This is a genomic window from Herbaspirillum sp. 3R11 (assembly GCF_004563925.1).
Classification (GTDB): domain Bacteria; phylum Pseudomonadota; class Gammaproteobacteria; order Burkholderiales; family Burkholderiaceae_D; genus Herbaspirillum.
On the sequence record NZ_SPNJ01000001.1, the window covers coordinates 908257 to 965927 of the forward strand.

General features: G+C 61.5%; 53 protein-coding genes (2 of these 53 only partly in view). 33 read left to right on the forward strand and 20 right to left on the reverse strand.

All coding sequences use genetic code 11. From position 1 onward, the window contains the following. The 3 genes in view from E4P32_RS04315 to E4P32_RS04325 are tightly spaced (at most 59 nt apart) and all read left to right on the forward strand, a layout consistent with a single transcriptional unit that may run on beyond the window. A protein-coding gene (locus E4P32_RS04315; RefSeq protein WP_116433104.1) for an AraC family transcriptional regulator crosses the window boundary here: on the forward strand, positions 1-68 show its end. 883 nt of this gene lie to the left of the window's left edge; the window shows 68 of its 951 coding nt (coding positions 884-951); the start codon falls outside the window, past its left edge; its stop codon occupies positions 66-68. 59 nt (positions 69-127) lie between these two features. Further along, positions 128-985 (forward strand): alpha/beta fold hydrolase, encoded by an 858-nt coding sequence (locus E4P32_RS04320; RefSeq protein WP_116433103.1) that lies wholly within the window; start codon positions 128-130, stop codon positions 983-985. Between the two features lie 54 nt (positions 986-1039). Next, entirely contained in the window at positions 1040-1699 is a 660-nt protein-coding gene (locus E4P32_RS04325) for a LysE family translocator (RefSeq protein ID WP_116433102.1), read from the forward strand. Between the two features lie 73 nt (positions 1700-1772). Here E4P32_RS04325 and E4P32_RS04330 read toward each other — a convergent pair whose 3' ends face one another. Further along, complete coding sequence (locus E4P32_RS04330; RefSeq protein WP_116433101.1) at positions 1773-2990, reverse strand: ABC transporter substrate-binding protein; 1218 nt, start codon at positions 2988-2990, stop codon at positions 1773-1775. A gap of 61 nt (positions 2991-3051) precedes the next feature. After that, on the reverse strand, positions 3052-4500 hold the full coding sequence (locus tag E4P32_RS04335) for a hydroxymethylglutaryl-CoA reductase, degradative (protein ID WP_255419413.1): 1449 nt from the start codon (positions 4498-4500) through the stop codon (positions 3052-3054). Positions 4501-4515: 15 nt separating this feature from the next. Here E4P32_RS04335 and E4P32_RS04340 point away from each other — a divergent pair, with 15 nt between their 5' ends. The 9 genes from E4P32_RS04340 to E4P32_RS04380 all read left to right on the forward strand — a co-directional run bounded on the left by E4P32_RS04340 (position 4516) and on the right by E4P32_RS04380 (position 13117). Continuing rightward, positions 4516-5922 carry a PLP-dependent aminotransferase family protein gene (locus E4P32_RS04340; protein WP_116433099.1) on the forward strand — a complete coding sequence of 469 codons (1407 nt, stop codon included), beginning with the start codon at positions 4516-4518 and terminating at the stop codon, positions 5920-5922. Positions 5923-6004: 82 nt separating this feature from the next. Then, entirely contained in the window at positions 6005-7261 is a 1257-nt protein-coding gene (glp, locus tag E4P32_RS04345) for a gephyrin-like molybdotransferase Glp (RefSeq protein ID WP_116433098.1), read from the forward strand. 9 nt (positions 7262-7270) lie between these two features. After that, a complete protein-coding gene (locus E4P32_RS04350; protein ID WP_116433097.1) occupies positions 7271-8113 on the forward strand; it encodes a DUF817 domain-containing protein in 843 nt (280 codons plus the stop codon). A gap of 49 nt (positions 8114-8162) precedes the next feature. Continuing rightward, positions 8163-8420 carry a molybdopterin converting factor subunit 1 gene (gene moaD / locus E4P32_RS04355; RefSeq protein ID WP_116433096.1) on the forward strand — a complete coding sequence of 86 codons (258 nt, stop codon included), beginning with the start codon at positions 8163-8165 and terminating at the stop codon, positions 8418-8420. 8 nt (positions 8421-8428) lie between these two features. Further along, a complete protein-coding gene (locus E4P32_RS04360; RefSeq protein WP_116433095.1) occupies positions 8429-9058 on the forward strand; it encodes a class I SAM-dependent methyltransferase in 630 nt (209 codons plus the stop codon). 24 nt (positions 9059-9082) lie between these two features. Further along, on the forward strand, positions 9083-9718 hold the full coding sequence (locus E4P32_RS04365; protein WP_116433094.1) for a LysE family translocator: 636 nt from the start codon (positions 9083-9085) through the stop codon (positions 9716-9718). An 89-nt stretch (positions 9719-9807) separates the two neighbouring features. Beyond that, positions 9808-11184 carry a gluconate:H+ symporter gene (locus tag E4P32_RS04370; protein WP_116433093.1) on the forward strand — a complete coding sequence of 459 codons (1377 nt, stop codon included), beginning with the start codon at positions 9808-9810 and terminating at the stop codon, positions 11182-11184. Positions 11185-11310: 126 nt separating this feature from the next. Beyond that, positions 11311-11772 (forward strand): molybdopterin synthase catalytic subunit MoaE, encoded by a 462-nt coding sequence (gene moaE, locus E4P32_RS04375; protein WP_116433904.1) that lies wholly within the window; start codon positions 11311-11313, stop codon positions 11770-11772. Positions 11773-11800: 28 nt separating this feature from the next. Further along, positions 11801-13117, forward strand: a complete 1317-nt coding sequence (locus E4P32_RS04380) for an Nramp family divalent metal transporter (RefSeq protein WP_116433092.1) — start codon at positions 11801-11803, stop codon at positions 13115-13117. Here the strand turns inward: E4P32_RS04380 and E4P32_RS04385 are convergent. The 4 genes from E4P32_RS04385 to E4P32_RS04400 are packed head-to-tail and all read right to left on the reverse strand — an operon-like array spanning position 13110 to position 17968. After that, a complete protein-coding gene (locus tag E4P32_RS04385) occupies positions 13110-13988 on the reverse strand; it encodes an HlyD family secretion protein (RefSeq protein ID WP_116433091.1) in 879 nt (292 codons plus the stop codon). The genes E4P32_RS04380 and E4P32_RS04385 overlap by 8 nt on opposite strands. Before the next feature lie 53 nt (positions 13989-14041). Continuing rightward, a complete protein-coding gene (locus E4P32_RS04390; RefSeq protein ID WP_116433090.1) occupies positions 14042-14242 on the reverse strand; it encodes a DUF1656 domain-containing protein in 201 nt (66 codons plus the stop codon). Beyond that, entirely contained in the window at positions 14232-16397 is a 2166-nt protein-coding gene (locus tag E4P32_RS04395; RefSeq protein WP_116433089.1) for an FUSC family protein, read from the reverse strand. Before E4P32_RS04395 ends, E4P32_RS04390 begins: the two co-directional genes overlap by 11 nt. Before the next feature lie 56 nt (positions 16398-16453). After that, positions 16454-17968 (reverse strand): efflux transporter outer membrane subunit, encoded by a 1515-nt coding sequence (locus E4P32_RS04400; protein WP_233526564.1) that lies wholly within the window; start codon positions 17966-17968, stop codon positions 16454-16456. Between the two features lie 219 nt (positions 17969-18187). Between E4P32_RS04400 and E4P32_RS04405 the strand changes: the two genes are divergently transcribed. The 5 genes from E4P32_RS04405 (at position 18188) to E4P32_RS04425 (ending at position 24816) form a co-directional block, all read left to right on the forward strand. Continuing rightward, positions 18188-19129 carry a LysR family transcriptional regulator gene (locus E4P32_RS04405; RefSeq protein ID WP_116433088.1) on the forward strand — a complete coding sequence of 314 codons (942 nt, stop codon included), beginning with the start codon at positions 18188-18190 and terminating at the stop codon, positions 19127-19129. 37 nt (positions 19130-19166) lie between these two features. Next, on the forward strand, positions 19167-19541 hold the full coding sequence (crcB, locus tag E4P32_RS04410; protein WP_116433087.1) for a fluoride efflux transporter CrcB: 375 nt from the start codon (positions 19167-19169) through the stop codon (positions 19539-19541). A gap of 8 nt (positions 19542-19549) precedes the next feature. Next, positions 19550-20119: an NADPH-dependent FMN reductase gene (locus E4P32_RS04415; RefSeq protein ID WP_116433086.1), complete on the forward strand. Its 570-nt coding sequence runs from the start codon at positions 19550-19552 to the stop codon at positions 20117-20119. A gap of 115 nt (positions 20120-20234) precedes the next feature. Next, complete coding sequence (gene clpB / locus E4P32_RS04420) at positions 20235-22826, forward strand: ATP-dependent chaperone ClpB (RefSeq protein ID WP_116433085.1); 2592 nt, start codon at positions 20235-20237, stop codon at positions 22824-22826. A 295-nt stretch (positions 22827-23121) separates the two neighbouring features. Then, on the forward strand, positions 23122-24816 hold the full coding sequence (locus E4P32_RS04425; RefSeq protein WP_116433084.1) for a sensor domain-containing diguanylate cyclase: 1695 nt from the start codon (positions 23122-23124) through the stop codon (positions 24814-24816). Between the two features lie 140 nt (positions 24817-24956). On the opposite strand, the gene E4P32_RS04430 is transcribed toward E4P32_RS04425, so the two are convergent. Together E4P32_RS04430 and E4P32_RS04435 are read right to left on the reverse strand one after the other, a co-directional pair. Next, positions 24957-27185, reverse strand: coding sequence for an FUSC family membrane protein (locus E4P32_RS04430; protein ID WP_116433083.1), 2229 nt, complete (start codon positions 27183-27185; stop codon positions 24957-24959). A gap of 152 nt (positions 27186-27337) precedes the next feature. Beyond that, on the reverse strand, positions 27338-27877 hold the full coding sequence (locus E4P32_RS04435) for a PaaI family thioesterase (RefSeq protein WP_116433082.1): 540 nt from the start codon (positions 27875-27877) through the stop codon (positions 27338-27340). Between the two features lie 390 nt (positions 27878-28267). Between E4P32_RS04435 and aceA the strand changes: the two genes are divergently transcribed. Then, positions 28268-29572 carry an isocitrate lyase gene (aceA, locus tag E4P32_RS04440; RefSeq protein ID WP_116433081.1) on the forward strand — a complete coding sequence of 435 codons (1305 nt, stop codon included), beginning with the start codon at positions 28268-28270 and terminating at the stop codon, positions 29570-29572. A 102-nt stretch (positions 29573-29674) separates the two neighbouring features. Here aceA and E4P32_RS04445 read toward each other — a convergent pair whose 3' ends face one another. From E4P32_RS04445 to modA, 3 genes are read right to left on the reverse strand one after another with little or no spacing between them, the layout of a single operon-like run. After that, entirely contained in the window at positions 29675-30346 is a 672-nt protein-coding gene (locus E4P32_RS04445; RefSeq protein WP_116433080.1) for an ATP-binding cassette domain-containing protein, read from the reverse strand. Further along, entirely contained in the window at positions 30343-31020 is a 678-nt protein-coding gene (gene modB / locus E4P32_RS04450; RefSeq protein WP_116433079.1) for a molybdate ABC transporter permease subunit, read from the reverse strand. Before modB ends, E4P32_RS04445 begins: the two co-directional genes overlap by 4 nt. Positions 31021-31069: 49 nt before the next feature. Next, a complete protein-coding gene (modA, locus tag E4P32_RS04455) occupies positions 31070-31855 on the reverse strand; it encodes a molybdate ABC transporter substrate-binding protein (RefSeq protein WP_199525575.1) in 786 nt (261 codons plus the stop codon). Positions 31856-31977: 122 nt separating this feature from the next. Here modA and E4P32_RS04460 point away from each other — a divergent pair, with 122 nt between their 5' ends. The 5 genes from E4P32_RS04460 (at position 31978) to E4P32_RS04475 (ending at position 36671) form a co-directional block, all read left to right on the forward strand. Beyond that, positions 31978-32331: a LysR family transcriptional regulator gene (locus tag E4P32_RS04460; RefSeq protein WP_116433078.1), complete on the forward strand. Its 354-nt coding sequence runs from the start codon at positions 31978-31980 to the stop codon at positions 32329-32331. Positions 32332-32341: 10 nt separating this feature from the next. Next, on the forward strand, positions 32342-34078 hold the full coding sequence (locus tag E4P32_RS04465) for a ClcB-like voltage-gated chloride channel protein (RefSeq protein ID WP_116433077.1): 1737 nt from the start codon (positions 32342-32344) through the stop codon (positions 34076-34078). 188 nt (positions 34079-34266) lie between these two features. After that, on the forward strand, positions 34267-35154 hold the full coding sequence (gene rlmJ / locus E4P32_RS04470) for a 23S rRNA (adenine(2030)-N(6))-methyltransferase RlmJ (protein WP_116433076.1): 888 nt from the start codon (positions 34267-34269) through the stop codon (positions 35152-35154). Then, positions 35155-35316, forward strand: coding sequence for a fructose-1,6-bisphosphatase (locus E4P32_RS24050; RefSeq protein ID WP_147306542.1), 162 nt, complete (start codon positions 35155-35157; stop codon positions 35314-35316). It begins immediately after the preceding gene. Next, positions 35313-36671 carry an EAL domain-containing protein gene (locus E4P32_RS04475; protein ID WP_116433075.1) on the forward strand — a complete coding sequence of 453 codons (1359 nt, stop codon included), beginning with the start codon at positions 35313-35315 and terminating at the stop codon, positions 36669-36671. Before E4P32_RS24050 ends, E4P32_RS04475 begins: the two co-directional genes overlap by 4 nt. Before the next feature lie 74 nt (positions 36672-36745). Here E4P32_RS04475 and E4P32_RS04480 read toward each other — a convergent pair whose 3' ends face one another. After that, entirely contained in the window at positions 36746-37342 is a 597-nt protein-coding gene (locus tag E4P32_RS04480; protein ID WP_116433074.1) for a hypothetical protein, read from the reverse strand. A 99-nt stretch (positions 37343-37441) separates the two neighbouring features. Then, positions 37442-38332, reverse strand: a complete 891-nt coding sequence (locus E4P32_RS04485) for a methylglyoxal synthase (protein WP_116433073.1) — start codon at positions 38330-38332, stop codon at positions 37442-37444. A 144-nt stretch (positions 38333-38476) separates the two neighbouring features. Between E4P32_RS04485 and greB the strand changes: the two genes are divergently transcribed. Next, positions 38477-39034 (forward strand): transcription elongation factor GreB, encoded by a 558-nt coding sequence (gene greB / locus E4P32_RS04490; protein ID WP_116433072.1) that lies wholly within the window; start codon positions 38477-38479, stop codon positions 39032-39034. A gap of 138 nt (positions 39035-39172) precedes the next feature. Continuing rightward, positions 39173-40513, forward strand: a complete 1341-nt coding sequence (locus E4P32_RS04495) for a DUF3422 domain-containing protein (protein WP_116433901.1) — start codon at positions 39173-39175, stop codon at positions 40511-40513. A 77-nt stretch (positions 40514-40590) separates the two neighbouring features. On the opposite strand, the gene E4P32_RS04500 is transcribed toward E4P32_RS04495, so the two are convergent. Beyond that, entirely contained in the window at positions 40591-41199 is a 609-nt protein-coding gene (locus tag E4P32_RS04500; protein ID WP_116433071.1) for an FMN-dependent NADH-azoreductase, read from the reverse strand. 132 nt (positions 41200-41331) lie between these two features. Between E4P32_RS04500 and E4P32_RS04505 the strand changes: the two genes are divergently transcribed. Then, the gene (locus E4P32_RS04505; protein WP_116433900.1) at positions 41332-42279 is read left to right on the forward strand and encodes a LysR family transcriptional regulator; all 948 of its coding nucleotides are present in this window, start codon (positions 41332-41334) and stop codon (positions 42277-42279) included. 34 nt (positions 42280-42313) lie between these two features. Here E4P32_RS04505 and E4P32_RS04510 read toward each other — a convergent pair whose 3' ends face one another. The 4 genes from E4P32_RS04510 to E4P32_RS04525 all read right to left on the reverse strand — a co-directional run bounded on the left by E4P32_RS04510 (position 42314) and on the right by E4P32_RS04525 (position 46590). Continuing rightward, positions 42314-44644 carry a bifunctional (p)ppGpp synthetase/guanosine-3',5'-bis(diphosphate) 3'-pyrophosphohydrolase gene (locus tag E4P32_RS04510; RefSeq protein ID WP_116433070.1) on the reverse strand — a complete coding sequence of 777 codons (2331 nt, stop codon included), beginning with the start codon at positions 44642-44644 and terminating at the stop codon, positions 42314-42316. A 37-nt stretch (positions 44645-44681) separates the two neighbouring features. Then, positions 44682-44885, reverse strand: a complete 204-nt coding sequence (gene rpoZ / locus E4P32_RS04515) for a DNA-directed RNA polymerase subunit omega (protein WP_116433069.1) — start codon at positions 44883-44885, stop codon at positions 44682-44684. A 120-nt stretch (positions 44886-45005) separates the two neighbouring features. Beyond that, entirely contained in the window at positions 45006-45647 is a 642-nt protein-coding gene (gene gmk / locus E4P32_RS04520; RefSeq protein ID WP_116433068.1) for a guanylate kinase, read from the reverse strand. A gap of 49 nt (positions 45648-45696) precedes the next feature. Then, positions 45697-46590, reverse strand: coding sequence for a YicC/YloC family endoribonuclease (locus tag E4P32_RS04525; RefSeq protein WP_116433899.1), 894 nt, complete (start codon positions 46588-46590; stop codon positions 45697-45699). 294 nt (positions 46591-46884) lie between these two features. On the opposite strand from E4P32_RS04525, the gene rph reads away from it, so the two are divergent. The 5 genes from rph (at position 46885) to E4P32_RS04550 (ending at position 53033) form a co-directional block, all read left to right on the forward strand. Continuing rightward, positions 46885-47619 carry a ribonuclease PH gene (rph, locus tag E4P32_RS04530; RefSeq protein WP_116433067.1) on the forward strand — a complete coding sequence of 245 codons (735 nt, stop codon included), beginning with the start codon at positions 46885-46887 and terminating at the stop codon, positions 47617-47619. Between the two features lie 187 nt (positions 47620-47806). Continuing rightward, positions 47807-48391, forward strand: coding sequence for an RdgB/HAM1 family non-canonical purine NTP pyrophosphatase (gene rdgB, locus E4P32_RS04535; RefSeq protein ID WP_116433066.1), 585 nt, complete (start codon positions 47807-47809; stop codon positions 48389-48391). Further along, positions 48388-49647 (forward strand): radical SAM family heme chaperone HemW, encoded by a 1260-nt coding sequence (hemW, locus tag E4P32_RS04540; RefSeq protein ID WP_116433065.1) that lies wholly within the window; start codon positions 48388-48390, stop codon positions 49645-49647. Before rdgB ends, hemW begins: the two co-directional genes overlap by 4 nt. A gap of 139 nt (positions 49648-49786) precedes the next feature. Continuing rightward, positions 49787-50986, forward strand: a complete 1200-nt coding sequence (locus E4P32_RS04545) for an HDOD domain-containing protein (protein WP_116433064.1) — start codon at positions 49787-49789, stop codon at positions 50984-50986. Between the two features lie 4 nt (positions 50987-50990). Next, positions 50991-53033 (forward strand): EAL domain-containing protein, encoded by a 2043-nt coding sequence (locus E4P32_RS04550; protein WP_116433063.1) that lies wholly within the window; start codon positions 50991-50993, stop codon positions 53031-53033. A gap of 47 nt (positions 53034-53080) precedes the next feature. On the opposite strand, the gene E4P32_RS04555 is transcribed toward E4P32_RS04550, so the two are convergent. After that, positions 53081-53779: a GntR family transcriptional regulator gene (locus tag E4P32_RS04555; RefSeq protein WP_116433062.1), complete on the reverse strand. Its 699-nt coding sequence runs from the start codon at positions 53777-53779 to the stop codon at positions 53081-53083. A gap of 256 nt (positions 53780-54035) precedes the next feature. On the opposite strand from E4P32_RS04555, the gene E4P32_RS04560 reads away from it, so the two are divergent. Further along, a complete protein-coding gene (locus E4P32_RS04560; protein WP_116433061.1) occupies positions 54036-55355 on the forward strand; it encodes an MFS transporter in 1320 nt (439 codons plus the stop codon). Between the two features lie 26 nt (positions 55356-55381). Next, the gene (locus E4P32_RS04565; protein ID WP_116433060.1) at positions 55382-56656 is read left to right on the forward strand and encodes a glucarate dehydratase family protein; all 1275 of its coding nucleotides are present in this window, start codon (positions 55382-55384) and stop codon (positions 56654-56656) included. A 72-nt stretch (positions 56657-56728) separates the two neighbouring features. On the opposite strand, the gene E4P32_RS04570 is transcribed toward E4P32_RS04565, so the two are convergent. Then, on the reverse strand, positions 56729-57671 hold the 3' portion of the coding sequence (locus tag E4P32_RS04570; protein ID WP_116433059.1) for a 5'-methylthioadenosine/S-adenosylhomocysteine nucleosidase. The gene runs 101 nt beyond the window's last position; only the last 943 of its 1044 coding nucleotides appear in the window; its start codon lies off the right edge, out of view; it ends in the stop codon at positions 56729-56731.

Consider the following 57671-nt stretch of genomic DNA (forward strand, 5'->3'; position numbering starts at 1 on the left):
GCGAGCATGGCAGGGCGTCCGCTTCGGGAAATCTGCCGCTTGCCGGCGCGGCGCTGTCGGTGTCCTGACAGCCGGACCATATTTTTTTGATCATGATCACCTACACAACACAGAGACATCCAACCGCATGAACTCAGGCATCCGCACGCTGCACATCCACGATCCCGAGCGAGGCGCAAGTTCGCCCTGCGTGATCCAATATCCGACCCTTGCCGCTGCCGTGCCGACCAGCATCGGCCCCTATGTGTTCGACGCTACGACGGATGCACCGATCGCGCCGGGACGGTTTCCCGTCTGCGTGGTGTCGCACGGCGGCGGCGGATCGCATCTGCTGTACCGAAGCATCGCCGGTCATCTTGCCGCGCACGGTTTCATCGTCGTCAGTCCGGAACATGCCGGCGACAATCGTAACGATCGCTCGCTGTCGAACACCGATGCCGCGGCGATAGCGCGTCCGGGCCAGACATCGCGTGCACTCGACGCCGTGCTTGAGGACGCCTTTTTCCTTGGAGCGGCGGATGCCGATCGTATTGCCATGCTGGGTCATTCGATGGGCGGCTATACTGCGCTGGCGCTGGTCGGCGGACATCCCTGGTCGCGTTCGGGGACAGCGTTGCCGGTGGTGGCGGATGCGCGCATCCGTGCCGCAGTATTGCTGGCGTCGGCGACCGACTGGTTTATGGCGCCCGGCGCGCTCGATGATGTGCATGTGCCGCTGCTTGCGCTGGCGGGAGAGCACGATCCGATCACGCCTGCGGAGAGCATCCGCAAGGTTTTGTCGCACCTGCCGGCAAGTACGCCGCTGGAATTCTCGGTGGTGGCGGGAGCGGGACATTTTTCTTTCCTGACGCCTTTTCCGGCAGCGCTGCAGCGGCCGAATTTTCCGCCGTCGCAGGATCCGCCGGGCTTTGACCGCGAGCAGTTTCATCGCGAGTTGCCGGAGACTATTCGTGCGTTTCTGACGCGTACGCTCGGCACAAGCTGAACCGGTAAAAAAACATCGGTACAATCCGCCCATCAACCACACAGTGAGCCCGCCATGGAAATCAACCTGCTCCCGCACGCACTCAACATCACCACGCTGGCGCTGTTCGCCGTCGTCGCTCTGGTGACCATCGCCACGCCCGGTCCGACCGTCTTGCTGGCGCTGGCCAATGGCGCGCGCTACGGCGTGCGCCGTTCCTTGCCCGGCATGCTGGGCGCGGTGTCGTCGGACTTCGTGCTGGTCGGCTCGGTGGCGCTGGGTTTGGGCGCGGTGCTGGCGGCGTCGGAGTTCTGGTTCTCTGTCGTCAAGTGGATCGGTGCGATTTATCTCGCGTGGCTCGGTATCCGGCTGCTGCGTTCCAAGGGCGGGCTGGATCTGTCGCGCGCCCAGGCTGATGACGGCGAAGCGGCGCCGATGCGCATCTTCGCCAAGTCCTTCCTGGTGGCGGTGACCAATCCCAAAGGCTATCTGTTCTGTTCGGCGCTGCTGCCGCAATTCATCAACGCGGCCGAACCGCAATGGCCGCAATACGCTGCCATCAGCGTGGTGTTCGCGGCGCTCGATTTTTCGGTGATGCTGGGTTACGCGATCATCGGTGCGCGCGCCGTCAGCCTGTTGCGCCGACGCGCGGTGCTGTGGCTGGATCGTTCCTGCGGCGCCATCCTGCTGGCACTGGCGGGCACCATGGCGTTTTATCGACGCGGCGCCAACTGACAATTGACGATCAAAACTGGCACGAAAAAAAACCGGCAAGATGCCGGTTTTTTTATGCTCGTACTGCGTTGCGTTACTGCTTCAGCAAGCTGCACTTCGATTCCGCGACGGTCGTGAACGCCTGTTCGCCCGGGATCGTTTCCACCAGCTTCAGGTAATCCCACGGCTTCTTCGATTCGGCCGGCGACTTGACCTGGTACAGGTACATGTCGTGGATGTTGCGGCCGTCGGCCCGGATGTAGCCCTTGTTGTAGAAGTCGTCGATCTTGGTCTTCTTGAGCTCGGCCATGACCTTGGTCGAGTCGTCGGTCTTGATCGCCGCGACCGCCTTCAGGTAGGTCGTGGTGGCGGAATAGGCCGCAGCCTGGTGTGTGCTCGGCATCTTCTTCATCTTCAGGAAGAAGCGATTGGCGAACTTGCGCGATGCTTCGTCCTTGTCCCAGTACCAGCTGTCGGTCATCATCAGGCCCTCGGCGTTGTTCAGGCCGAGCGCGTGGATGTCGTTGATCACCATCAGCAGGCCCACCAGCTTCATGGTCTTGGTGACGCCGAATTCCTTAGCCGCCTTGATCGCATTGACGGTGTCGTCGCCGGCATTGGCCAGGCCCAGGATCTGCGCCTTGGAACCTTGCGCCTGCAGCAAGAAGGACGACATGTCGGAGGCGAATAGCGGATGCTTCACCGAGCCCACCACGGTGCCGCCGTTGGCCTTGACCACGGCGCCGGTGTCGCTGGCCAGTGCATGGCCGAAGGCGTAGTCAGCCTCCAGGAAGAACCATGATTTGCCGCCTTGCTTGACGACGGCCTTGCCGGTGCCCTTGGCCAGGGCCACGGTGTCGTATTCATAGTGGACGGTGTAGGGCGTGCACTCTTCGTTGGTCAGGCGTGCCGAGCCGGCGCCGATGTTGATGTAGACGCGCTTCTTTTCCGCCATGACCTTGTTGGTCGCCAGTGCAGTGGCGGAGTTGACGCCGCCGATCAGCATGTCGAGGCCGCGCTGGTCGGCCCATTCGCGCGCCTTGGTGGCGGCAATATCTGCCTTGTTCAGGTGGTCGGCGGACATGACTTCGATCGGCTTGCCCAGCACCTTGCCGCCGAAGTCGGCCACCGCCATGCGAATCGCTTCGAGGCCGCCGGCGCCGTCGGTGTCGGCGTAGGGGCCGGACATGTCGGTGATGAAGCCGATGCGGACGGCGTCGTCCGACACCTGCGCTTGTGCAGTGCCGGCGCAGATCAGCGCGGAAGCTGCAATCAGGCGGGCGAGGGTGTTCAGTTTGAATTGTGTTTGCATATTGTCTCCTGGTTATCGATGCTTTCTGATGAAGCGATCTTTTTTGTGTTGCCGATACTTCTTATTTTCCACGTCGCTGGCTTAGCAGCTTAACCGCAAAGTCGACGCGCACATCCTTGGCGGCGACCATTTGTTGCACCACCCAATCCATTTCATCCGCGCTTGCACCGGCGGCCAGGCCGATATTACGGGCATGCAGCGCCATGTGGCCGCGCTGGATGCCTTCGGTGGCGAGCGCGCGCATGGCGGCCATGTTTTGTGCCAGGCCGACGGCGACGGCGATCTCGGCCAGTTCCTGCGCCGATTTGACGTCCATCATCTTGAGCGCCAGGCGCGCCAGCGGATGCGTCTTGGTGGCGCCGCCGACCAGGCCGACCGGCATGGGGATTTCCAGCGTGCCGACCAGGTAGCCGTCGTTGGCGATTTCCCAGGTGCTGAGCGAAGTGTAGTGGCCGTTGCGGCAGGCGTAGGCGTGCGCGCCGGCTTCCACCGCGCGCCAGTCGTTGCCGGTGGCGACGATGACCGGATCGATGCCGTTCATGATGCCCTTGTTATGCGTGGCGGCGCGATAAGGATCGACGGCGGCGAAGGTATAGGCGTCGACGATGCGGTTGATGACGTCGGCGCCGTCGTAGTCGGCGGTCGTCAGCGCTTCAGGCGAGACGCGCACGTGGGCGCGCGCCAGGCGCAGGTCGGCCAGGTTGGACAGGATGCGCAGGCGCACCTTGCCGCCGGTGATCTGTTCGATATGGCCGGCGACTGCTTCGGCCATGGTGTTGACGGTGTTGGCGCCCATCGCGTCGCGCACGTCGACGATCAGATGCACGATCACCATCGCGCCGCGTGGCGTATCAGGGAAGACGTGCACTTCAACGTCCTTGCAACCGCCGCCCAGGCTGATGAGCAACTGGTCGCGGCTGTTTGCTATATCGATGATGGCCTGGCGGTCCTTGAGGATGGCCAGCCGCGCGCCATAGGGATCACTCACGCCGATCACCTGCACCTGAGCGCGCATCAGCGGCGCGCTGCTTGAGGTGTGGAAGCCGCCGCAGTCGCGGATCAGCTTGGCCATGAAGGAGGCGGCGGCGACCACCGAAGGTTCTTCCACGGCCATCGGCACCAATACGTCCTTGCCGTTCAACTGGAAATAGCCGGCCACGCCCATCGGTATCTGGAAGGTGCCGATGACGTTTTCGATCATGCCGTTGGCCACTTCCAGCGGCAACGCGGCCGGATTGGCGAGCAGGGCGATTTCGTCTGCAGTGAGGTTGGCGCGCTGGGCGATCTGCTCCAGGCGTTGTTGCGGGTTGAGCGAACGGAATTGCGGGAGTCGGGAGTCGACGGTCATGGGAACCTCTGCCTTTTTGTCTCGATGTTGTCTTAGTCTTATGCGCCGGCAGGCGCCGGATGGAATGGGGCAAGAATAGCAGGCTGTACCCAATTTATTTGGTACACTTTTGACGAACAGTGCAGCAACTGTACCCAAGACACTTGTCCTGCGATGCAACATCCGCCCGGAGCCGCCATGCCCAGCGTTTCACCTTCTTCTTCTTCCCTTCCTTCCACGCTGACGCAGCGACTGGTCCAGCTGATACGCCGTCAGATCAGCGAGGGCGTCTATGCCCCGGGGACGCGCCTGCCATCGATCCGCGACATGGCGAAGACCCACGACTGCGCCAAGAACACCATCGTCAACGCCTTCGATTACCTGACCGCGCTGGGCGTGCTGGAGCCGCGCCGCGGGTCCGGCTTCTTCGTCTGCGCAGCGGCGCCGGCGATCAAGGATGATGACGAAGCCTCGTCGCTGAGTCGCGCGATGGACGTGGTCTGGCTCATGCGCGAACAGTTGAAGAGCGATCCCGAGCACTTGCGGCTGGGCGATGGTTTCCCGCCGGTGGACTGGCTCAACGAAGTGCGGCTCGACAAATTCCATCAGAAGGTGGTGCGCACCGGCCTCGGCGCCTTGTTCGGCTACGGCAGCCGTTTCGGTTACCAGCCGCTGCGCCAGCATCTGGTGCATCGGCTGGCGAACCATGGCATCGACGCCTCGGCCAGCCAGATCGTGCTGACGCACGGCGCCAACCAGGCGCTCGATATCGTGATCCGCAATTTCGTCAAACCGGGCGATCGCGTGCTGGTCGACGAGCCCGGTTATTACATGTTGTTCGGCAAGCTCAAGCTGGGCGGCGCGCGCATCGTCGGCATCCCGCGCCTGGCCGACGGGCCGGACCTCGAGGCGCTCGAGCGCGAACTCAAGATCGGCAAGCCCTGCCTGTTCTTCACGCAGACGCTGGCGCACAATCCGACCGGCTCCGACACTTCGCCGCACAAGGCGCACAAGATTCTGCAACTGGCCGATCGCTACAACGCCATCGTGGTCGAAAACGATACCTTTGCCGACTTCAAGCCCAACGCAGCGCCGCGCATTTCCACCCTGGATCAGCTGCGCCGCACGATCTATGTCGGCAGCTTTTCGAAATCGGTGTCGGCCGCCTTGCGTGTGGGTTTCCTGGCCTGCCATCGCGATCTCGCCAGCGACCTGGCCGACATCAAGATGCTGGTGCACGTAAGCAGTTCGGAATACTGCGAGCGCACGCTCGACGTCATCCTCAGCGAGGGTCATTACAGCCGCCACGCCGCACGCCTGCGCGACCGTCTGACGCAGGCCACCGAGAGCTCGCGGCGTCTGTTGGAGAACATGGGGGCGGAGCTGTTTTGCTCGCCGGTGCAGTCGATGTACCTGTGGGCGGCGATGCCCGGCTATCCGGATTCCAAGGCGCTGGCGCAGGCGCTGATGCGGCAGAACATCGTCACCGCGCCGGGCAGCATTTTCCATATCGACACCGAGGCGCCGTCGCGCTGGTCGCGCTATAACGTCGGCTTGCTCGGCGATCCGCGCTTCGCGGCGGCGATGCAGGGTTTGCTGCGCTGAAAGCGTTCCGCACGGCAAGCAGGGGCGACACGCCGGTTTGCTCTAGAATGGATGCCTTTCCAGCATCATCATTTTCCTTCCCATGCTAGTCAAACCACCACTGCTGAGCGTCACCGAAGCATTGAAATTCCTGCTCAAGTCGGCCGTGCCGCTGAACCAGATCGAAACCATTCCCACACTTGAAGCCAACGGCCGTGTTCTGGCGGCGCCGCAGGTGTCGCAGATCAACGTGCCTGGCATGGACAATTCGCAGATGGACGGCTACGCTGTGCGCGCCGCGGAATGCGCGAGCGGTGAAACTCGCCTGCGGGTGTCGCAACGCATCCCGGCCGGCCATGTCGGCACCGCGCTGGAACCGGGTACTGCGGCGCGCATCTTCACCGGCGCGATGGTGCCGCAAGGCGCCGACGCCATCGTCATGCAGGAAGCTTGCGAGTTCAGTAAAGATGCCGACGGCGACCATGTCATTGTGCGCCATGTACCGGAAGCAGGCGAATGGATCCGTGAAACCGGCGAAGACATCCGAATCGCCGACACCATCCTGCCGGCCGGCGTGCGGTTGCGTCCGCAAGAACTGGGGCTGGCTGCATCGGTCGGCCTGGCGAACCTGCCGGTGCTGCGCAAGTTGCGCGTGGCGGTGTTCTTCACCGGCGACGAACTGACTATGCCGGGCGAGGCGCTCAAGCCCGGCGCGATTTACAACTCCAACCGTTTCCTGCTGCGCGGCCTGCTGGAAAACCTCGGCTGCGAAGTGAAAGACTTCGGCATCGTGCCCGACCAGCTGCAAGCCACGCGCGACACCTTGCGCGCGGCGGCGGCCAGTCATGACCTGATCATCACCAGCGGCGGCGTCTCGGTCGGCGAAGAAGACCACGTCAAGCCGGCAGTCGAGGCGGAAGGACGTCTGAACATGTGGCAGATCGCCATGAAGCCGGGCAAGCCGCTGGCGTTCGGCGAGATCAATCGCAGCAGTGGTAGCAATGGCAACGACGGCACCAAGGCATTTTTCATCGGCTTGCCGGGCAATCCGGTGTCGACCTTCGTCACCTTCCTGGTGTTCGTGCGGCCATTCCTGCTGCGCCTGCAAGGCATCGACAACGTCGCGCCGCGCACCTTGACGCTGCGTGCCGATTTCAACTGGCCCAAGGCCGACCGCCGCCAGGAATTCCTGCGCGCGCGTTTCAACGACGCCGGCGGCCTCGACTTGTTCCCGAAGCAGGGATCGGGCGTGCTGACATCCACCGTCTGGGGCGACGGCCTGATCGACAATCCGGCCGGCAAGACCATCGCCGAGGGCGATCTGGTGCGCTTCATTCCTTTCGATCATTTGCTGAACTGAGTCGCGTCCATGCTCGCCAATCTCGACCGCCATCTGATGGCGCCGGCAGACCAACCGGCGCTGGCGGGCCTGCGTCGGTTTGTCGTTGAATTCTGGTATTTCGGTATCAAGGAAGCGCGCTCCTGTCTGTTCGCCGGTTTGTTTTTCGCTGCAATCTTCTTGATGCCGCGCCAGGGACTGTTCGGCATTGCGCGCTATGACGCCTTGCTGCTGTTCGCGTTGGGCGTGCAGTTCTGGATGGTCCGGACCGGCATCGAGACGATGGATGAACTCAAGGCCATCAGTATCTTTCACGTGGTCGGGTTTGCGTTGGAGGTGTTCAAGACTTCCGGTCATATCCAGTCGTGGAGCTATCCTGATTTTGCCTATTCGAAGCTGTTCGGCGTGCCGCTGTTTTCGGGCTTCATGTACGCAGCGGTGGGCAGCTATATCATCCAGGCCTGGCGTCTGTTTCACTTGCGCATCCTGCATCATCCGCCGTACTGGATGGCGACGCTGATCGCGGTACTGATCTATCTGAATTTCTTCACGCATCACTTCATCGGCGACTACCGCTGGTATCTCGGCGCCTGCGCACTGGGCTTGTATGCGCGCACGACAGTCGTGTTCCGCCCCTATGACCGCGATCGCAAGATGCCTCTGCTGCTGGCCTTTCTGCTGATCGGTTTCTTCATCTGGCTGGCGGAAAACATCAGTACATTCTTCGGCATTTGGCGCTATCCCAACCAGATCGGCGCGTGGTCCACGGTGCATGTCGGAAAATGGAGCGCCTGGGCCCTGCTGGTGGTAATGACATTCACCATCGTCGCGCAGCTGAAGCACATCCGGCCAAAGATCCATATTGCGCCTTGAGCGTTGATCTACAACCACCTCTGTAACGCTTTTTCAGGACCAGAAACACATGAAAATAGAACTCCGTTTTTTTGCCAGCGTGCGTGAAGCGCTCGGCGTCACGCAAGAAATCATCGACTTGCCCGACCACGTCAAGACCGTCGGCGACGTGCGCGCGTTCCTGATGGGACGCGGCGGTCTCTGGATGGAAGTGCTGTCGCCGGAAAAGGCGCTGCGCATGGCCTACGACCACAACATGGTCGAGCCGGACACGCTGATTGAAGAGGGCGGCGAAGTTGCGTTCTTCCCGCCGGTGACCGGCGGGTGAGTACAAACATGCCGCTGCCCAAAGAAGACCTCGAGCGCATTGCCGGCGGCACGCTGGCGCACTATGAAGGACGCGCCGACGACTTCCGCGAAGGCACGCGCGACCATGACGTCAGCCAGAACATCAACGCCTTGCTGGACGCCATCAGCAAGCCCGCGCCGCTGACCATACTCGACTTCGGCTGCGGTCCGGGTCGCGACCTGCAAACCTTCAGCAAGCTCGGCCATCGCGCCATCGGCCTCGACGGCACGGCGAGTTTTGTCGAGATGGCGCGCGCCGATTCCGGCTGCGAAGTCTGGCATCAAAATTTCTTTGAACTGGACTTGCCCGCGGCCTTGTTCGACGGCGTATTCGCCAATGCGTCGCTGTTCCATGTGCCGGCGGCGGAATTGCCGCGTGTGCTCGGCCAGCTGTACGCTGCGTTGAAGCCGGCGGGCGTGCTGTTCTGTTCCAATCCGCGCGGCAGCAACAGCGAAGGCTGGAGCGGTGGACGCTACGGCTCTTATCATGATCTCGAGGCCTGGCGCAGTTTCATGACGGCGGCAGGCTTCGTCGAAATCCGGCATTATTACCGTCCCGACGGTCTGCTGCGTTCCGAGCAGGCGTGGCTGGCCACGGTGTGGCGCAAACCTTCGTAATCTATTCCGACCAGACGATCTCCCATGACTCTGCAAACGTTCTTCCTCTATGTCGCTGCCGTGTTCGTACTGACCGTCACGCCCGGTCCCAGCGTGCTGATGTGCATCACCAACGGCATCCATCACGGCGTGCGTCGCGCCTTCGCCGGCGCGCTCGGCAGCGTGACGGCGGTGTGCCTGATCATGGTGGTGTCGGCGGCCGGACTCGGCGCCATTCTTGCAGTTTCGGAGAAAGTGTTTCTCATTTTGAAATGGTGCGGCGTTGCCTATCTCACGTATATTGGCGTGCGCACTTTTTTCTCGGCCCAGAGCACGATAGAGGCGGGTCGCGATGGCGATGCTGAACAAACAAAGAAGTCGCGCGCCGGTTTGTTCTGGCAAGGATTCCTGGTTGGCGGCAGCAATCCCAAGGCGCTGCTGTTCTTCACCGCGTTCTTCCCGCAGTTCATCAATCCGCATGCCGCGCAGTTGCCGCAGTTTCTGGTGCTGGGTGCGACCTTCGTTTGTTTCGAACTGTTCTGGCTGACGTTCTATGCCCACTTCGCCGCACGCGTGGCGCCGTGGTTGCGCACGCCGGGCCGGGCGAAGATGTTCAATCGTATTTCCGGCGCGACCTTCATCGGCGCCGGGGCTTTGCTGGCGACGGTCAAGCGTAGTTAAAAAAACCGGGCGCCAATGTAGCGCGCGGAAAAGAGCAGGCAGGAAAAACAGGTGAGGAGACGCTCATATGTTGAAGACAAGGAGATATCTTGCACCTGACCACTGAAATTGCCACCTGGGCGGCCCAGGACACGCGCCTGCTGCTGTCCGTCCTCGTTGCGCTGATCGCCATCGTGCTGCTGATCAGCATACTCAAAATCGCTCCTTTCCTCTCGATCCTGCTGGGCACGTTCATCGCCGGCACCGGCGCCGGCTTGCCGCTGGAAAAGATCGCGTCCTCGTTCAGCAAGGGCGCCGGCAGCATCCTCGGTGAAGCCGGCATCATCATCGCGCTGGGCGCCATGCTGGGTGCGCTGATGGCCGACTCGGGCGCGGCCGACAAGATCGTCACGACGCTTTTACGTTACGCCAAGGGCGCAGCGATTCCGTGGATGATGGCGCTGGTGGCGCTGGTCGTCGGCTTGCCGCTGTTCTTCGAAGTCGGGCTGGTGATGATGGCGCCGATCATCTTCGTGATGGCGCGCCGTTCGCAGCAACCGATCCTGCGCGTGGCGATTCCTGCGCTGGCCGGCATGACCACCTTGCACGCCTTGTTGCCGCCGCATCCGGGCCCGCTGATTGCGGTGAGCGCCTTGCATGCCGATCTCGGCACCACCATGCTGCTGGGGTTTGTGGTGGCGATTCCGGCGGTGATCCTGGCCGGCCCGCTGTACGGCATGTGGCTCGCGCCGCGCATGCCCATCGGTGAACCGGAGCAGATCGGCGCTTTGTTCAAGGGCCAGCAGGCGCCTGAACTGCAACCGGGCTTCCTGCCGTCGCTGGTCACCATCTTGCTGCCGGTCGTGCTGATGCTGGGCCGTACCGTCGCCAAGATCTGGGTCACTCCTGAAACCACCTTGTTCGAGATGCTCAACTTCTTCGGTGAGCCGATCATCGCGCTGACCGTGACGGTGCTGTTTGCCGTGATCGTGCTGGGTTGGGCACAGGGCACGGACCGCAATAAAGTCGGCGCCATCCTGCGCAAGGCCTTGCCGCCGATTGCCGGGCTGTTGCTAACCATCGGCGCGGGCGGCGGACTCAAGCAAGCCTTGCTGACCGCCGGCATCAGCGACACGATTACCAAGGTGGCGACCGGCACCCACGTGCCGCTGATCCTGCTGGCCTGGCTGATCGCCGTGGCGCTGCGCCAGGCAACCGGCTCGGCGACCGTGGCCACGACTGCCACGGCCGGCATCGTCGCGCCGCTGGTGGCGAGCCTGTCAGGCACGCACAATGCGCTGATGGCGCTGTCGATCGGCGCCGGCTCGGTGTTCTTCTGCCACGTCAACGACGCCGGCTTCTGGATGGTGAAGGAATACTTCGGGCTCGATCTCAAGCAGACCTTCGCGACATGGTCGGTGATCCAGACCATTGTGTCGGTGGTCGGACTGGTCATGACGCTGCTGCTGTGGAGCGTGCTGACCTGAGCATGGTTCTGTTGTGCTGAACAAGTCCCGGCCAGTCCGGGACTTGTTGTTTCTGCGGCAGGGCAGGCGGCCACTTTAGGTACAATGGTCGCGATTCCATTTACCTGCTTCTTTCCTGCCTCCTCCATGCCGATCCGTGTCCAGACTGCCGACTTTGACCTCAGCGCCGAGATCGCCGCGCTGCGCCTGAACAATCCCAAGGTCGGCGCGGTGGTGAGTTTCGTCGGCACGGTGCGCGACCTCAACGACGGCGCCAGCGTGCAGGAGATGGAACTCGAACACTATCCCGGCATGACCGAGAAGGCGCTCGAACAGATCGTCGTCGACGCCAAGGCGCGCTGGGAGATTTTCGATGCGCTGGTGATCCACCGCGTCGGGCCGCTGCAGCCGCTCGAACAGATCGTGCTGGTGGCGGTGACGGCCAAGCATCGCGGCGTCGCATTCGCCGCCTGCGAATTCATCATGGACTACCTCAAGACGCAGGCGCCGTTCTGGAAAAAGGAACAGACGCCCGAAGGCGCGCGCTGGGTCGATGCGCGCGAAAGCGATGACCAGGCGCTGTCCAAATGGCAGTCCGGCACGGACTGATCTTTCCTCTGCTTCCAACAATAACAACATGTTCCGCCTGCCGACCACCGCCACCGCACCGTTCTGTCCCTCCGAAGTTTCCGGCAGCGTGTCGGTGCCGCCGCACGCCACCATCTGGCAAAAACTCAAGGTCTATGTCGGTCCCGGCCTGCTGATTTCCATCGGCTACATGGACCCGGGCAACTGGGCGACTTCGGTGCAGGCCGGTTCGCAATTCGGCTACCAGTTGCTGTTCGTGGTGATGCTGTCGAGCCTGGCGGCGATCGTGCTGCAATGCCTGTGCGCGCGGCTGGGTATCGTCACCGGCAAGGACCTCGCGGTGCATTCGCGCGAAAACTATCCGCCGGCGGTCGGCAAGGGCATGTGGGTGTTTGCGGAGTTGTCAATCATCGCCTGCGACCTGGCTGAAGTGCTCGGCTGCGCGCTGGCGTTCAAACTCTTGCTGGGCGTATCGCTGCCGGTCGGCGTGCTGCTGACGGCGCTCGATACCGTGATCGTGCTGGGCTTGCAGGGGCGCGGATTCCGCCAGGTCGAAGCCATCATCCTCGGACTGGTGGTGACGATCGCGGTATGCCTGTTTGCGCAGCTGGCGTTCGTGAAAGCCGACTGGCATGCGGTGGTGCAGGGTTTCGTGCCGTCGCTGGCGGCGCTGTCCAGCCGCGAGCCGTTGTATCTGGCCATCGGCGTGCTGGGCGCGACGGTGATGCCGCATAACCTCTATTTGCATTCTTCCATCGTGCAGACGCGCGCGGTGAAACGCGACCGCGCCGGCTTGCTGGAAGCGATCCGCTATACGCGTGTCGACACCACCGTGTCGCTGCTGATTGCGATGGCGATCAATGCCGCCATCCTGATCCTGGCGGCGTCGGCTTTCCATCGCAGCGGCCGCACCGACGTGGTCGATCTGGACGTCGCCTATCATCTGCTCGATCCGATCACCGGCACTTCGCTGGCGGCGATCCTGTTCGGTGTCGGCTTGTTTGCGGCGGGACAAAGTTCGACCTTCACCGGCACGATTGCCGGTCAGGTGATCATGGAAGGGTTCCTGAAGCTGAAAATCCCGTGCTGGCAGCGTCGTATGATCACGCGCGGACTGGCGCTGATTCCGGCGCTGATCGGCGTGCTGACGCTGGGCGAGCATTCGGTCGGACGCCTGCTGGTGCTCAGCCAGGTGGTGCTGAGCCTGCAGTTGCCGTTTGCCATGTTCCCGCTGATCCGGCTGACCAGCCGGCGCGACCTGATGGGCGATTTCGTCAACCCGGTGTGGCTTGCCGCGCTGGTGTGGATGTTGTTCCTCGGGATCAGCGCGGCTAATACCTGGCTGGTGATTCAGCTGTTCATCTGACGTCTTTGCGGCTGCCGGGCTCCAGCGTCACGGTGCAGGTCAGGCCCGCCGCCAGCAATACATCCTTGGGCACTTCGTCGATCTGGATGCGCACCGGAATGCGTTGCGCCAGTCGCACCCAATTGAAGGTCGGATTGACGTCGGCCAGCAATTCGCGGCTCTGCGGATTGTCGCGGTCGTAGATGCCGCGCGAGATGCTGTCGACGTGGCCACGCAAGGTGGCGCCGTTGATCAGCTGGATCTTTGCCTTGTCGCCGACGGCGACGTAGGGCAGCTTGGTCTCTTCGAAATATCCATACACCCAGAACGAATGGCTGTCGATGATGGCGATCTTGGCGACGCCCGCGCTGGCGTAGTCACCGCGGCGCACGCTCAGGTTGGTGATGTAGCCGTCGACCGGCGCGATCACCTTGGTGCGATCCAGATTCAGGCGGGCGCTGTCGCGCTGGGCAATGGCGACCTGGTATTGCGCTTCGGCGCCGGCGACCTGGCTGCCGGCGTCTTCACGGTTTTCCCTTGAGACCACCAGGCTGTCGAGATCAGCGCGGCGGCGTGCCTGGGCGCGGCGCATGTCGAGGTCGGCCTTGCGCGCGGCAAGGGCGGCTTCAGCCTGTTGCAGCGCCAGCTGGTAACGCGAAGGATCGATCTGCATCAGCAGGTCTCCCTTGTGCACCAGCTGGTTGTCGCGCACGGGTAGGTCGACCACCTGGCCGGCGACGTCCGGTGCGATGTTGACAACGTCGGCGCGCACGCGGCCGTCGCGCGTCCACGGCGACACCATGTAGTGTTGCCACAGGGTCCACGCCAGGAAGATCGCGGCCAGGAAAATCAGCGCCGTGATGAGGAAACGAAAAATCGATTTGACCGACATGATGGATAACTCCCGATGATTTCTATATCTGTTGTGTTCTTGTTTAGCAGTGCTTAAGCGTAGATGGCGAGCCCGAGCAACGCCGCGATGCACGTGAACAGGCTCACGCGGAACAGCGCCGGATGCCATACCAGGTTGTACAGGCCGATGCGCACCAGGATGCGGTCGGCGACCAGCGCGATGACGCCGGCGACGATGACGGCCAGCAGCAGCGTCGGCATGTAGGCGTCGAAGAAGGAAATTTCACGCGGCATGGTTGGCTCCTGAAGAAGTGGCGGCAGTCTGGTGCATGGGCCGCAAGGGCGACTGCGGATCGAGCAAGGCGGTACGGATGAAGTGCAGGTAACTCAGCGTGCGTTGCAGGCGATGGCGTTCGCTGCGTTCGCGGTAATGCGGACCGATGGCTTGCTGGACTTCGGCGATGGTGCGGTTGTTGGCGTCGAGCACGGCCGCCAGCGTGGCCGGGGTCGGTTGTTCGAACAGCGCCGGTAAAGTCTCACGCAGTCGGTCCAGCGCGGCGTAGGCGGCCGGCGACAACAGGCCGGGATTGCCGCTGCGGATGCCGTGCAGCTCGGTGCGCAGTTCGATGATGGCGTGGCCGATTTCCAGCGTGGCGAACATCCAGCCGAAAGCGTCCTTGCGCAATGCCGGACGGCTGCCGGTGAGCATGGTGATCTGGTGCATCAGGTCGCGCGTGCCGCTTTCGAACTGCAGCGCGAGGTGGGCCAGCTTGCCGAAGCAGGCCTGCACGACTTGCTTGCGCAATTGTTTTTCGAGATGGCGCACGGTCCAGTTGGTGGTCGGCGGCAACAGCACCATGAAGGCGACCGTGGTCACGATCAGCGACACCATCAGCGCGATCGATTCGTTGAGGTAACCGGCGGCGTTGAAGTGCGCCAGATTGTCCGGCACCGCCACGAACGGGAAGAAGATGCAGATGCCGAGACCATAACCGGCCAGCGTCGGCTTGGTGGTCAGCAGCACCGCCAGCATCAGCACCGGCGTCAGCGCGGCGGCCAGCATCCAGAAACCGTCCAGCTGCGGCACGATGTGGAAGGTGTAGAAATAGCCGAGCACCACTGCCAGCGCCACGCCCATGGTGACGGTGCGGGTGGCCTTGGCGGGGTCGGGAGCGGCCGAGGTGATGGCGCAGAACGCGGCCGCGTTGAGCGCCGCGACGTCGCCGCTGGGCCAGCCGCTCAGGATCCAGAACGTCGACAGGCCGATCAGCGTGATGGCGGCGCGGGCGCCGGCGATGCCGGCGATGACCAGACTGGTTTTTGGTGCGTAGGCATGCTCCCATTGCTCACGCTCGTGGCGGCGTTGCACCAGCGAGGCGTAGGTGAGGGTATAGGCGTGCAGCTCTTCGATCACACGGTACAGCAGCTCGGAGGCGGTGTCGAAATCGAGCACGGCGTCGTCGTCGAGTTCTTGCGCGTGCGCATTGCGGGTAGCGCGCACGCGCCGCGGCAATTCCTGTTTGTAGCTTTCCAGCTTGAGCGCGGCATCGGCGGCGTCGACAGCGGTCATGACCGGCTCGCCGCCGCTGCGGGTCAGCAGGGGCTGGACTTCGCGGAAGTAAGGTGAGATCGCATCGATCACCAGTTGCGCCGATGGATTGCGGCTGTCGTGGAGGCGGTTCATCAACTGGTGCAGCGCGTGCACGCGCGTCGACAGCGCCATGAACTCGCTATTCATGCGCGTGAGGCGGCCGCTGCGCAGGCGGATTTCAGGATCTTCGAAGATGGCCGAGCTGCGCAGCGCTTCGAGGCCGATGATGTCGCCGACGAAGCGCGCGTTGGTCGCTTCCAGCGCCTTGCGGTCGGCGCTGCCGCCGAGCGTGCTGCCGATCAGGTCGACGAAGGCGGTGAAGCGGCCGCGGATGATGCGCACCAGGCCGGGAGCACTGGCTTGCGGGAATACCAGCGCGCTGACCACGCCGGCGCAGACGATGCCGACGGTGATTTCGGTCACGCGCGTCATCACCGAGTCGAACGTCAGCGCCGGATTGAGCGCCGCCGGGATGCCGATCAGCGCCACCGTATAGCCGGACAACACGAAGCCGTAAGAGCGGAAGTTGCGGTTGTGCGCCGAGCCGACCGTGCACAGCCCGATCCAGCACGCAGTGGCGAGCAGGAACAGTTCCGGCGTCTGTGCGAACAGGCCGACGAACACGACCACCGCCACCGAACCGATCAGCGTACCGATGACGCGGTAGAAACTCTTGGCGAGGATCATGCCGCTTTGCGGCTGCATCACGATGAAGACGGTGATCAGGCCCGAGCGCGGCGATTCGAGGTCGAGCGCGTAGCCGATGCCGAGCGCCAGCAAGCCGGCGAAGACCATCTTGAAGACATAGATCCAGTTGGGGAAATCGGTCTGCCACCAGTCGGCGGCGGCGCCGTGCAATTTCCGGCCGAACGAGTGCGGCGCCGGCGGGCTTGCTGAGGCTGTGGCTGGGGTGCTCACTGCGCAGCTCCCACTTGCAGCGTGCCTGCAGCATCAGCATTGGAATCTGCTTCAGACGCTGACACGTCCAATCCGCCGCCGAGCGCAACAGTGAGGCTGGCGTAGGCGGTCAGCTTCTGCGCCAGCAATTGCTGCACGACTTGTTGCTGGTGCTGCCATTGGGTCTGCGCGGTCAGCACGTTGACGTAGTTGGTCAGGCCGCGCTGGTAGGCGCGTGTGGCGATGTCGATGTTCTTTTGCGCAGCCGCAACCGAAAGGTCGGCCTGCACCTGCTGGCGCTGGATCGCCTGCAGCGTGACGATCTGGTCGGCGATGCTCTTGAGCGCCTGGCTCAGGAGCAGGTTGTAGTGCTCGACATCCATGTCGTAACCGGCGGTAGTGGCGCCGAGCTGGCCGCGCAGGCGGCCGCCTTCGAAAATCGGCAGCGAAATCGCCGGGCCGTAGGTTGTGGTGATGTTGGGCGCGCTCAGGAAACTCAGCAAGCCGCCGCCGGCTGCAGTCGGGCCGATGCTGGCCAGCAGGTTGACGTTGGGATAGAACGCCGCCTTGGCCACGGCGATGCCCTTGGCCGAAGCCTCCACGCGCCAGCGCGCGGCGCTGATGTCGGGACGGCGGCCGATCAGCTCGGCCGGCAGGGCGCTGGGCAGTCCGAGCGCCGCCTGCAGGTTCATGACCGGACGCGTGATGCTGTCGCCGGCGCCGGGGCCTTGGCCGAGCAGTGCCGCCAACTGGTTGCGCGTGAGGGCGATATTTTCATTGAAGACTTCGATCTGGCGACGGGTTTCCGGCAGCGGGACTTCGGCCTGGCTGATTTCCATCTGGGTGCCGATGCCGCCACGGAAGCGGCGGTTGGCGAGGTCGAGGATCTGTTGTTCCTGCTTCAGCGTGTCCTGGGTGCTGTCGAGCAGCCCGTATTGCAGCGACAACTGCACGTAGGTGCGCACCACGTTGCTTTCCAGTTCGAGCTGGGCGGCGCGGGCGTCGGCGGCGACGGCGTGGATTTCATCCTGGGCGCGTTCGGTGGTGTTGCGGTTGCGGTCCCACAGGTCGAGGTTGTAGGACAGGCTCAGCACCGCAGTGTTGTTCCAGGTCAGCTTGTCGCGGAAGCTGGCGCCGTAATAGACGTTGTCGGACCAGTCCTTGCGGCCGACGGCGGCGTCCAGCTGCGCCTGCGGCAGTTCGCCGGCATGCGCGACCACGGCCATGGCCTGTGCCTGGCGCACGCGCGCGGCGGCAATCGCCATGTTGGGATTACCGGCGACGGCGGCCACCACCAGGCGATTCAGTTGCGGATCGGCGTAGTTCTCCCACCAGGCGCGCCTGGGCCAGCCGGCTTCGGCGCCGACCTGGCGGATGGCGTTGCCGACGTCGAGGGTGTTGGGCTGCTGCACGACCGCCTGCGGCTTGATGCCGCCATTGTCGGCGCAACCGGCGAGCACGGCACAGGCCAGGCAGGCCGCAACAATCATGCGCGGCGCAACAATGAGGCGTTTGTCAGCAGAGGTCTTCATCGGACTATCCCAAAAAATGCAAATATCTAGTGATACCGATTGTATTTTGTAAAGATAGAGAGAAAAACCACAGTAAACACAAAGGGTCTTTTCAATTACTGCAACAATGATTTTGTCGTTTTGGGTAACAATGCACCCTTCAATGCAGCTTCCGGGAGCCGTGTTTGGTGCATTGCACACGCAAAACGCCCGGATTGAAGACTGGAAAGACAAGAAACTATGGATACTTTGCAAAACATGCGCATTTTCATGCGTGTTGTCGATGCTGGCAGTTTTACGCTGGCTGCGCAACAAATGGAATTGACCACCGCGCACGTGTCGCGCGCGGTGGCGGACCTGGAGCGCCATCTGCGCACCCGGCTGCTGAACCGCACGACGCGCCGCATCGCCCTGACCGAAGCCGGCGAACGCTACCTGTTGCGTTGCGAGCAGATTGTCTCCTACGTGCAGGAAGCCGAAGCCGAGGCCAGCGACGCTTATGTAAGACCGTCCGGACGCTTGCGCATCCACACCATGACCAGCTTCGGGCAGCGTTATGTGATCCCGGCGGTGTCGAGCTACCAGAAGCGTTATCCCGACGTCGCCATCGAGCTGACGCTGGCGCAGCGCGTGCCGGATCTGCTGGAGGAAGGCTTCGACGTCTCGCTGGTGCTGGCGCGCGAGCTGCCCGATTCGGGCCTGATCTTCCGCCAGCTCAGCAGCATCTACAGCATCCTGTGCGCCTCGCCGCTGTATCTGGAAAAGCACGGCGCACCGCAAAAGCCGCAGGAATTGCTCAATCACAATTGCCTGCAACTGGTCAGCCCGGTGTCGCCGCTGGACGAGTGGGCGATGGAAGGCCCGGACGGCAAGGAGGTGGTGGCGATCAAATCCAACTTCCACGTCAACGTGGCCGAAGCCATGCTACTGGCCCTGAAGGAAGGCATGGGCATCGGCGTGCTGCCGCTGTATTCGGCGGTGGACGCCTTGCGCGCCGGCACCATCGTGCGCGTGCTGCCGCAATACCGCATGCAGGACATGGGCGTGTATGCGCTGTACCCGTCGCGCCAATATCTCGACGCCAAGATCAGCACCTGGGTCGACTGGATGCACGAAAGCGTCGACAAGGCCTTGCAGGATGATCATCAGGCGCTTGACCGACTCACGGTTCATTCGCCATGATCGCGTATTGCTGAAAGAAGACAAAAAGGAACGGACGATGCAGTGGATTGCGGTTGGCATGGGTGCGGCGCTGGGCGCCTGGTTGCGCTGGGGACTGAGCCTGTGGCTCAACGTCGCCGGCCAGGCGCTGCCTTTGGGCACGCTGGCGGCCAACTGGGGCGGCGGTTTCGTGATCGGTTTCCTGGTGGCGTTTTTTGAAGGACACCAGGGCTTGCCGGTGGAATGGCGTTTGTTCCTGATCACCGGTTTCCTGGGCGGCCTGACAACATTTTCCACCTTCTCGGCGGAAGCCATGCTGCTGCTGCAACGCGGCAACTACCTGTTGGCGATCGCCCATTCCGGCTTGCATCTGCTGGGTTCGGTCGCCTTGTGCGTGGCGGGCTTTGCGGTGTATCGCGCGGTGTTTGCGTAGTCGGGACGATGGATCGCGACGGTGCTTCTTTCCAGGTTCTGGCCTTGTCCGGCAGTTTGCGGGCGGCGTCTTCCAACACGGCGTTGCTGCAAGCGGCGGCCGTGCTGGCGCCGCCGTCGCTGCGCATCAGTTTGTACCCGGCATGGGCTGAACTGCCGGCGTTCAATCCCGACGCCGAGGGCGCCGAGCCGGCGGTGGTGCTGGCGTTTCGCGCCGCGTTGCGGGAGGCCGATGCGGTCCTGATCGCCAGCCCGGAATATGCCCACGGCGTGCCGGGCGCCTTCAAGAACGCGCTCGACTGGGTGGTCGGCAGCGGCGAATTCATCAACAAGCCGGTCGCCGCGCTCAATGCCTCAGGCCGTGCGGAGCATGCGCAGGCATCCTTGCTCGACACGCTGGCGATGATGAACGCCGACGTCGTCCTGACAGCGTCGGCGGTCGTGGCTTTGCCGACCAACAAGCTCGATACGGCCGCCATGCTGGCCGACAGAGCCGTCTCGGAAAAGCTGAGCGCCGCGCTGGCGGCTTTCGCCGGGCACCTGGCGGACACCTTCCCGCGCCGGAGCGATCTACCGTAAGTTGATCTGGATCAAATCCGGCAGCCTTTCGCGGCCATACAGTCGGATCATTCCTTGAAATACGTCTGCACGTCCCAATTTTCTAGGTATTCAAAATTCGGAGCGAAAGCACACCATGCGTCTCGACAAACTCACCACAAAATTGCAGGAAGCTCTGGCGGATGCCCAGAGCCGGGCTGTCGGCAACGACAACCAGTACATCGACCCCGTCCATCTGGTGCAGGCCTTGCTGGCCCAGGACGACGGCGGCGCCCGTTCGCTGCTGCAGCGCGCCGGCGTCAACGTGGCCGGGCTGACTTCGGCCTTGCAGCACGCCTCGACACGCCTGGCCAAGGTATCGGGCAATGGCGGCGAAGTGCAGATCGGCCGCGAGCTCGTGGCCTTGCTGAACCTGGCCGACAAGGAATCGCAAAAGCACGGCGACCAGTTCATCGCCAGCGAAATGGTCTTGCTCGGCCTGGCCGACGACAAGTCCGACGCCGGCCGCGCCGCGCGTGAAAACGGTCTCTCGCGCAAGTCGCTGGAAGCCGCCATCAGCACCGTGCGCGGCGGCGCCAGCGTGTCGTCGCAAGAGGGCGAAGGCCAGCGCGAGTCGCTCAAGAAATACACCCTCGACCTGACCGAGCGCGCCCGTGCCGGCAAGCTCGATCCCGTGATCGGCCGCGACGATGAAATCCGCCGCGCCATCCAGGTGCTGCAACGCCGCAGCAAGAACAATCCCGTGCTGATCGGTGAACCCGGCGTCGGCAAGACCGCCATCGTCGAAGGCCTGGCGCAGCGTATCGTCAGCGGCGAAGTGCCGGACAGCCTCAAGTCCAAGCGCGTGCTGTCGCTCGACATGGCGGCCTTGCTGGCCGGCGCCAAGTACCGCGGCGAGTTCGAAGAACGGCTGAAAGCGGTCTTGAAAGAGATCGCCCAGGACGAAGGCCAGACCATCGTCTTCATTGACGAGCTGCACACCATGGTCGGCGCCGGCAAGGCTGAAGGCGCGATGGATGCCGGCAACATGTTGAAGCCAGCATTGGCGCGCGGCGAGCTGCATTGCGTCGGCGCCACCACGCTGGACGAATACCGCAAGTACATCGAGAAGGACGCTGCGCTGGAGCGCCGCTTCCAGAAGATCATCGTCGACGAGCCGAGCGTGGAGGCGACCATCGCCATCCTGCGCGGCTTGCAGGAAAAGTACGAAGTGCATCACGGCGTCGACATCACCGACCCGGCCATCGTCGCCGCGGCCGAGTTGTCGCATCGCTATATCACCGACCGTTTCCTGCCGGACAAGGCGATCGACCTGATCGACGAAGCCGCCGCCAAGATCAAGATCGAAATCGACTCCAAGCCGGAAGTCATGGACAAGCTCGACCGTCGCCTGATCCAGTTGAAGATCGAACGTGAAGCGGTCAAGCGCGAGAAGGACGAGGCCTCGCAGAAGCGCCTGACGCTGATCGAGGAAGAAATCACCAAGCTCGAGCGCGAATACGCCGATCTGGAAGAAATCTGGAAAGCCGAGAAAGCCACGGTGCAGGGCAGCCAGCATCTGAAGGAAGAAATCGAGCAGATCCGCCTGCAGATGGATGACGCCACCCGCAAGAGCGACTGGCAGAAGGTGTCCGAGCTCAAGTACGGCAAGCTGGCCGAACTGGAGAAGGCGCTGGAGACGCAGAACAAGCAGGACGCCGCCAGCGAGCAGACCGTCGGCAAGCGGCGCCTGGTGCGCACCCAGGTCGGCGCTGAGGAAATCGCCGAGATCGTGGCGCGCGCCACCGGTATCCCGGTGTCGCGCATGATGCAGGGCGAGCGCGAAAAATTGTTGCACATGGAAGAGGTATTGCACGAACGCGTGGTGGGGCAGGACGAGGCGATTGTTGCAGTCTCGGATGCAATCCGCCGTTCACGCGCCGGCCTGGGCGATCCGGACAAGCCGTATGGCTCGTTCATGTTCCTCGGCCCTACCGGCGTGGGTAAAACCGAGCTGTGCAAGGCGCTGGCGTCTTATCTGTTCGATACCGAAGAAGCGATGATCCGCATCGACATGAGCGAATTCATGGAGAAGCATTCGGTAGCCCGCCTGATCGGCGCGCCGCCGGGCTATGTCGGCTATGAAGAGGGCGGTTACCTGACCGAAGCCGTGCGGCGCAAGCCTTACAGCGTGATCCTGCTCGATGAAGTCGAGAAGGCGCATCCGGACGTGTTCAACGTCTTGCTGCAAGTGCTGGACGACGGCCGCCTGACCGATGGCCAGGGCCGCACGGTGGACTTCAAGAACACCGTGATCGTGATGACCTCCAACCTGGGTTCGCACAAGATCCAGGCCATGGAAGGCAGCGATCCGGCGGTGGTGAAGATGGCGGTGATGGCCGAGGTCAAGCTGCACTTCCGTCCTGAGTTCATCAACCGTGTTGACGAGATCGTGGTGTTCCATGCGCTGGACGAAAAGAACATCGGCGCGATCGCCAAGATCCAGTTGCATATCCTCGAGGCGCGTCTGGCCAAGATGGACATCGGCATGGTGATTACCGACGCCGGATTGCAGAAGATAGCAGAGGCCGGCTTCGATCCGGTGTATGGCGCGCGGCCGCTGAAGCGGGCGATCCAGCAGGAAATCGAGAACCCCTTGTCAAAACTTATCTTGCAAGGAAAATTCGGTCCCAAGGACGTGGTCCACGTGAGTGTCAAAAATGGTGCACTTTCGTTTGAGCCGAACTGAAATGTCTTGATTAACTCTTTGTAATTATGCTATCTAGTTCCCTGATGGCCTGAGAGAAATACTTCGATAAAATGAGTATTTTTTCAGGACTCAGGGAATTTTTTTATATAAACGATTAAACTCTCTGATTCGGTGCCAAGTGGGCGAAATGAGGCATCAAATGACGTTAAGTCATGTATAAAAAACAATAAAACACGTGAACTATCCGTCCCAGACGACCGTGGCATAAGCAAGGGGTGAAATTCTGAAGCAATCTTCATTACAACGGCTGTTCATCCTGCCGTTTGTATTTCTGATGTTATGCCTGGCGGTGACGATAGGCTGGTTTCTGTATCGTGCCGGCGATGACGCCACCGAGGTGCTGGCGCGCAATGCATTGATGGACACCATGAACCGTGTCGGCCAGGCGACCGACCGGCAGCTGCTGGGCGCGCGCGAGACGCTGCGCGTGGTGGCGCCGGATCCGATTCCGCCGGCTGAAAAGGGCGGCCAGCCTACTTACATCCCGTTCCCCAAAGAGAAGGCCGCGCTGGAAGAACGCCTGTGGCTGGCCAACAGCCTGTTCGACGATCCCAGCTATGTCTATTTCGGCGGCGCCGACGGCAGTTTCCTCGGCGTGAAGCAGGAAGAGATGAATCTCTTCATGTACAGCACCCGCGATCCACAGGGCAAAAACTACGTCTATCATTTGCGCGGCCCCGGCACCACGCCGACGCTGATCGCCACGCAGGATTACGAGCCGCGCAACCGCCCCTGGTATCGCCAGGCCATTGAGCGCAAACAGGAAACCTGGTCGCCGGTGTTCACTGATTTCCGCCTCAAGTTCCTCGGCATCACCTTGTCCAAGCCGGTCTATTCGCCCGAGCACGTCCTGTTGGGTGTGGCCACCAGCAGCATAGGCCTGCGCCGCCTGAGCGATTTCCTGCAAGCCTTGCCGCTGACCAAAAACGGCGTCGCCTTCATCATCGAGATGTCGGGCGACCTGATCGCCACCTCGGTGAATGAACCGATCCACAAGGTCGACGGTGCGAACTTCGTGCGGCTGAACGCCGGCCAGAGCACCTCGCCCATCGTGCGCCAGTCGTATGCCGACCTGGTCGCCTACATGAAGACGCAAAAGCTTGAATCGGGCAAATTGGTGGTGCAGTCGCTGCAGACCGATGGCCCCAAGACCGAACTGGCGTTCCGCCTGCATCATGACGACGCCGGGCTGGACTGGGTGGCGGTCAGCGCAGTGAGCCGCTCTGACTTCCTCGGCTCGGTGACTGGCGGCGTCTACCAGACGCTGCTGCTTGGGTTCATCGCGGTGTGCATGACGTTTGTGCTGGGTTTCGCGATCCTGCGCTGGGTATTGCGCGACATCCGCAAGCTGACGCTGGCGGCCAAGAGCATCGGCAACGGCGAGCCTTTCCCGTCGCTCAACATCGATCGCCGCGATGAAATCGGCCAGCTGGCGCAGAGTTTCCAGGAAATGGAACGCAACCTGCGCACCGATCGCCTGACCAATGTGCTCAACCGCGATTCGTTCATTGCGCAGATCGACTTCCGCCGCCGCAAGGGTACGGAAGTGGCGCCGCTGCAATTTGCGCTGCTGTTCATCGACCTCGACAAGTTCAAGTCGATCAACGACCAGTACGGCCATGACGAAGGCGACAAGGTGCTGATTTCGGCGGCGTCGCAATTGCAGCATGCCCTGCGCAAGGATGACTCGGTGGCGCGCTTTGGCGGCGACGAGTTCGTGGTCTACCTGCATGGCGTGACCGACGAGAATATTGCCAAGTCGATCGCCGAGAAGATCCGCAACTTCCTCAACCAGCCTATCGAAGGGCGCGACGGCAACAAGTATCACGTCGACGCTTCCATCGGTGTGGCCTTGTTCCCGCAAGACGGCCTGGATATTGAAACGCTGCTGCGAGTCGCCGATGAACGCATGTTCGAGCAGAAGCGCATGCACCGGATTCTGTCGTATGACGGCAAGGACAAGCAGTAAGCGGCGTGAGCCGTGAGATATGAAAAAGCCGTGCTCAGCACGGCTTTTTTTCGTCTGTCGCCGGCCGTAGCCGGTGCAGATCAAAGCAATTCAACGTTTGGCAAGTACAGGTAACTGGTTTAACGCGTCGACCGGGGTAATCATGCGGTCTCCGCCTTGCGCAGGATGCTTTCGATGGCGCCGGTTTGCGCGACGATTTCCTGCAAGTCGTTGTCGAGCAGGGCGGAGCGACGCTGGAAGGTGTGCCAGCCGGACCATTCGCTGACTTCGGGCTGAGTAGCCAGGGCGACATCTTCGGCCGCCACGGTTTCCGCCAGCGGATTGACCGGCACGACTTCTTCCACCGGCACCGTCGCTGCCGTAGTGCCGCCGGGGCCGGCGAGGATGGTTTGCGCGTGCAGCAGATGGGCAGTGGCGCTCTGGTAGGTCTGTTCGATCAGCTTGTTGACCGGATCGCGCGGCAGGCCTTCGGCATGGCGTCGCAGCAGGATGCGCAGCGCGGCGATGTGCGCGGCCACCAGATAGTTCTGCACCACGAAGCGGTTGATCTCGCCCACGGCGCGCTGCTTGCTGATCGGTTCGTCCATCATGCGCACCTGCGCCGAGATCAGCGCGGACAGGCTGTCCATGAAGCCCTTGCGGCAGACGCGGTAGAAGAAGTCATCGCCCACTTTGCCTTCCAGCATGTCGCGGCTGGCCTTGATGTAGCGATGGCTGGCATGCAGCACGTTCTTGAGCAGGCGCGGCAGGTCGCGGTATTCCCAGCTCGGCAGCACGTAACTGAAAATGGTCGCGATGGCGACGCCGATGATGGTATCGATCAGACGTTCGCTGACCGCGCCGTGATGGCCGGCCGGCAGCAGCAGGTTGAGCAGCATCAGGATCTGCACCGAGGCCGCGATCGCGGTGTAGCGGTATTTGACGTAGGTGAAAGCCGGCGCCGCCACGCTGGCGATGAACAGCACTGCCAGCAAGGCCATCGGGTCATGCACGAAGCGCAGGATCAGCGCGGTCAGCAGGCAGCCGATGATGGTGCCGATCAGGCGGTCGCTCACGCGTTGCTTGGTCGAGCTGAAATTGGGTTTGAGAATGATGACGATGGTCAGCACGATCCAGTAGCCGTGCGCCATGTACGGCAGATGGGCGGCGATCCAAAGGCCGGTCGAGACCGCCAGCGCCACGCGGATGGCGAAGCGGAAGATCGGCGACTGCCAGCGTAGGTTGGCGATCAGCAGACCTGCCTTGTACTTTTGCTGGGTCAGGAACGGCGTCATGTCGGACCCCGGCAGGATCGGAATCGCGTCGATCGGGGTTTGCGTGGCCAGGTGCAGTTGCGAGATCAGCTCGATGATGTCGAGGATCTTGTTGTAGGTGACGCGCAGCACCGTGATGGCTTCGTCGGGGATGTGGCCGGCCAGATTGTCCTGCTGCAGCTGCTGCATCTCGTATTGCACGGCGCGCAACTCGGCCTTGTAGTTGACGGTCGGCGTCGAGACGCGCTTGCGGGTGACGGCATAGGCAATCGACTCGATGTCTTCGGCGGTCTTGTTGGCCAGGTCACGCAGGAAAATGATGACGTCGGTGTCGCCGAAATGGCTGCGCAGCAGGGCATAGTCGGCGTGCGTCGACAAGACCTGTTCGTAAAGCTCGAGCATGCTCAGGTGAACGTGCACCAGCAAGCCGTCCTGCTTGGTGTGCATGTCGCGCAGCACCAGGTCGCGCGAGGCCTGCAACTTGTCGGCCAGCACGATCTGCTGGCGCACCAGCGTCGTGAACTGGGTCTGCAGGTCGCTGCGTACGTCGTAGAAATCGGCCTTGATGCGCAGGTAGCGCGCCAGCTCGAACAGCGCTTCCGCCAGCACCTGCTGTTTGACGCGCCGCCGCAAAAAGTAGGACACGATCATCGAGTAGGTCAGGTAGCCGAGGCCGCCGGCCAGGAAGAAGCCCGCATGCAGGAAGGCTTCGTCAAACGGCACGCTGTTCTCCATCGACAGCGTCATCACCATCAAGGCGGCGAATTGGAGCGGCAGGGTTTTCTTGCCATACACCACCATCATGCTGGCGAGGAAACTGACCAGCACCATCGCCACGCTGACCAGCCAGTGGATCGGCGCGCACAGGCTGATCACCAGCATCACCAGGGTGCACAGCAGCACGCCGGCGAGCATTTCATTGAATTTGTGGCGCAGCGGACTGGGCAAGTCCATCAGGCTGGTGCAGAGCGCGCCGAGGAAGACCGTCATGGTGGTCTGCATGTCGGCCATGTTGAAGACCAGCATGGTCAGGCCGACGACGCCGGTGGCGATGCGCAGGCCGGTATAGAAATAGTGGCTGAAGAGGAAGGTGCGTATATCCAGGGCGTAATGCATGGGGGCGTCGGCTGATTTCTATTAACGCCATTCTGACCCTTCTGCACTCAATAGACAACCAATAGGCAATGGATGCGCGTCGGACGGTTGCTGAAAGAGAGGTGAGACTTTTCGGCAACCGTCATACATAACCCTTGCAACGCTTGTAACGCTTACGGCAGCGGGAACACCAGGCAAGTCGTCGTTGCATGCGCGTAGATCTTGCCGTCGACATCGACGATGCGGCCTTCGGCGATGCCGACGCGGTTACCGACCTGGATCACCTTGCCCTCGGCGCGCACCGGCCCGGTCTTCGCGGTCAACGCGCGGATCAGGTTCACCTTCAGTTCCAGTGTGGTGTAGCCCATTCCTTGCGGCAGCACGGAATGCACGGCGCAGCCGACTGCCGAGTCGAGCAGGGTGCAGAAATAGCCGCCATGCACGCTGCCCAGTGGGTTGTAGTGCTGCTTGCCGGGTGTGCCCTGGAATACGATGCGGCCCGGTTCGCCTTCAACCGGGATGAAATCCATGGTTTCGCCGATCGGCACCGACGGCAGTTCGCCGTCCCAGATGCGCTGCAGGAAATCCATGCCGCTGCCGGCTTTCAGATCATCCATTGACGCGACGCCGGGGGCCGCCAGTTTGGCGCGTACTTCGGTTTCGCGGGCTTGCCATTGGCGGAGTGTCTCTTCTCTGTTGCTGGTGGGGCTCATGGAGGTCCTTATTGTTTATATCGTTATGGATGAGTGGCGATCGTAGCTGGTGAGGACGATGCGTGACTTTTATTATGAAAGACGGAATGCATTATGCCCCGACGTTTGCGCGACGGCAAAAGGAGCCGTGAAGGAGGTTGTTTTTCATGATGCAAAGATACCGTTTCATATTGTGAAAAATGCGATTGCGCAGCATCATGAATCCATTTCATTTTCAGAAATTTCATTTCGTATCGCAAAAATTGATAATTAACTTGTTGAATATTAAGGTTAAAAATTTATTGATATGTCTTATATAAGACATTGTTGCTCTGCACCTAAAGGCCTACTATGAAGTCATGGATTTCACTTCTTGACCTCCATTTTCTGACTACCTTAAGGAGATTGACCATGACGACACGCGAACAACAAATTCAGGCGCTGGCTAAAGACTGGGCGGAGAACCCACGTTGGACAGGCGTCAAGCGCAACTACTCGGCCGACGACGTGGTGCGTCTGCGCGGCTCGGTGCAGATCGAGCACACGCTGGCAAAACGCGGCGCTGAAAAGCTGTGGAATCTGGTCAACAACGAACCGTTCGTCAACGCCCTCGGCGCGCTGACCGGCAATCAGGCGATGCAACAGGTCAAGGCCGGCCTGAAGGCGATCTACCTGTCTGGCTGGCAAGTGGCCGGCGACGCCAACCTGGCCGGCGAAATGTATCCCGACCAATCGCTGTATCCGGCCAACTCGGTGCCGATGGTGGTCAAGCGCATCAACAATACGTTCCAACGCGCCGACCAGATCCAATGGTCGGAAGGCAAGAACGACATCGACTTCTTTGCACCGATCGTAGCCGACGCGGAAGCCGGCTTCGGCGGCGTGCTGAATGCCTATGAACTGATGAAGTCGATGATCGATGCGGGCGCTGCCGGCGTCCACTTCGAAGATCAACTGGCGTCGGTGAAGAAGTGCGGCCACATGGGCGGCAAGGTGCTGGTGCCGACACGTGAAGCGGTCGAGAAGCTCAACGCGGCGCGCCTGGCGGCTGACGTCTCCGGCACGACTACGCTGGTGATCGCCCGTACCGACGCTGAAGCGGCCGACTTGCTGACGTCCGACGTGGACGACAACGACAAGCCGTTCCTGACCGGTGAGCGTACCGTCGAAGGTTTCTACAAGACCCGTCCGGGCATTGATCAGGCCATCTCGCGCGGTCTGGCTTATTCGGAATACGCCGATCTGGTCTGGTGTGAAACCGGCAAGCCGGATCTGGCCTTCGCCAAGAAATTCGCCGAGGCCATCCACGCCAAGTTCCCCGGCAAGATGCTGTCGTATAACTGCTCGCCGTCGTTCAACTGGAAGAAGAACCTGGACGACGCCACCATCGCCAAATTCCAGAAGGAACTGGGCGCCATGGGCTACAAGTTCCAGTTCATCACGCTGGCCGGTTTCCATGCACTGAACTATTCGATGTTCAATCTGGCGCACGGCTATGCGCGCAACCAGATGTCGGCCTTCGTGGAATTGCAGGAAGCCGAATTCGCAGCCGCCGATAAGGGCTTCACTGCGGTCAAGCATCAGCGCGAAGTCGGCACCGGTTACTTCGACGCGGTCACCCAGGCGATCCAGCAAGGCCAGTCGTCGACCACGGCGTTGCATGGCTCGACCGAAGATGAACAATTCTTCGATGGCGCCGAAAAGAAGGTTGCTTGAGTTTGCTTAGGTTTACTTAAGGCGATTGAAGTTTCAGGGGGTATCCACCCCTGTCCCTGCGGGAGCCGCACTTCACAAGAGTGCGGCTTTTTTATTGTTGGCTTATTTCTGGCGGGAGACCATGCCGTCGCGCACCTCGAACACGGCGTCGCCGAGTACGTCGACGTCCGCCGGATCGTGGGTGATGATCAGCATCGGCACATGCAGTTGTTGTTGCAGTTCGCTGAGCTCATGGCGCATGCGTTCGCGCAGCGACAAGTCGAGTGCGGAGAACGGTTCATCCAGCAGCAGGATGTCGGGTTGCGCCACCAACGCCCGCGCCAGGGCGACACGCTGGCGCTGGCCGCCGGAAATCTGCGAAGGATAGCTGCCGGCCGTGGCTTCCAGGCCGAACGCCTGCAACCAGCGGGCGACCGCGGGATGCGAGGCCGGCTTGCGCAGGTTGAAGCAGCCGCGCTGCAATCCGAAGGCAATGTTCTGCGCTACGGTGAGGTGAGGGAACAGCGCGTAGTCCTGGAACAGGTAGGCGACATTGCGCTGCTGCGGCCGCACGTTGACACCATGCGCGGCGTCAAACAGCGTGCGCTGGTTCAGCGTGATCCTGCCTTCGTCGGGCGTCATGAGGCCGGCCACAGCCTTGAGCGTCAGGCTCTTGCCGGCGCCCGAAGGACCGTACAGCACGATACGGTCGCTGTCGGAGGCGAAGTCGATGTCGAGCTGGAACATGCGGTCGTTGGCGCGCAGCTCCTTGCGGATATGGACGGCGACGCTCATGACAGATCCGCCCGGCGTGTGTGGCCCGGCATCAGGCGTCCGGCGATCAGCAGCACGGCGACGCAGGTGACTGACGTGATCACCACCAGCAAGGTGGCGGTGGAATCATCGCCGGCCTGCACCGCTTCATAGATCGCGACGGAGAGTGTTTGCGTGCGGCCGGGCAGATTGCCGGCGATCATCAGCGTGGCGCCGAATTCACCGAGCGCGCGGGCAAACGCCAGCAGTACGCCGGCGGCAATGCCGCGCGCCGCCAGCGGCAGGCTGACGCGGAAGAACACGCCGGCTTCGGACACGCCCAGCACGCGCGCGGCGTTTTCCAGCTGCTTGTCGACATTTTCAAAGGCCGCGCGCGCCGACTTCAGCACCAGCGGGAAGGCGACGATGGTCGAGGCGATTACCGCGCCTTGCCAGGTGAATACCAGCTCGATGCCCATGCTGGACAACCACGCGCCGAAGGTGCCGCGCTTGCCGAACAGCACCAGCAGGTAATAGCCGAGCACGGTCGGCGGCAGCACCAGCGGCAGCGTTAGGATCGAGTCGACCAGGTCGCGCAGCGGCGAGCGCCAGCGCGACAGCCCGTAGGCCGCCGCGACGCCGAAGAAGAGATTGAGCACCGTCGCCCAGCCCGCAACCTTCAGCGAGAGCAGCAACGGGGTCCAGACTGCACCCATAGAGGAAGACAACGCGTAAGCGAGTGAGAGTTGATCAGCCCGCAGCGTATCAGGGTTTGAGGAAGCCGTAACGCGCCAGCACCGCCTGGCCGGCGGCCGATTGCACGTAGGCCAGATATTTCGCAGCCAGCTCGGCCTGTGCAGTGCTTGCCGTCACCGCGATCGGATAAGTGGCAGGCGTATCGGACGGAATACGGATCGCGACCTTGACCTTGTCCGGCATGACGGCGGCATCGGTGGCGAAGACGAAGCCGGCTTCGACTTCACCGCGCGCCACATAGTCCAGGCTCTGACGCACGTTTTGCGCCATCACGCCCTTGGCCAGCACGGCGTCCCACAGGCCGGCGCTTTCCAGTGCGGTCTTGGTGTAGCGACCGAACGGTACCGACGCCGGGTTGCCCAGCGCGACCTTCTTGACGGCGGGCTGGGTCAGGTCCTTCAGGCCGGCGAGCGGCAGGGTGCTGTCGCTGGGAACGATCAGGACGATCTGGTTGGCGGCGAAATTCTTGCGCGTGGAGGCTTGCACGGCCTTTTCGGCGACGGCCTTGTCCATGGCAGTCTGGTCCGCCGAGGCAAAGACGTCAGCCGGCGCGCCGCGCACGATTTGCTGCATCAGGATGTCGGAGGCGCCGAAGTTGTTGATGATCTTGACACCCGGATTCTGTTGTTCAAATGCCGTACCCAGATCCTTGAACGCATTGGTCAGGCTGGCCGCGGCGGACACCACGAGGTCGGTGGCATGTGCGGCAGTCGTCGCCAAGGGCAGCGCCAACAGGACGAACGAGGCGGACGCGGCGAGTCGGCGCAGGTGTTGTGCGGTAAAGGAAGCGGGCATGGGAGTTCCTGTTTTTCTGAATGGGAAGAATCTGATCGGAATATACGTAAGGATATAGCGATAGTCAATTCGCTGCCGCATATACATGTAATTTGCCCGGAGCCCTTGCTACAATCGCGGTCATGACAAATTCCAAAACCGTACGATTGCGCGTGATGCAAGGCGACACGATCGCCTTCGGCCCCGGCAAAGCCGCCTTGCTGCTGGCGATCGATCGCACCGGGTCGATTTCCGGGGCGGCGCGGGAAATGGAAATGTCGTACCGGCGCGCCTGGCTGCTGGTCGAAGAAATGAACCGCTGCTTCAATCAGCCGCTGGTGGAGACTGCGACGGGCGGCGCCAAGGGCGGCGGCGCCCGCGTCACGGAACTGGCGCGTGACGTGGTGGCAAGCTACCAGCGCATGCAAAAGAAGGCCGACGCCGCCATCGAAAAAGACATGCAGCACCTGCAATCCCTGATCGTCGGCAAGGACTGAACGCCGTCCGATGCGCAATACTCTCCTCAAATACCGGTTCCGCCTGCAAACCTGGCTGCGCATGTCCGAGAGCCATGCGATGCTGCTGTGGGCGGCCGTGGTCGGCTTCGTCGGCTCGTTGGCGACGATCGGTTTCCGTGAATGCATCGATGCCGTGCAATATCTGCTGACCGGTCATAGCGGCAGCTTCGTCGAGATCGCCAAGGGCTTGTCCTGGCAGATGCGTGTGCTGCTGCCGACCTGCGGCGGCGTGGTCGCAGGACTGATCCTGATCTGGGCCAAACGCATGCCGGCCGGCGCCACCTCGGATTACATGGAAGCCGTGGCCATCGGCGACGGCCAGATCCCGATTCGTCACACCTTGCTGCGCAGCCTGTCGTCGCTGGCCACGGTCGGCTCGGGCGGCTCGATCGGGCGGGAAGGGCCGATGGTGCAACTGGCCGCCTTGTGCGCTTCGCTGGTCGGACGCTTCGCGCATTTTCCATCGTCGCGCATGCGCCTGCTGGTCGCATGCGGCGCGGCGGCCGGGATTACCTCGGCCTACAACGCGCCGATTGCCGGCGCCTTCTTCGTCACCGAAATCGTGCTTGGCGCGCTGGTCATGGAAAGCTTAGCCCCGGTGGTGGTGGCGTCAGTGGTGGCCAACATCACGATGCGCGAACTGCCGGGCTACAAGCCTGCGTACGAGATGCCGTATTTCCCAGAAGTGGCCGGTGTCGAAATCATCCTGTTCGTCGTGCTGGGCGTCATCGCCGGACTGCTGGCGCCGCAATTCCTGCGCCTGCTCGAATTGAGCAAGACCTTGTTTCAGAAAACACGCCTGCCGTTGCCGCTGCGCCTGGGACTGGGCGGCTTGCTGGTTGGTTTGCTGTCGGTGCGGGTGCCGGAAGTGTGGGGAAACGGCTACAGCGTGGTCAATTCGTTGCTGCACACCGACTGGCTGTGGTCGACGGTGCTGATCGTGATGATCTACAAGATCGTCGCGACGGCACTGACCACCGGCTCGGGCGCGGTCGGCGGGATTTTCACGCCGACCTTGTTCGTCGGCGCGGCCATCGGTTTCCTGTTCGGCGACATGGCGCACGCCTTGTGGCCGCATGCGATTTCGCAGCCGTTCGCGTATGCCATGGTGGGCATGGGCGCGTTCCTGGCTGCCGCGACCAACGCGCCGCTGATGGCGATCCTGATGATCTTCGAGATGACGCTGAGCTACCAGGTGGTGCTGCCGCTGATGCTGTCGTGTGTGGTGGCGTATGTCATCGCGCGCAGCCTGGACGGCAATTCGATGTATGAAATCACGCTCAAGCGCCATCGCGACGCGGCCGAACGCATCCGCCTGCGCGGCACTCACATGAGCGAACTGATCAAGCCGGCAGAAACGGTGTTGCACAAGGATGCGCCGTTCTCCGAAGTGACCCGCATCTTCCTGCAATATCCGGTCAAGTACATCTACATCACCGATCAGGAAAATCGCTATCTCGGGGTGGTGGCCTTGCAGGACGTGACCTCGTTGCTGCTCGACAAGGACAATATCGGGACGAAATGTGCGGGGGATTTCATGCGTACGCATTTTTTGCATGAAGTGACGCCGGACATGTCGCTGGGAGAAGCGCTGCAACTCTTTCTCGATCACCAGGGCGAGCGGTTGCCGGTAATCTCGAGCAGCGAAGACCCGCGTCTGCTGGGCGTGGTGTTCAAGACATCGCTGCTGGACGCCTACTTCCGCCTGGATCGTTCGGGCGAGTAGGTTGCTAGAAAAACTGTTGACGGCTTTGTAACATTCGGAAGGCGGGCGACTATTCGGCAAGCAACCTTGTTAGAATGTGAAATTAAATGTGAAAAACTACCAGACACACAGCAGTTCCGTGTGATTTCGGTACAAGCACTGCCATAGCCGGCGACGGCCACCAACATTTCAGGGATTCGAACGATTTTATGCTGAGTTACCGCCATGCCTTCCATGCTGGCAATCACGCTGATGTGCTCAAGCACATGGTGACGATCCAGTTGATGCGTTATCTCGGCCAGAAAGACACTCCCTACATGGTGGTCGACACTCATGCCGGCGGAGGCGTCTATGCGCTGGACGGGAACTACGCCAGCAAGAACGCCGAATACGAAACCGGCATCGGCCCGCTGTGGGATCGCACCGATCTGCCTGAAGCCGTTGCCGAGTACGTGCAACTGGTGAAAGACCTCAATCCCAGCGGCAAGATGCGTTACTACCCCGGGTCGCCGTATTGCGCCAACCAGGTGATGCGCGAGCAGGACCGTCTGCGCCTGTTCGAACTGCATACGACCGAGAGCAAGATACTGGCCGATAATTTCCGCAAACTTGATGCGCACGCCGCGGAGCAGGGCAAGCGCCCGAGTGCGCGCGGCAAGCGCGTGATGATCGAGCGCGGCGACGGTTTCCTTGCACTGAAGGCCTTGCTGCCGCCGCCGTCGCGGCGCGCGCTGGTGCTCATCGATCCGCCGTACGAAGACAAGCGCGACTACCAGAAGGTCAAGGAAGCCCTGCAGGATGCGCTGGTGCGCTTCCCGACCGGCACCTATGCGGTCTGGTATCCTGTGCTGCAGCGGATTGAATCCAAACAGTTTTCCGATCGCCTCAAGCGTCTCGGTGCCAAGAGCTGGATCAACGTCACGCTGTCGATCAGCTCGCCGTCGCCGGATGGTTTCGGCCTGCATACCAGCGGCATGTTCGTGCTCAATCCCCCGTGGACGCTGTTGGCGACCTTGAAGGAAGTCATGCCGTACCTGGTGAAGGTGCTGGGTCGCGACAGCGGCGCCGGTTTCCTGCTGGAATCGGGAGAGGCTTGAATGTATCGTTCTGACGAGGCTTGCGCCGGCAGATTTTGCCGCCGTCTCATCCGTGAAATGTTTTTTGGTATCGACAATGCATCAAGGCATACAATAGAAGGTCATGCCAAAGTTTCATTGTCTGCCGCAAGTGCCGGGGTTATTCAAAATAAGAAATCATGACCGAACCGTCTCCTGATCACAACGCCGTCGCCCCGGCGCCACCTGCGCATCACGCCCATGATTTTTTCCTGGCCAGACAACCAATCCTGAACCGCGAACAGGAACTGATCGGTTACGAGCTGCTGTTCCGCAACGCCGCATTCGGCCCGGCCAACGTCAATGACGACGTTTCGGCAACGGCATCCGTCATAGCGCACGCGTCTGAACTCGGTCTCAACAATGTCATCGGCAGCTTGCACGGCTTCATCAACGTCGATGCGACCGTGCTGATGAGCGACTTCATCAATTTCCTGCCGGCCGACAAGGTGGTGCTGGAAATCCTCGAAACCGTCAAGGTTACCCCCGAGCTGGTCAAGCGCGTCAATGAGCTGGTGCGCGCGGGCTATGTGTTCGCACTGGACGACGTCATCACCGAGTCGGAAGATATCGCCCAGCTCCTGCCGTTGGTCAAGATCATCAAGATTGACGTGATGGAAGTCGACGCGAGCAAGCTGCTCAAGCTGAGCGTGCATTTCAAGCGCGCGCAAAAGATGCTGCTGGCGGAGAAGGTCGAGACGGTCGAACAGTTCCGCGATTGCGTGACTTTCGGTTTCGACTACTTCCAGGGCTATTACTTCGCCAAGCCGGTGATCCTGCAGGGCAAGAAGCTGGAAGCTTCCAAGATCGCCATCATGCATATCCTGACGTTGCTGGTGCGCAATGTCGACAACGGTGAAATCGTGCGTTACATCAAGCGCGACGTCGCCTTGAGCCTGACGTTGCTGCGCCTGGTGAATACGCCCGTGTACGGTTTCATGAAGCACATCGATTCGCTCGGGCAGGCGTTGATCGTGTTGGGCCGTCGTCAGCTCAAGCGCTGGATGCAGATCCTGCTGTTCGCCAATACCGAAAAAGACAAGGCGCACACGCTGTCGCCGTTGCTGATCCTGGCAGCCACGCGCGGCAAGATGCTGGAGCTGATCACTGAAAGAATCCGTCCCGGTCGCCGCAAGATGTCCGAAATTGCCTTCACTGTGGGCATCATGTCGCTGGTGGACGCCTTGTTCGGCATGCAGATGGACACCATTCTCACGCAGATCACGGTCAGCGCCGAAATCCGCGATGCGCTGCTGTTCCGCACCGGCTTTTACGGCGAGATCCTGCAATTGGCAGAAGCTACCGAGAAAGCCGACAAGACGCCGGAACAGATGAAGGAGTTGCTCGACGGACTGCAACTGAGCGCCGAAGATTTCTACGAACTGGAAACCCAGGCGTTCGAGTGGGGCAACAATATTTCCACCAACATGGGACATGCTCCCGAGAAGAAAGTCGAAGCGGTAGCCGGCACCGGCGACGTTGCCGAGCAGGACAGCTGATCAGTTGATCATTTGATTCAACGCACCGCCGACGCCATGTCGGCGGTTTCATTTTTACCTCCAGCAATTTCCGCTTATTGCCGATCACGCCGTCGGGCGGCGTACTTCCTTATCATGCGCATCAAGCGGTTGCCCTGGCCGCTGCGGGTGTCGTGATTGCCCCAACGTTCCTTGACCGATGCCCACCAGCGCCGTCGCGCCTCCTTGAAACTCGAGAGTCCGGCTTCGACCTGTTGCCAGGCACGCGTCGCGCGTAGCTGGGCGATCATGCGGTCTTTGAAGCGCAAGACAATGTCCCGGTAGCGGGCAAACCACGGTAGTGACAGCAGGGCAGTTTGTGTCAGCGTGTACAGGCGCGCCACCAGTGCGGTGCCGAGTACCTTGGCGCTGACGATGATGATCAGGCCCAGCGTCGGATGACCATGGGCGATCGACATCAGGGCAAGGATTTTGACGGGAAGCAACAGCAGGCTGGGCAGGACGAAGATGGCCAGCGCCAGGTAGGGTGGAACGCCGGCGATCCAGGCTTCCAGGCGCGCGATGAACGGAATCAGCGGCAGCCGGGCGAACAGGCGCTTGCTGGCGTTCCACAGCCATTCTTCCAGCAGCAACAGCAGCGCTGCGGTGTAGACGAACGGCGCCAGCAGGTATTTTCTGATCTTGTGCGACAAGGAAGTCCTCAAGGATGCGCGAAGGCCGCTGCAGGCATATGTTGGGCGGGCGCGCCAAAAACAAGCCGGACTTGCCTCAGAGAATCCCTTGGCGGCTGCTTACCGTACTTGCCGCTGCTTGATCAGGCTGAGCCAGCGATCGCCCCATTTCTCGTCGCTCATGCAGGAGGCGTAGTCGGTCACGGTGCGTGCGGCGCGTTCCAGCAACTGGATGTCCGCTTCGTGCTGGCGGGCGACGTGCGGATCTTCCAGGAACAACACGCGGCGGCATTCGTGTTCCAGGATCAGTTCGGCGATCTGGGCGTCGCCACCGAGCGGACCGCTCAGGAAGGGCTTGACCCAGTTGCGGCCGGCTTCGCCCTTGATCTTGACCGCGAGCTCATTGAGCAGGCCGCCGGTGGTGCCGGTGGCGCAGCGGAAGCCAAAACTGTCGAGCACGTCGAAATGGCGCTCGGCCAGCGCCAGCATGCGTGCTTTCATCGAATCATGGGCGATCAGGGCGATGCCTTCATCGGCCAGCCGGAACGAGCCGTCGCGCGCCGGATCCGGCGCTGCGCCGCCGGCGATCGCTTCCAGCTCGAACCATTCCTGCGCGCCGGCCAGCGTCGACAGGAAGGGCTTGCCGTGGATCACGCACTGGCGCTTGAGCGCTACCGCTTCAGGGAAGGTCGAGGACGGATCGACCGGATCGATCAGGTAAATGATGGCGTCCAGCATGCGCGCCGGATCGCTGTCGACCACGCGCGACACCAGCTTCATCAGGCCGCCCTGGCGCCCGTAAGGAAAGCGCTCGATGTGCGGATAGCCCGGCAGCAGGCCGAGTTGGCCGATCGCATCAAGGGTGCGGCCGACCACCACCAGTTCCGGCTGCAGCGCTTCGATGCGTACGCGCGAACCCTGGAGCAGCTGCACCAGTGCGGAGTTGGGGGCGTCCTGATGGGCGCGGTTGGCGGCCAGGCCGATACGGTAGCGAGTCGTGGAAGAGGTCATGAAAAAGGGCGGAAGAAGTCTGTGCGGGAAGCTCTGTTTTAGCGCGTTCGCAGTGCAATTGCGCGCTCGGGAACTTTAACATACCGCTACAATGATGGACAGGCTGAAAGGCCGCACCACCACGTGGAGTATGCAAGCGAGAACATGAATAAAGCATTCGTAAAAGAATCCGACGGCGACGATGACGACGAACTGGCGTTGCCGGCCATTCCCGCGGGCACCAAGAACTACATGACGCCGGCGGGGCACAAGCGCATCAAGGACGAGCTGCTGCACCTGATCGATGTCGACCGTCCGGAAGTGGTGCGCATCGTGCATTGGGCCGCCTCCAACGGCGACCGTTCGGAAAACGGCGACTACATCTACGGCAAGCGCCGCCTGCGCGAGATTGATCGCCGCATCCGCTTCCTGACCAAGCGCCTCGACATCGCCGAAGTGGTCGATCCGACCATCCATCACGGCAACGACCAGATCTTTTTCGGCGCCACGGTCACCTATGAGAACCAGGACGGCATCGAACACACCGTCACCATCGTCGGCATCGACGAGCTCGATCCGCTCAACGGCAAGATCAGCTGGATCTCGCCGGTGGCGCGTACTTTGACCAAAGCCCGCGAGGGCGATGAAGTCACGCTGCAGACGCCCGCCGGCGTGGAGCAACTGACCATCCTTGCGGTCAGTTATCCGGCACGGCAGGATTGAGCCTCCCTTGAGCCTCCCCAGCGCCGGCTTGTTTGCCGGCGCCGAATCATGCAGCGCTTGGAACGGAATCTGCTTCACGATCCTGCAGCGCGACACAATTCACATTCTCCGATTTCTGATGAAGCCAAAGGCCAGTCCATGTCCATCGTCTACGCCAGCCTGAATCACCCGCAACGCGTGGCGCTCGCCGCGGAAGTGCACTCGCGGCCGTTCCTGCACCTGACCGCGCCGGAAAGCCTGACGCATCTCGCGGTCTATCTGCGCAACCAGGATGATGCCGACGCCAACCACCACGTCGCATACCAGCATGCCTTGCTGTCGGACCTGTGCCTGCATTTCGGGGTGACTGCGCCGGGGATGGATGCCAAGCACTTCTTCCATGATTTCGGCCGTTTCCGTCTCAAGTGGGAATGCCACACCGAATTCGCCAGCTACACCTTCGCGCAAAGTCACGACGCTGCACTGACGACCGATGAAGCTTTCGCCGCCGCGCCGCTCAGGCATGTGCCGCAGCAATGGCTGCTGGCCTTGCAAGGCAAGATCATGGTCGCCGCACACGTGGTGCTGGAACGCGCGCCGGAGCATGACGCCGCCGCCGGCATGGCGCGCCTGTTCGAAGGCAAGCTGCTGTCTTCCAGCAAGGTATTGCAGGGCGGAGAGATCTGGACCGATTTCGTGATCCAGGCCGACGGTTTCAGCCGCTTCGTGGTGCGCGACATCGACCTGCGCGACCTGCAGGGCGGACGCCTGGTGCAGCGCATCCTGGAAATCGAAACCTACCGCATGATGGCCTTGCTGGGCTTGCCGCATGCGCTGCAGGCCGGCCCGGTGCTCAACGCCATCGAAAGCGACCTGGCGACATTGACGGCGGCGATGGTCGATGCCGAACATGGCGGCGGCAATACCAGCGCAGGGCACGCCGAGGATGAACGGATCCTGCGCAAGATCACCGGACTGGCGGCGCGCATCGAAAAGATGTCGCTGGAAAACAGCTATCGGTTTTCAGCGTCGCAGGCCTACTTCCGCCTGGTCAAGGCGCGTATTGAAGAATTGCGCGAAACGCGGGTGGAAGGCGTGCCCACCATCGGTGAATTCATGGAGCGCCGTCTGGCGCCTGCAATGGATACCTGCACATCGGTGGCACATCGACAGAAAGCACTGGCCGAACGGATCGCGCATACCAACGATCTGCTGCGCACGCGCATCGGCATCGTGCAAGAGCAGCAGAACCGCCAGATCCTCGAATCGATGAATGCCCGGGCGGCGCAGCAGTTGCGCTTGCAGCAGGCGGTCGAGGGTTTGTCGGTGGCGGCGATTTCCTACTACATGGTGGGTTTGTTCGGTTATATCGGCAAGGCGCTCAAGGCGGCCGGCGTGCCGATCAATCCGGACGTCGCCACCGGACTGATGGTGCCGGTGTTTGCGGCAGGCGTATGGTTCGGCTTGCGGCGCTTGCACAAGAGCGTGCATGTGTCCTGAGGCGGATGGAGCAGATGGCGGAGACGTAAAAAAGCCGGATCTGATGATCCGGCTTTTTTTGCCTTGGAAAAACGCGATCAGACGATTGCGCTGATCTTTTCCTGGGCCAGTGATACGGTTTGCTTGGCTTTTTCTTCGCCCATCGACACGCCTTCGGCGGTGATCAGTTCGACGTCGGTGATGCCCAGGAAGCCCAGCACGCTGCGGATGTAGGTGCCGTTGAAATCCAGCGGTTGCGCCGGACCTTCGGAGTAGACGCCGCCGCTGCTCAGGATCACGATGGCGCGCTTGCCTTTCAGCAGGCCGGTCGGACCGTTGGCGCCGTACGAGAAGGTGCGGCCGACGCGGCTGATATGGTCAACCCACGCCTTGAACGCGGATGGCGGCGCGAAGTTGTACATCGGCACGCCGATGACCAGAGTGTCGGCGGCGATCAGTTCGTCCACCAGCTTGTCGGATTCGGCGATGATTGCTTGCTGTTCCGCGCTGCGTTGGTCGGCAGGGGTGAAATACGCGCCGATCATGGCCTCGGTAATGTGCGGCAGGATGTGGCTTGCCAGGTCGCGCTGGACGACTGTGCCGCCGGCGTTCTTGGCTTGCCATTGCTCGACATAGGCAGCGCTCAGCTGACGAGTGAGGGAGCCGGTGTAGCGGGCGCTGGAGTCGATGTGCAGAAGGGTGCTCATGTTGTTTCCTTGGAAAGTTGCCTTGGGTTATCAGGTCGCATTGAATGGCGATGAAAGGAATATAGAGGCTTTCCAATAACTTCAATAGATGGGAGAATCTGCTTTCACCAGTCCATTTTTAGGATGAATGCCATGTTGGACCTGAACGATATCTCCGTCTTCGTCGAAGTCGTGCGCGCCGGCAGCTTTGCCGCTGCGGGCCGCCGTCTCGGCATGCCTTCCAACACCATCAGCCGGCGTTTGCAATTGCTGGAAGAGAGCCTGGGCGTGCGCCTGCTGCAACGCTCCACGCGGCAACTGAACATGACCGCAGCGGGGCGCGAGTTCTTCGACCGCTGTGCCCCCGGCATCGAAGACATCCAGCACGCCGGCGCCAGCCTGTCCGAGGGTAATCGCGAACCGGGCGGTGTCTTGCGTGTAGCGGCGCCGGCGGACTTTTTCGACAACTTCGCCATGGAGTGGATGGCTGAATTCATGCAGCGCTATCCGCGCGTGCAACTGGAGTTCTTGCTCAGCGACGATCGCGTCGACCTGATTGCGGAGGGCGTCGACCTGGCCTTCCGCGCGGGGCAGTTGCCCGATTCCAGCCTGGTGGCGCGCAAACTCGGCGCCAGCCACCGTGGCTTGCTGGCCAGTCCTTCGTATCTGGCCAGGCGCGGTGCACCGGAGTCGTTGGAAGCGTTGGCCGGGCACGACTGCTTGGCCGCGTCGAATACGCCGCAAGCGGCGCTGTGGAAGCTGGAAGGACCCAATGGCGCAGAAAGCATCCGCGTGGCGCCGCGCCTGTGCATCAACACCGCACAGGGCTTGCTGCGTGCGGCGCGCGCCGGGCTGGGCATTGCGTTGTTGCCGGTGATGGTCGCGGCGGAAGACTTGCGGCGCGGTACGCTGGTGAGCATCTTGCCGCAATATCAGCGCGACATCAGCGGCATGTATGCGGTGTATCCGAACCGACGCCAGCTGTCACTGGCAGTCAGCGCGCTGATCGAATTTGTTGCGGAGAAAGTCAAGCACGGCGCATGCAACAGCGGCGGGGGAATGGAATTTGCCGTGCCGGAGGCGCAAGCGGAAGCCGCTTAGCGCATCAGGAAGAAAGGGTGTCCTGCAAGGTCGGCTAGCTGCGCTCGCGCAGGATGCGGGCGACGCTGTCGATGCTGCGAATGCCGCGCATGGTGCGTGCCAGGTGGACACGGTCTTCGACCTGGATGGTGAAGCGCAGGTTCTTCATCGCCGGATCGCCGTCGTCGTCCATACTGACCGAGACGATATGCGCGTCGGCTTCGCCGATTTGGGCAGCGATGCGCGCCAGCGTGCCTTTCTGGTTGTGCGCCAGAATGGTGATGCGGCATTCGAAGCGGCGGTTGAGTTCGCCGGCCCAGGTGACTTCGATCCAGCGATCCGGTTCTTTCTCGCGATGCCGCTTGGCGGTTTCGCAATCGTCAACGTGCACAATCAGCGCCTGGTCGTGTTTCAGATGGCCGATCAGTTTGTCGCCGGGGATCGGCAGGCAACAGGCGGCCAGCTGGACGGTGGCGCCTTCGTTGCCGGTGATGACTACCGGATCCGGCTTGCTCGGCAGCATATGACCTTCGACGTCGAGCTGCGGTATGGCGCCGCCGTTCTCGGTCATGCCCATGATGTGACGCGCCACCAGCGGCGCCATGCGTGTGCCGATGCCGATGTCGGCGTACAGCTCATCCATGGTTTTGGCGCTGGATTCGTTGAGCAGACGCTCGATCAGTGCGATTGGCAGGTCCGGATCAAGCCCCAGCGTGTTGAGTGCATTGGTCAGCAGGCGTTTGCCCAGCGCCTGCGATTCCACCAGGTTGACTGTGCGCAGGCGATGGCGGATTGCCGAACGCGCCTTGCCGGTGCGGACGTAGCCGAGCCAGTTCGGGCTCGGGCGCGACGATGGCGAGGTGATGATTTCGACGATGTCGCCGTTGTGCAGCTCGGTGCGCAGCGGCGCCGGTTCGTGGTTGATCACGACCGAGGTGGTCTGGTCGCCGATGTCGGTATGGATGTTATAGGCAAAGTCGAGGGCTGTAGCGCCGCGCGGCAGGGCGATGATCTTTGACTTCGGCGTGAAGACGTAGACCGAATCCGGGAACAGGTCGACCTTGACGTGTTCGAGGAATTCGGCCGAGTCGCCGGTTTGCTTCTGGATGTCCAGCAGCGATTGCAGCCAGGCGTGGGTGCGTTGCTGCAAGTCGGTCAGGCTGCCTTCGTCGTCCTTGTACAGCCAATGTGCAGCGACGCCCGATTCGGCCACGCGATGCATGTCCTGGGTACGGATCTGGAACTCCACCGGCGTGCCGTAGGGACCGATCAGCGTGGTGTGCAGCGACTGGTAGCCGTTCAGCTTGGGAATCGCGATGTAATCCTTGAACTTGCCCGGCATCGGCTTGAACAGCGAATGCAGCGTGCCCAGCGCGACGTAGCAATTGGCGAAGCTGTCGACCACGACGCGGAAGCCGTAGACGTCCAGCACCTGCGAGAACGACAAGTGCTTGTTGCGCATCTTGCGATAGATGCCGTACAGGGTCTTTTCGCGGCCGTCGACCTGCGCCGGAATGCCGGCGGCGATCAACGTGCTGGTGACGGACTCGAGGATCTTGGTGACCACTTCGCGGCGATTGCCGCGCGCAGACTTGACCGCTTTCGACAGCGTCTTGTGGCGCAGCGGGTAGAGATGCGAGAACGACAGTTCCTGCAACTCGCGGTAAATATTGTTGAGGCCGAGGCGGTGGGCAATCGGCACGTAGACTTCCATCGTCTCGCGGGCGATGCGGCGTTTTTTCTCGGGCGCCATCGCGCCGAGCGTGCGCATGTTGTGCAGGCGATCGGCCAGCTTGACCAGGATCACGCGTACATCCCGCGCCATTGCCAGCAGCATCTTGCGGAAGTTCTCCGCCTGCGCTTCGATCTGGCTCTGGAATTCGATCTTGTCGAGCTTGGACAAGCCGTCGACCAGCGACGCCACCGGGGCGCCGAAGCGTTCGATCAGTTCTTCCTTGCGTACACCCTGGTCTTCCATCACGTCGTGCAGCAGCGCCGCCATCATGGCTTGCGCATCGAGCTTCCAGTCGGCGCAGATTTCGGCGACTGCGAGCGGATGCGAGATGTACGGTTCACCCGACTTGCGCATCTGGCCCAAGTGCGCCTCATCCGAGAAGCGATAGGCTTCCTTGACCTTCTTCAGTTCGGAAGGCGAGAGGTATTCCTCGAGCTTGTGCGTCAGATGGGTAAACGTCGCCACGCCGCTGTGCAAAGCGGGAGCAGGTGCTGCGGAAGGGTTTTGGGAATTTTGTTTTGAAGCCGAGCGTCCGGAAGACGCTCGGGGAGTACCGGTATTGCCGGTCGTGCCAGCCGTACTAGTAGTGCCAGTCGTGCTAGTTGCTGATAACGGAGAACCGAGGGTTGAATCTGGAGGAGTCAGGCTCATACGTTGGCGTTATCGGCAGCATGGACGAGAGTGAAACTCAGGCAGGTACTTTTTTCAGCATCTCGATGCCGACCTTGCCGGCAGCGATTTCGCGCAGGGCTGTCACGGTTGGCTTGTCCTTGGCATCCACTTTCGGGGTGTGGCCTTGCAGCAGTTGGCGTGCGCGATAGGTTGCGGCCAGGGTCAGCTGGAAGCGGTTAGGGATATGCTTGAGGCAATCTTCGATGGTGATACGGGCCATAAAAACTCCTGATTTCGTGTTGCTTGGTGATTCTGAATGATTCTGGTGGTTCCGGTTCAACCGGGTTCCTTATCGGAGCCAGTCGGAGTCGTGCGCCTTGGGAGCGATTTACTCATCAACTCAGGCGATGGCATGAATGCCCAGCTGAGTGAACAGGAAGGTGTTGCGTGCAGCTTGTTGCGGGAAGCGGCAACGCGCTGCTTTCACAATTGCCGTCAATTCCGACAAAGCGACTGCAAACTCTTGATTAATAATAACATATTCGAACTCCGGCGAGTGAGCGATTTCGCCGCCGGCGGCCAGGATGCGGCGCGTGATGACGTGCGGTTCGTCCTGTCCGCGCTTTTTCAGGCGCTCTTCGAGGGCTGCAATCGACGGCGGCAGGATGAAGATGCCGATGGCGTTGGAGAACTGTTTCTTGACCTGCTGCGCGCCTTGCCAGTCGATTTCCAGCAGCACGTCGGTGCCGTTGGAAATCTGGTCGGCGATCATCAGGCGCGAGGTGCCGTAGTAATTGCCGTGCACTTCCGCCCATTCCAGGAATTCGCCTTCGGCCTGGCGCTTGAGGAAGTCGTCGGCGGTCGTGAAGTAGTATTCGCGGCCGTGTTCCTCACCCGGGCGCGGCGGCCGCGTGGTGTAGGAAATCGACAGCTTGATCTCGGGCTCTTGCTTCAACAGGGCGTTGACCAGCGTCGATTTGCCGGCGCCGGAGGGCGCCACGACCATGAACAGGCTGCCGGAGGTTGGATTCTTGTTTGGCATGGGATGCTCTCTCGTGTCTGAATGTCTGGATCGGTTATCGATTGTTCGATTATTCGAGGTTCTGGACCTGTTCGCGCATCTGGTCGATCAGCAATTTCAACTCCATCGACGCATCGGCGAGTTCTTTCATGGCGGCCTTGGAGCCGACCGTATTGGCTTCGCGGTTGAGCTCCTGCATCATGAAGTCGAGACGCTTGCCGACCTGGCCGCCTTTTTTCAGGATGTGGCGGGTCTCGGCCAGGTGTGCCGACAGGCGCGCCAGCTCTTCGGCGATGTCGATGCGAATACCGTACAGCGTGACTTCCTGGCGGATGCGCTCCAGCACTTCTTCGCGCGGCAGCGACGCAACGGCGCCGTCCTTGCTCGCCAGCCCCAACGCTTCCTGCATGCGTTCCGTAGCCTTTTGCTGGAATTGCGCCACCAGTTGCGGCACCAGCGGCGTGATGCGCGCGACGATCGCTTCCATGGCGTCGATGCGGGTTTCGAGCACGGCCTGCAGCGCTGCGCCTTCGCGTGCGCGGCTGTCGAGGAAGGCGGTCAGGGTTTGCTGCAATGTCGCCAACACGTCGGCTTGCAGCGTGTCCTGGCCGATTTCGGCTTCTTCGATGACTCCCGGCCAGCGCAGCAATTCGGCCACGCTCAGCGGCGCGGCGTCGATAAATTGCGCGCGCACCTGGCTTTGCAATTCCGAGATCGTCGCCAGCAGCGTCTGGTTGAGGGCCTGGCTGGCGCCTTCGGCGGTCTTGCGGCCGAAGCTCAGGCGGCATTCGACCTTGCCGCGCACCAGCTTGCTGATGATGGCTTCGCGCATGGCGGGCTCGACCGCGCGCAGGTCGTCGTTGACGCGGAATTGCAGGTCGAGGAAGCGCGAATTGACGCTCTTGAGTTCAACGGTGATAGCGCCGGCGGCGGTGTCGCGTTTGGTGACGGCGTAGCCGGTCATGCTGTAAATGGTCAATCGATTCTCCGGATGGCGGGTCGCGCAGCTTGTGGCCGGCGACCGGGAAGGTGTGCAGGGAAGGCCCGGTGACGGCATGCTTCCTTTACAAACCGGCAGTTTATCAAGACAATGCCGGTAAAAATTCAAGCGCACTCACCTCAATGAGGCGTGATTGTATTTGGGTTTGGATAGCGCATTGTAAAAAGTTTGCTTGCCGCGCGCCATCAAAACCTGTTCTCCGGTTCTGCCCGGCCAACATGACGCCAGGGCGTCCGCCACCGATTCCATAGGAAAACCATGACCGCATTCCAACGTCCCAGCGGACGCGCCACCGCCGATTTGCGCACCGTGCGCCTGACGCGCCACTACACCAAACATGCCGAAGGCTCCGTGCTGGTCGAGTTCGGCGACACCCGCGTGCTGTGCACCGCCAGCATCGAAGAAAAGGTGCCGGGCTTCCTCAAGGGCAAAGGGCAGGGCTGGATGACCGCCGAATATGGCATGCTGCCGCGCTCGACGCATACCCGCATGGACCGCGAAGCCGCCAAGGGCAAGCAATCCGGTCGCACCCAGGAGATCCAGCGCCTGATCGGCCGCGCCTTGCGCGCTGCGTTCGACCTGGAAGCCTTCGGCGAACGCACGCTGCACCTCGACTGCGACGTCCTGCAAGCCGACGGCGGCACCCGCACGGCCGCCATTACCGGCGCCATGGTCGCCGCGTACGACGCATTCTCGGTGCTGCAAGCTCGCGGCTTGATCACCGCAATCCCGGTCAAGCATTTCGTCGCGGCGATTTCGGTCGGCGTTTATCGCGGCGTGCCGGTGCTGGATCTGGACTACGTCGAAGACTCCGATTGCGACACCGACATGAACGTCGTCATGACCGATGCCGGCCATTTCGTCGAAGTGCAGGGTACCGCTGAAGGCGCCGCCTTCGACCGCGCCACGCTCAACAGCTTGCTCGACATCGCCGACAAGGGCATCAAGGAACTGCTTGCTCTGCAGAAAGAAACACTGGGCCTGGCAAAATAACCGGCGGGAAATTAAGCGACGAGAAATTAAGCGACGAGAAATTAAGCGACGACAAATCGTCGCGCCAAAAGGACGCCGGGCCAGCAGCCGCGCCCGAATCCTTTTACAATCCCGACATGCCATGTCCGTGTACTTCGGACATGGCGTTTTTACTTGATCTGTTGCTATTTTTCGTTATTCATCCGTCATGACCCAAAAAATCGTCCTCGCCTCCAACAACCCCGGAAAACTTCGCGAATTCGGCGCCTTGCTCGGCGAAATCGGCCTGGACGTGCGTCCGCAAGGCGAGTTCGACGTGCCGGAAGCCGAAGAACCCTTCGCCACCTTCGTTGAAAACGCGCTGACCAAGGCGCGCCACGCCGCGCGCCTGACCGGCCTGCCGGCGCTGGCGGACGATTCCGGCGTCTGCGTCAACGCCCTGGGCGGCGCGCCCGGCGTATGGTCCGCGCGCTACGCCGGCGAGCCGAAATCGGACTCCGCCAACAACGCCAAGCTGATCGCCGACCTGGCCGGCCACGACGACAAGTCAGCCTATTACTATTGCGTGCTGGTTTACGTGCGTCACGCCGACGACCCGCAACCGGTCATCGCCGACGGCTCCTGGCATGGCGAAATCGTCGAAGAAGCGCGCGGCGCCGGCGGCTTCGGCTACGACCCGTATTTCTGGCTGCCGGCGCTGAACCGCACCGCCGCCGAATTGAGCGCTGCCGAAAAGAACGCCCACTCGCACCGTGGCCAGGCCCTGCGCGCGCTGGTCGAGAAGCTGCGATGATCATTCCGATCAAGCCGGTCAGTGTGAATCTGCCTTCGCTGTCGGGCCAGTCCGGGCAGCAGGACGGTCCGGCGCAGGCCGCGCTGGCCTTCCTCAAGCCAGGCAGTCTGCAGTTGTCGGCCTTGCCGCCGCTGTCGCTGTACGTGCATTTCCCGTGGTGCGTGAAAAAGTGTCCTTATTGCGATTTCAATTCGCATGAGGTGAAGGGCAGCTTTCCCGAAGACATCTATCTGGACGCCTTGCGCGCCGACCTGGAATCGGCGTTGCCGCTGATCTGGGGCCGTAAGATCTATTCCGTTTTCATTGGCGGCGGCACGCCCAGCCTGCTGTCGGCGGCCGGGCTCGACCGTTTGCTGTCCGATATCCGCACCTTGCTGCCGCTCGATATAGATATCGAAATCACGATGGAAGCCAATCCAGGCACTTTCGAAGCCGAGAAATTCAAGTCCTATCGCGCCAGCGGCATCAACCGCCTGTCTATCGGCATCCAGAGCTTCAACTCGGCGCACCTGGCCGCGCTCGGCCGCATCCATGACGGTGACCAGGCGCGCAAGGCGGTCGAGATCGCGCACGCCAATTTCGACAATTTCAACCTCGACCTGATGTACGCCTTGCCGTCGCAGAGCGTGGAAGAAGCGCGCCGCGACATCGAGACCGCCATCGCCTGCGCGCCGCCGCACCTGTCGCTGTATCACCTGACGCTGGAGCCAAACACGCTGTTCGCCAAATACCCGCCGCAGGTGCCGGACGACGACACCAGCGCCGATATGCAGGACATGATCACCGAACTGACCGGCGCCGCCGGCTATCAGCACTACGAAGTGTCGGCCTACGCCCAGCCGAAGCGCCAGGCGCGCCACAACCTCAATTACTGGCAGTTCGGCGACTACCTCGGCATTGGCGCCGGAGCGCATTCCAAGTTGTCGTTCCCGCACCGCATCGTGCGCCAGGCGCGCCACAAGCATCCTCAGACCTACATGGAAAAGATGCGCAGCGGCAACGCCATTCAGGAAGAGGGCGAAATCGGCCGCGACGCACTGGGCTTCGAATTCATGCTCAACGCCTTGCGCCTGGAAGACGGTTTCCCGGTCAATCTGTTCAACGAGCGCACCGGCATGAGCATCAACGCCATCGACGCCGCGCTAAACGACGCCGAGAAAAAGGGCCTGCTGTATCGCGACCACGCGATCATCCGGCCAACCGAGCTGGGACGCCGCTTCCTGAACGATCTGCAGGAAATGTTCCTGATTGAATGAACATTTAGGCAAGTGCAGTTTTCTCAGGTATATTTAGTGAATATTTGGATTTAGATAAGAATTCTTTTTGGAAACTTACTTATTTATTTTTCATAACTAATTAGAAATATTGCGGTCGCTCACCGCAATTCCACACAAAATGGCTGTCCAGGATAAAAGCATCCCTTTTCCTCTAGTTTTTCTACAGCCCGTTGCAGACGTCCATTACTTGTGGACGGCGCTCTCGTTGCATGTATCGCCGTTCGATGAGAACGGTTGCGACCTGTTTTCCCGGCTTTTCAACGAATTCGGTCTGGGCGAAGCGCTCGGACGGCTTTCCTGCATCCTCACGGTTCCCAATCCCGACAAGTTCGCCGGTGAATTTGGCGCGCCGCCCAAGGACACCCAACTGATCCTGCGGGTGCCGGTTGAGTATTGTGCCGATCCGGCGCGGCAACCGTTGCTGGAACGCCTCACGAAAATGGGCTATGGCCTGATCGCCGACGGCATTCCGCCGCGTACCGCCTTGTTCCCGGATTTCATCGAATCGCTGTCGCTCGATTGCAGCGCCGGCATTCCGGCCGACGCGAGCCCCTGGCTCATACGCATGCGCGGTCCGCACCTGGCGGAAAACGTCCCCGACCCGGTCAGCTTCGACGCTTGCCGTGCTGAGGGCTTCCGCTGGTTCAGCGGCGAATACCCGCTGTTGCCGTCGTCGAACGTCGCGCAGAAGGATGCGATTTCGCGCGGCCGCCTGGTCAAGCTGCTGGAACTGGTTTCGCATGACGCCGATGCGCATGCGCTGGAAGGACTGCTGAAGCAGGATCCGGCCTTGTCGTACCAATTGTTCAAGCTGGTCAGCTCGGCGGCGTTCGGCTTCTCGGCGCACATCACCAATTTCACCCAGGCCATCAACCTGCTGGGCCGCCGTCAGCTGCAACGCTGGCTGCAACTGCTGTTGTATGCACGCTTTCCCGGCGACGAGTCGGCCAATCCGCTGCTGCCGCGCGCTGCTGCACGCGCCGCCATGATGGAAGCGATGTGCCACCAGATCGACGGCGACCGCGACGAGCAGGACCGCGCCTTCATCGTCGGCATGTTCTCGCTGCTGGACGTGCTGCTGACCATGCCGCTGCGGCTCATCATCGAACCGCTCAAACTGCCGCAGGACATCGTCGACGCGCTGATGCAGCGCCGTGGACGTCTTGGTCGTCTGCTGGACGTGGTGGAACGCGCCGAATACGGCCGCATCCCGCTGCGTCACACCGATCTGGCTGCGGCCGGCGTTACACCCGAGGGTTATTGCCGCGCGCTGATCCAGGCCTATCGCTGGGCTTCTAAAGTCAGTCACGAGGCCTGACGCGATGATCGCCACCCTCAGCAGCAACGATCTGGCCTGCTGCTCGGCACTGCTTGACGCAGTGCTGGGTCTCGAAGGCATCGCGCTGCACGAGGCGTTAAGCAATATCGTATCGAGTTTCCTCGGCCGCACGGGCGGCCGTTATTTTTCCGATGTCGCCAACGCACTCGACACGCAGCAGCTGTTGCAGTCGGTGGTGCATGAAGGCGTGAGCTACGGGCACTACGTCTTTCCCGATCCGTACGAAAATTACACTGAAGCCGAAGCCGGACGTCTGGCTTCATTCGCCGCATTGACCGGCCGTCTGCTGCAAAACCGCGCCGACACCGAAAAGCGCAGCCGCGCACTGGACCAGATCGAATCCAAGCTCGAGCAGCAGGCGCAAATCCTCAACCAGATGCACGAGTCGGTGATCACGATGGACCAGGCCGGTTTCATCACCAGTTGGAATCGTGGCGCCGAACAGTTGTTCGGCTATACCGCGATCGAGGCGATCGGCCGCAACGTGCTGTTCCTGTACGAGAACGAAGACGAGGACGATGCCTCGCTCAACGACGTGTTCCTGGCGCAGGGCGGACGCGAGATGGAAGTGCGCCGCCGCAAGAAGTCGGGCGAAGCGTTCTGGGCCAGTCTGTCGCTGTCGGTCATGCGCGACCAGCACGGCCAGCCGATCGGCATGATCGGCTACATCAACGACATCACCGAACGCAAGAACGCCGAAAAGCTGATTCACCATCTGGCCTATTACGACTCGCTGACCGGCCTGCCCAACCGCACGCTGCTGACACGCACGGTCGACCAGGCGCTGCAGGCCGCGCAGCAGGACAATATTTACGGCTGCATCATGTTCATCGACCTGAATCGCTTCAAGCCGATCAACGATACGCTCGGCCATGTCGCCGGCGACATGCTGCTGGTCGAAGTCGCGATCCGCCTGCGCAAGGCATTGCGCGATGAAGACGTGGTGGCGCGCTTGGGCGCGGATGAATTCGCCATCGCGTTGTTCGACATCGACAAGGATTACCACGCCGGTTTCGTGGCGCAAAAGCTGATCGCGCTGTTCGACGAGCCGTTCTTCATCGACGGCCACGAGCTGCGTGTCGGCGCCAGCATCGGCATCAGCATGTATCCGCAAGACGCCACCGACACCGAAACCCTGCTGCGCCTGGCCGACATCGCCATGTACCGCGCCAAGCAGGGCGGCGAGAACAACGAGGGCGGCTACGCGTACTACAGCGAAGAGATGAACCGCAACACGCTGGATTTGCTGCGCATCGAAACCGGACTGCTGCACGCCTTCGAGTACAACGAATTGCTGCTGTACTACCAGCCCAAGATCGACTTCGCGCAAGGTCATATCACCGGCGCCGAAGCGCTGGTGCGCTGGCAGCATCCCGAGCGCGGCTTGCTGGCGCCGGGCGATTTCATCCCGATTGCGGAAGAGACCGGCCTCATCGTCCAGCTCAGCGACTGGGTGCTGGAAGCCGCTTGCGCGCAGGCGCGTCAATGGAAGGAAGCCGGCCTGGAGCCGATTCGCATCGCCATCAACGTGACGGCGCGCGAGTTCACGCGCTCGCTACCGGACCGCGTCAGGGCCGCTCTGAGCCGGCATCAGCTGACCGGTGAATGGCTGGAGCTGGAAATCACCGAAAGCATGCTGATGCACAGCACCGACCGGGTGATTTCGATCATGGAAAAAATCTGCCTGCTCGGCGTGACGATTTCGCTCGACGATTTCGGCACCGGCTATTCGAGCCTGTCCTACCTCAAGCGCTTCCCGATCAACACGCTCAAGATCGACCGCTCATTCACCACCGGCATCCCCGACGACACCAACGATTGCGCCATCGCCAGCGCCATCATCGGCATCGCCAAGCAACTGCGCCACAAGGTCATCGCCGAAGGCGTGGAAAACATGGCGCAGTTCAACTTCCTCAAGGAAGCCGGTTGCAACGAATTGCAAGGCTACCTGTTCTCGCGTCCGGTCCCGGCTGTGGATTTCCATCTCATGCTGACCGAAGGCCGCAAGTTCTCTGCCGCGCTGTAAAGCAACGCATTACAGCAACTCTTCTCCCTCGGTAAAACTCTTCAGTCTCAATCTTTCAGGTAGTGCGGAAAGCGCTCGCGGATATCGTCCAGGTGCGACAAGGTATTGGACAGATGCGCGCGCAAGGCCTCCTGTGCAGCAATCGGATCGCCTGCCGCAATCGCCTCCACAATCGCAATGTGATCGCGCAGCACCGCGCGCGCCTTGCCTGGAATCGGCACGTGCAGCGCGCGCAGCCGGTCCAGGTGGCCGCTGTGACGACGCACCATGGCCCATAGATCGGGGATGTTGGCGGCCTCATACATCTGGCGGTGGAAAGCCTGGTCGGCTTCGACAAACTCACTGTAATCCTCGCTGTCGGCCAGCATTTTTTGTTTGGCGATGCTGGCTTGCAGACGCACGATCAGGGCCGGATTGGGGGAAGCCGCCAGCGTGTGGACGATCTCCAGTTCAATCGAGCGGCGCAAGAAATGCGCTTGCCGCGCCATCGCAATATCCACCGCGCGCACGACCGTCGCATGTTGCGGAAAAATATCCACCAGGCCTTCTTCACCCAGCTTCATCAGCGCATCGCGGATCGGCGTCTGGCTCAGGCCGAACTGCAAGGCCAGCTCGGCGCGCGAGAGGACGGTGCCGGGCGTGAGCTGCATCGTGATGATGGCTTCGCGCAGGCGTTCGAATACCTGCGGCGCGGCATGGCGCGAGCGGTCGAGCTGATGTTGCGGCAGGGGTGAAGGGCTGTTCATGGCAATCGGAATCCGGGACGTCAAAAGACAATAAATCGAAAGAAAGCGGAGCGGTGCGCATGTTGCTCAAAACAGCGGATATCCGAACCGTTCTCGACAAGAGCTTAAAAGATAGAGCACGTTAGCCCCGCAATCCCCTTTGTTATCAGCATGATAAAGCAATTAAGTCGCATTGACACACTAATATATTAGTGTTTTAATGTTTTAACCGAAAGGGCAGACGCTCTTTTTCGATAAAAAACGCAGGAGACAAGCAGTGACTACAGCGCAGGCAGCAGGGCGGGCATTGTCGCCGCTCGACAGGGCGGTATCGAAGATCAAGCAGCGCGTGTTGCCGCTGTTCGTGATCATGTTCATCGTCAATTACATCGATCGCGTCAACATCGGCTTCGTGCGCACGCACCTGGCCGCCGACATCGGTATCGGCACCGCAGCTTATGGATTGGGCGCCGGCCTGTTCTTCGTCGGCTACGCCATCTTTGAAGTGCCGTCCAACATGCTGCTGCAAAAATACGGTGCCAAAGCCTGGCTCACGCGCATCATGCTGACCTGGGGCATCGCCGCCACCGCGATGGCGTTCGTGCAGGGCGAGACGTCGTTCTATGTGCTGCGGTTTTTGCTGGGCGTGGCGGAAGCCGGCTTCTTCCCCGGCGTGATCTATTACTTCACGCAATGGCTGCCCAACGGCGAGCGCGGCAAGGCGATGGCAATCTTCCTGAGCGGCTCCGCATTGGCGTCGATCCTGTCGGGGCCGATTTCCGGCGCGCTGCTGCAGATCGAAGGCGGCGGCCTGCACGGCTGGCAATGGATGTTCATCATCGAAGGCCTGGCCTCGGTGGTGCTATGCGGCTTCGTCTGGTTCTGGCTCGACTCGCGACCGGCGGATGCGAAGTGGCTGACGCAGAGCGAACGCGACCTGATCGGCAACACCATCGCCGCCGAGCAAGCCGAACGAGAAAAGATCAAGCCGGCCCACATCTCCGCCTGGACTCTGCTGCGCGACAGCCAGATCATCATCTTCTGCTTCATCTATTTCTCGATCTCACTGACGATCTACGGCGCGACGTTCTGGCTGCCCAGCATCATCCGCAAGATGGGCACGTATTCTGATTTTCAGGTCGGCTTGTTCAATTCGATCCCGTGGATCATTTCCATCATCGCCATGTACCTGTTCGCCAGCCTGGCGGCGCGCTTCAAGTTCCAGCAGGCCTGGGCAGCGGCGGCGCTGATCATTGCGGCCATCGGCATGTACGTGTCGACCTTCGGCGGACCTGTGTTCGCGTTCGTCTCGATCTGCTTCGCCGCAGTGGGGTTCAAGGCGGCGTCCTCACTGTTCTGGCCGATCCCGCAGTCGTATCTGGATGCGCGCATCGCTGCGGCCGTCATTGCACTGATCAACTCGCTGGGCAACCTCGGCGGCTTCGTCGCGCCAACCACCTTCGGTTTCCTCGAACAAAAAACCGGTTCGATCCAGGGCGGTTTGTATGCGCTGGCAGCGACTTCGGTGGTGGCGGCGGTCGTGGTGTTCTTTGCCCGCACCACGGCGCACTCCGCAGCGATCGCAGGCAACAAATAATTCATTACTGATTTCGGAAAATAGACATGAAGATCACCCGCGTCACCGTCACCCCGATCGCATTCAAGGATGCGCCTTTGCTCAACGCCAGCGGCATCCATGAGCCGTATGCGCTGCGCTCCATCATCGAAGTCGAAACCGACAACGGCCATTTCGGCCTCGGTGAAAGTTATGGCGACGCCGCGGCGCTGGCCGTGCTGGACAAGGTAAAAACACAACTGATCGGCCTCGATCCGTTCAACCTCAATCGCTTGCGCGCCATCGTCAAGTCCACCGTCGCCGGCATGGCCCCGGCCAACAGCGGCGGCGCAGAACTGGCGCCCGGTTCTCACGCCAGCAAAGCCGTGAGTAATGCCTACTCAGCATTCGAAGTCGCCTTGCTCGATGCCCAGGCGCGTTACCTCAACGTGCCGCTGGTTGACTTGCTGGGAGGCGCGGTGCGCACCGAGATTCCGTTCAGCGCCTATCTGTTTTTCAAGTATGCGGAGCACATCGACAGCCCCTACAAACCTGACTCCTGGGGCGAGGCGCTGAGCGAGGAACAGATCGTCGCCCAAGCGCGCAGGATGATCGATGAAAACGGTTTCCAGAGCATCAAGCTCAAGGCCGGTACACTCGATCCCGAACATGAAGTCGCCTGCATCAAGGCACTGAAGAAAGCCTTCCCCGACGCGCCGCTGCGCATCGACCCCAACGGCAACTGGTCGTTGGAAACCGCGGTGCGCATGGCCGAACTGCTCGGCGACGATTTGCAGTACTACGAAGACCCGACTCCCGGCCTGGAAGGCATGGCTGAATTGCATCGCCGCACCGGCTTGCCGCTGGCGACCAACATGGTGGTCACCGATTTCGACGAATTCCGTCGCAGCATCCCGCAGAACAGCGTGCAGATCGTGCTGGCCGACCATCACTACTGGGGCGGCCTGCGCGACACGCAGATGCTGGCGCTGATGTGCGACACCTTCGGCCTGGGCGTGTCGATGCATTCGAATTCCCACCTCGGCATCAGCCTGATGGCGATGTCGCATGTGGCGGCGGCGGTGCCGAATCTGTCCTATGCCTGCGACACGCATTACCCATGGCAGGAAGCTGACGAAGAAGTCATCAAGGGCGGCAAGCTGCCGATTCGCAACGGCTGCGTCAGCATCACGCGTGCACCCGGCCTGGGTGTGGAGCTTGATCGTGATCAACTGGCCAAGCTGCACGACCTGTACTTGGGCTGCGGCATACGCTCGCGCGACGACGTGCGCCAGATGCGCAAGTACAAGCCGGACTGGAAGACGGTCAAGCCGCGTTTCTGAGCAAGCGAGAAATCATGGCGCAAAAAAAGCGGAAGACAACTTCCGCTTTTTTATTGCTGCTGACCGATCAATTCATCGTTTGCGTGCGCGCTTCTTCCAAGCTTCCAGAAACGCCAGCGTCACGCTTGCCTCATTGGTCTCGGCCAAGCCGCTGCCAAAGAAAGCGCCGACATCCTTGAAGTCGTTGCCGCCCGCCAGATCCGAGACGCTGCGAAAGGCGATGAAGGGCACGCCGTTGGCATACGCGACCTGGGCGAAGGCCGCCGTTTCCATATCCACCAGTTGCGCTTGCAGCGTGTCGTACAGATAAGTGCGATAGCCGGCGTTGGCCAAAAAGGCCGAGCCGGAAATGCCGCGTCCGCCGACTTTCAAGGCGGGTTGCACGGCAACGCACAGCGCAGGATTTTTAGGGCCGCATGTCGCCAGTACCGGCTTCAGCTCGCGCGCCACTGCAAGCATCTGTGCATCGGCCGCGAACTCAAAGCGAAATTCCCCCTGCGGCGCATTCGCAGCATTCATCACAAAGCTGTCACGCATGAACATCCCGCTGCTGACTTTGCCGCCGGGCGCATCGAACTGGAAGTCGGGACGCGCCTTGCCGTTTTCCGTCGCCAGCTTCAATCCCAGGCAACCGACATTACCTGCATCTCCGGCATTGCCGCAAGCTGCGGGCAGGCTGCCGTCGCCGTTCCAGTAGACCTCCATCGGCATCGCCCAGCTTTCCGGCACAAGCACGTCGCCGACATGATTGGCCGGATTGACGCCACCGGCAATGCCGCTCATCAGCAGCCGTTCAACGTGGAAGTGATCCAACATCAGCTGCGTGACCATCGTCGCGTTCACCAGGCTGACGCCGCTGAGCACGATCACCACCGGATTGCCGCGCAATACACCGGTCGTGAAGCGATTGCCGTTGATGCGCCAGTCGTGTTTCCTTTGAGTCTGCTCAAGGAGAATGTCGGCCTCGGCGCCGAACGCCGACACGATGCCGATGCGCGGCTTGCATTCACTCAGG

Coding starts and splice junctions, on each gene's coding strand:
- gmk (WP_116433068.1), bottom strand. CDS start 45,647: ATGCCAAACAAGAATCCAACCTCCGGCAGCCTGTTCATGGTCGTGGCG.
- E4P32_RS04435 (WP_116433082.1), bottom strand. CDS start 27,877: ATGAGCCCCACCAGCAACAGAGAAGAGACACTCCGCCAATGGCAAGCC.
- E4P32_RS04380 (WP_116433092.1), top strand. CDS start 11,801: ATGTTCCGCCTGCCGACCACCGCCACCGCACCGTTCTGTCCCTCCGAA.
- rdgB (WP_116433066.1), top strand. CDS start 47,807: ATGACCCAAAAAATCGTCCTCGCCTCCAACAACCCCGGAAAACTTCGC.
- E4P32_RS04500 (WP_116433071.1), bottom strand. CDS start 41,199: ATGAGCACCCTTCTGCACATCGACTCCAGCGCCCGCTACACCGGCTCC.
- hemW (WP_116433065.1), top strand. CDS start 48,388: ATGATCATTCCGATCAAGCCGGTCAGTGTGAATCTGCCTTCGCTGTCG.
- crcB (WP_116433087.1), top strand. CDS start 19,167: ATGCAGTGGATTGCGGTTGGCATGGGTGCGGCGCTGGGCGCCTGGTTG.
- aceA (WP_116433081.1), top strand. CDS start 28,268: ATGACGACACGCGAACAACAAATTCAGGCGCTGGCTAAAGACTGGGCG.
- clpB (WP_116433085.1), top strand. CDS start 20,235: ATGCGTCTCGACAAACTCACCACAAAATTGCAGGAAGCTCTGGCGGAT.
- E4P32_RS04510 (WP_116433070.1), bottom strand. CDS start 44,644: ATGAGCCTGACTCCTCCAGATTCAACCCTCGGTTCTCCGTTATCAGCA.
- E4P32_RS04425 (WP_116433084.1), top strand. CDS start 23,122: ATGTTATGCCTGGCGGTGACGATAGGCTGGTTTCTGTATCGTGCCGGC.
- E4P32_RS04415 (WP_116433086.1), top strand. CDS start 19,550: ATGGATCGCGACGGTGCTTCTTTCCAGGTTCTGGCCTTGTCCGGCAGT.
- E4P32_RS24050 (WP_147306542.1), top strand. CDS start 35,155: ATGTATCGTTCTGACGAGGCTTGCGCCGGCAGATTTTGCCGCCGTCTC.
- E4P32_RS04475 (WP_116433075.1), top strand. CDS start 35,313: ATGACCGAACCGTCTCCTGATCACAACGCCGTCGCCCCGGCGCCACCT.
- moaE (WP_116433904.1), top strand. CDS start 11,311: ATGCCGATCCGTGTCCAGACTGCCGACTTTGACCTCAGCGCCGAGATC.
- rlmJ (WP_116433076.1), top strand. CDS start 34,267: ATGCTGAGTTACCGCCATGCCTTCCATGCTGGCAATCACGCTGATGTG.
- rph (WP_116433067.1), top strand. CDS start 46,885: ATGACCGCATTCCAACGTCCCAGCGGACGCGCCACCGCCGATTTGCGC.
- E4P32_RS04430 (WP_116433083.1), bottom strand. CDS start 27,185: ATGCATTACGCCCTGGATATACGCACCTTCCTCTTCAGCCACTATTTC.
- E4P32_RS04505 (WP_116433900.1), top strand. CDS start 41,332: ATGTTGGACCTGAACGATATCTCCGTCTTCGTCGAAGTCGTGCGCGCC.
- E4P32_RS04325 (WP_116433102.1), top strand. CDS start 1,040: ATGGAAATCAACCTGCTCCCGCACGCACTCAACATCACCACGCTGGCG.
- greB (WP_116433072.1), top strand. CDS start 38,477: ATGAATAAAGCATTCGTAAAAGAATCCGACGGCGACGATGACGACGAA.
- glp (WP_116433098.1), top strand. CDS start 6,005: ATGCTAGTCAAACCACCACTGCTGAGCGTCACCGAAGCATTGAAATTC.
- modA (WP_199525575.1), bottom strand. CDS start 31,855: ATGCCCGCTTCCTTTACCGCACAACACCTGCGCCGACTCGCCGCGTCC.
- E4P32_RS04550 (WP_116433063.1), top strand. CDS start 50,991: ATGATCGCCACCCTCAGCAGCAACGATCTGGCCTGCTGCTCGGCACTG.
- E4P32_RS04400 (WP_233526564.1), bottom strand. CDS start 17,968: ATGAAGACCTCTGCTGACAAACGCCTCATTGTTGCGCCGCGCATGATT.
- E4P32_RS04350 (WP_116433097.1), top strand. CDS start 7,271: ATGCTCGCCAATCTCGACCGCCATCTGATGGCGCCGGCAGACCAACCG.
- E4P32_RS04460 (WP_116433078.1), top strand. CDS start 31,978: ATGACAAATTCCAAAACCGTACGATTGCGCGTGATGCAAGGCGACACG.
- E4P32_RS04340 (WP_116433099.1), top strand. CDS start 4,516: ATGCCCAGCGTTTCACCTTCTTCTTCTTCCCTTCCTTCCACGCTGACG.
- E4P32_RS04485 (WP_116433073.1), bottom strand. CDS start 38,332: ATGACCTCTTCCACGACTCGCTACCGTATCGGCCTGGCCGCCAACCGC.
- E4P32_RS04405 (WP_116433088.1), top strand. CDS start 18,188: ATGGATACTTTGCAAAACATGCGCATTTTCATGCGTGTTGTCGATGCT.
- E4P32_RS04330 (WP_116433101.1), bottom strand. CDS start 2,990: ATGCAAACACAATTCAAACTGAACACCCTCGCCCGCCTGATTGCAGCT.
- E4P32_RS04465 (WP_116433077.1), top strand. CDS start 32,342: ATGCGCAATACTCTCCTCAAATACCGGTTCCGCCTGCAAACCTGGCTG.
- E4P32_RS04390 (WP_116433090.1), bottom strand. CDS start 14,242: ATGCCGCGTGAAATTTCCTTCTTCGACGCCTACATGCCGACGCTGCTG.
- E4P32_RS04360 (WP_116433095.1), top strand. CDS start 8,429: ATGCCGCTGCCCAAAGAAGACCTCGAGCGCATTGCCGGCGGCACGCTG.
- E4P32_RS04545 (WP_116433064.1), top strand. CDS start 49,787: ATGGCTGTCCAGGATAAAAGCATCCCTTTTCCTCTAGTTTTTCTACAG.
- E4P32_RS04385 (WP_116433091.1), bottom strand. CDS start 13,988: ATGTCGGTCAAATCGATTTTTCGTTTCCTCATCACGGCGCTGATTTTC.
- E4P32_RS04525 (WP_116433899.1), bottom strand. CDS start 46,590: ATGACCGGCTACGCCGTCACCAAACGCGACACCGCCGCCGGCGCTATC.
- E4P32_RS04495 (WP_116433901.1), top strand. CDS start 39,173: ATGTCCATCGTCTACGCCAGCCTGAATCACCCGCAACGCGTGGCGCTC.
- E4P32_RS04365 (WP_116433094.1), top strand. CDS start 9,083: ATGACTCTGCAAACGTTCTTCCTCTATGTCGCTGCCGTGTTCGTACTG.
- rpoZ (WP_116433069.1), bottom strand. CDS start 44,885: ATGGCCCGTATCACCATCGAAGATTGCCTCAAGCATATCCCTAACCGC.
- modB (WP_116433079.1), bottom strand. CDS start 31,020: ATGGGTGCAGTCTGGACCCCGTTGCTGCTCTCGCTGAAGGTTGCGGGC.
- E4P32_RS04565 (WP_116433060.1), top strand. CDS start 55,382: ATGAAGATCACCCGCGTCACCGTCACCCCGATCGCATTCAAGGATGCG.
- E4P32_RS04555 (WP_116433062.1), bottom strand. CDS start 53,779: ATGAACAGCCCTTCACCCCTGCCGCAACATCAGCTCGACCGCTCGCGC.
- E4P32_RS04335 (WP_255419413.1), bottom strand. CDS start 4,500: ATGTTGCATCGCAGGACAAGTGTCTTGGGTACAGTTGCTGCACTGTTC.
- E4P32_RS04445 (WP_116433080.1), bottom strand. CDS start 30,346: ATGAGCGTCGCCGTCCATATCCGCAAGGAGCTGCGCGCCAACGACCGC.
- E4P32_RS04320 (WP_116433103.1), top strand. CDS start 128: ATGAACTCAGGCATCCGCACGCTGCACATCCACGATCCCGAGCGAGGC.
- moaD (WP_116433096.1), top strand. CDS start 8,163: ATGAAAATAGAACTCCGTTTTTTTGCCAGCGTGCGTGAAGCGCTCGGC.